Genomic DNA, 57,671 nt, shown 5'->3' with positions numbered 1-57,671 from the left:
CGACGAGGACGCGATCGCGGTGTTGCTGCCCGACGACCTCGTGCTCCCGACCGGCGTGCTGGAGACCATGTCGAAGGTGCGCGCCAAACGCGGTGGTTCGGTGCTGTGCGCGATCGAAGTGCCGAGTGAGGAGATCAGCGCCTACGGCGTCTTCGACGTCGAACCCGTTTCAGACACGAACAACCCGAACGTGTTGCGTGTGAAGGGGATGTACGAGAAGCCGAAGGCCGAGGACGCCCCGTCGCCGTACGCCGCGGCCGGTCGATACGTCCTCGACCGGGCCATCTTCGACGCGCTGCGCCGGGTTCCGCGCGGCGCGGGCGGTGAGATCCAGCTGACGGATGCCGTCGCATTGCTGATCAACGAGGGGCATCCCGTGCACGTCGTCGTGCACCGCGGCTCTCGACACGACCTCGGAAATCCCGGAGGCTACCTCAAGGCTGCGGTTGACTTTGCGTTGAAGCGCGATGACTACGGGCCGGAACTCCGGCGGTGGTTGGTGGAGCGATTGGGGCTGGTCGACTGCTGAGGGCCCCGACGCATAGATAGGGGTGCAGTTGCGTTCGGTCGAGGAGCAGCAGGCACGAGTCGCGGCTGCGGCGGTGGCGCCGCGGCCGGTGCGGGTGGCGATAGCCGAGGCGCAGGGGTTGATGTGCGCCGAGGAAGTGGTCACGGAGCGTCCGCTGCCCGGATTCGATCAGGCCGCGATCGACGGGTACGCGGTCCGCAGCGTCGATGTGCTCGGCGTCGGCGAGGCCCGCGACGCGGCAGACGGGGAAGAGGCGTCCGACGGCGAAGTCAGCCTGCCGGTGATGGGACTGATCGAGGCCGGTGCCCGCACCCCCAGCAGACTGCAGCCGCGGCAGGCCGCGCGCGTGCAGACCGGCGCTCCGATGCCGACGCTCGCCGACGCGGTGCTCCCGCTGCGCTGGACCGACGGCGGCGATGCGCGGGTGAGGGTGCTGCGCGGCGTGCGGTCGGGCGCCTATGTCCGGCGCACGGGTGACGACGTCCAACCCGGCGACGTCGCGGTGCGATCAGGCACGATCATCGGACCGGCGCAGGTCGGACTGCTGGCCGCGGTAGGCAGGGAGCGGGTGCTGGTGCATCCGCGGCCGCGGTTGTCGGTCATGTGCGTGGGCGGTGAACTCGTCGACATCTCCCGCACTCCCGGCAACGGACAGGTCTACGACGTGAACTCCTACGCGCTGGCCGCCGCGGGGCGCGACGCCGGTGCCGAGGTGAACAGGGTCGGCATCGTCGACACAGATCCCAAGCGGCTGCGTGAAGTCGTCGAGGGTCAGCTCAACCGCGCCGAGGTGGTCGTCATCGCCGGGGCGGTCGGCGGGGCGGCAGCCGAAGGGGTCCGTTCGGTGCTCGCCGAGCTCGGGGAGATGGAGGTGACCCGAATCGCCATGCACCCAGGCTCGGTGCAGGGGTTCGGCCAACTGGGGCGCGAGGGCGTTCCGGTCTTCCTGTTGCCCGCCAACCCGGTCAGCGCCCTGGTGGTGTTCGAGGTCATGGTGCGTCCGCTGATCCGGCTGTCGCTGGGCAAGCGGCATGCGCACCGCCGCATCGTGGCGGCCCGCACGTTGTCGCCGATCGAATCGGTCGCAGGCCGAACGGGATATCTGCGCGGTCAACTCATGCGGGATCAGGACACCGGTGAATACCTCGTCCAAGCACTCGGGGGAGCGCCAGGCGCATCGCACCTGCTGGCCACGCTGGCCGAGGCGAACTGTCTGGTCATCGTGCCCACCGAAGCCGAATCGGTTCGCACCGGCGAGATCGTCGACGTCGCATTCCTGGCACAACGGGGCTGAACCGCGCGGGTGTCGACGTGAACCTGTGGCGCTCGAGTTCGGTACATCCGGGTTGGCCGATGTCTGCGGGGCCGCTGCGTGTGCCCGCCGGCGTGGTACGGCTGCGTCCGGTGCGGCTGCGAGACGGTGCGCAGTGGAGCCGCATCCGGCTGGCCGACCGCGCCCACCTGGAGCCGTGGGAACCGGCCGCCGGTGTGGACTGGGAGACACGACACGCGATCACGGCGTGGCCCTCGGTGTGTTCCGGGTTGCGGTCCGAGGCGCGCAAGGGCCGGATGGTGCCCTTCGTGATCGAGTTGGACGACCAGTTCTGCGGGCAGCTCACGATCGGCAACGTCACGCACGGGGCCCTGCGCTCGGCCTGGATCGGGTACTGGGTGGCCAAGGCGGTGAACGGGGGCGGGGTCGCGACCGCGGCCCTGGCGCTGGGGGTCGACCACTGTTTCGGACCGGTCGGACTGCACCGGGTCGAGGCGACCGTGCGCCCGGAAAACGCCCCCAGCCGGGCGGTTTTGGCGAAGGTCGGCTTTCGGGAGGAAGGGCTGCTGCGCCGGTATCTCGATGTCGACGGTGCCTGGCGCGATCACCTGCTGGTGGCCATCACGATCGAAGAGGTCGCCGGATCGGCGGCCGCCACGCTGGTGCGGCAGGGACGTGCCGAGTGGACGTAGCCGCGTGATTTCGCGAGACGTACAACAGGGTCGCGAACCGCGACGAAGCACCACCCTGGTGTACGTCTCGCGAAAGCCGAACGCTCTGAGCTGTTACCAATGTGACACTTGTGACTGTTGGTGCTTGTCTTGTGTGAATTACAGGTGTGTAATTGCTTCGGCGCGCCGCCCACGGATGCGCAGGTCACAGACCTAGCCTTTAGGGGAAAGGAGCAGGCGACATGCCAAGCATCCCCCAATCTCTTCTGTGGATATCTCTCGTCGTTCTCTGGCTCTTCGTGCTCGTGCCGATGCTGATCAGCAAGCGCGACACCGTGCGCCGTACCAGTGACGTGGCGCTGGCGACGCGCGTGCTCAACAGTGGTCGAAACGCGCGGCTGCTGAAACGGCGCGGTCCGGCAGCCGGCCATGCCAGCGATCCCGACTGGCGCCCGTCCGAAGAAGACCTCGACGAGGAGATCGAACCGGAACCCGTCAGCCGAGCGGTGGTGCGCGCCGCCGCGGTCACCGTCGAGGAGAAGTCCGAGCCCGACTACCTCGACGTCGATGTCATCGGCGAAGACTCCGGCGCCTTGCCCGTCGGGGTGTCAGACCGTCAAGATGCCGAAAAAGAAGAGCTCACACTGCAATTCGACGAGCCGGCGGGCGAGACCGACGCGGTCGCCGAGGAGGAGGAAGCTGAGCCGGAGGACCTTGACTCGGACGACGAGTACGAGACCGTCGACGATTCATCCGGGCTGGAAGCGCCCTCCGATGCCGACCTGCAGCTGGCCGACTCGCTGTCCGAGGCGCGCCGGCGCAGGCATGAGTCCAAGACCGCGGCCGCGGTGAGCGAGCGCAAGTATCGGTTCCGCAAGCGGATGCTGACGGCGCTGGGTGTGCTGTTGGTGGCGTCGGCAGCCGCGGCGTTCACGCTGAGCCCGTCGTTGTGGTGGCTGTGTGGGGCGGTCAGCGGTTTCACCGTGCTGTACCTGGGCTACCTGCGGCGGCAGACCCGGATCGAGGAGCGGCTGCGTCGCAGGCGTGCGCAGCGCATTGCCCGCTCGCGGCTGGGCGTCGAGAACACCGATGACCGCGAGTTCGACGTGGTGCCGGCCCGCTTACGACGGCCGGGTTCGGTGGTGCTGGAGATCGACGACGAAGATCCGATCTTCGAGCATCTGGACTACGCGCCGTTCGCGCGGCACTTCGACCTGCCGCGGGCCGCGGGCCAGTAAGCCCGTCGATTTTCGGCGGCCATCCGATGGCTGGTAGCCTGCTACCGGTATCAGGGGCTATGGCGCAGTTGGTAGCGCGACTCGTTCGCATCGAGTAGGTCAGGGGTTCGATTCCCCTTAGCTCCACAGAGTTTGATCCGGCCCGCGGCTGGCTCTCCGTCCCGCGAAGGTGGCTGCGCGACGGACACCAGGGCGTAGAAGCGAATTCGACGGCGATAGCGCCCTGAATCGCCGTTTACTATCTCGCCAACCGGGGCACAAATCGCGGCAGTGGGCGGCGATCGGTGAGGGTTGCGCCGGTGTCGCCCGCGAGGCGGTCAGCGGGGTCAACCTCTTTGTTGAGCAGACAGCTCTGCCTCGCTGCACCGTCGCCCTCACGAGGCTCGGCTACTTGCTCGCGGTCGTCGCGAGCCCACCGTCGACGGGAATGATCGCGCCGGTGAGGAACGCACCCGCCCGGCTGGCGAGAAAGACCGCGATGCCGGCCATGTCGTCGTCGCGCCCGATCCGGCGCAGCGGCGCCGACGCCGCGATCTGGTCGCCGAACGCGTCGAGCGTCGCGGCCATCATCTTCGACGGGAATGCCCCTGGTGCAACGGCATTGACGGTGATGTGCTGCGGCCCCAGCTCGCGGGCGAGCACACGGGTGAGATGATGCACCGCTGCCTTGCTACTGCTGTAGGAGTACGTCGGCATCTCGGGGACCCGGATGCCGTCGACGCTGCCGAGGTTGATGACTCGGGCGGGATCGTCTGCGGTGCCGGCAGCGCGAAGTGCGGGCAGCAGCGCCTGAACGAGCCAGAACGGCGACTTGACGTTGACGTTGAGGATCTTGTCCCACGCGGAATCGGGAAAACTCTGTAGCGGCTCACCCCACGTGGCGCCCGCGTTGTTGACGAGGATGTGCAGCGGCTCGCCGCCGCCGGTCACCTCCTCGGCCAGCCGGATGCACTCGTCGTGTCGCGAGAGGTCGGCGGGAATGGCGCGCACATCGCCGAACTGGGACAGATCGGCTTGCGCGCGTTCGCATGCATCGGCCTTTCGTGAGCTGATCACCACGCTGGCGCCGGCCTGCAGCAGCCCACGGCTCATCATCACCCCGATGCCGCTCGTGCCACCGGTCACGATGGCGCGCTTGCCGGTGAGGTCGAAAAGTTCTGTGTGCGTGCTGAACTGACCGTCACTCATCGGCAAGTGCCTCCATCGTCGCCGTGGCGGCACGCGAGGCCGCCCCGCTAGAGACTAGAAGATGAGCCCGGATGCCTTGCTGGTGGCCGCGGCGAACCGGTTCTGGACGTCCTCCCAATTGACCACGTTCCAGAATGCCTTGACGTAATCGGCCTTCACATTCTTGTACTGCAGGTAGTACGCGTGCTCCCACATATCGACCTGCAGTAGGGGGATGATGCCCAGCGGAACGTTGGCCTGCTGGTCGTAGAGCTGGAAGGTGAGCAGCCGCTGCCCGAGGCTGTCATAGCCGAGTACACCCCAGCCCGAACCCTGCAAGCCGTTGGCGGCGGCGGCGAACTGCGCCTGGAACTTGTCGAACGACCCGAACTGGTCGTCGATTGCGGCGGCCAGCTCTCCGGTCGGCTTGTCACCGCCGTTCGGTGAGAGGTTCTTCCACCAGATCGTGTGATTGACGTGCCCACCGAGGTGGAACGCAAGATTCTTCTCGTTGAGGAAGATCGCGGCGTGGTCGCCGTTGGCGCGGGCCTCTTCGAGTTTGGCGACCGCGTCGTTGACGCCCTTGACATAGGTGGCGTGGTGCTTGCTGTGGTGGATCTCGTTGATCTGGCCCGAGATGTGCGGCTCCAGGGCGCCGTAGTCGTAGTCGAGGTCAGGCAGTGTGTACTCGGCCATGAACATCCTTTCTGAAGGGGGTCGACGCTGTGTACCCGCGCTGGGCCGGATTTCACAGTGGCTTCGGCTCACGCAGAAGGGCCTCCGCGCAGCCTATGCGCGAGACCAATACCTGTCTAGGTGTTCAGATGTTGTGCTAATTTGAGGTTGCGGGCGGCCGCGGAGTACATCGATGCAGCACATCATGTAGCGACTTGTCTTCCGACGGGTAGCGGAGCGCCGTGGCCGACCCGCGCCAACATCCACGGTTTGCTGATCGCTCGATTCGGTGATTGCCGCCCGATCGCCCGGAGCTGGTGCTCCTGCGCTTCTTGCTCGCGGCGACAAGCAGCCCGTAGCCTCGTGAGGTGGCCGGCCTGACCGGCGTTCGCGCCGACGAACTCACTGCGCTGGAGGTTTTCGGTGGCTATCGGGCCGAGGATCTCGTACCGCTCGCGGCCCAGCTGACGCCTCTGAACGCGGCCTCCGGGCAGGTGCTCATGCATCAGGGCGAACTCGCGCTGTCCTTCCTGTTGATCGGCTCCGGCGCGGCCGAGGTCACGCATATCGGAGACGACGGACACGACACCGTCGCGAGGCTGACGCCCGGAATGATCGTCGGCGAGATCGCATTGCTGCGCGACACGACCCGCACAGCGACGGTGATCGCCTCCGCACCGGTGCGCGGTTGGGTCGGGGGACGCGAGGCGTTCGCGACCCTGCTCGAGATTCCGGGCATGCTCGACCGGCTGCTGAGCACCGCCCGACAGCGCCTCGCCGCGTACGTCAGTCCGGTTCCGGTCCGGATGCGTGACGGAACGGAGTTGTTCTTGCGGCCGGTGCTGCCGGGCGACAGCGAACGGACATCCACGGGTCCCGCCGAATTCTCCAGCGAGACGCTGTACCGGCGTTTCCAATCGGTGCTCGTTCCGAGCAAGTCGTTGATGCGGTACCTGTTCGAGGTCGATTACGAACACCACTTCGTCTGGGTGATGACCGACGGACCGGATGGCCCCGTGGTCGCGGATGCGCGTCTCGTTCGCGACGAGGCGGATCCTGCCGTCGCCGAGCTCGCGTTCATCGTCGCCGACGCCTACCAGAACAAGGGCATCGGATCGTTCCTCATGGGGGCGCTCGCAATCACCGCGAAATATCTTGGGGTCCAACGCTTTACCGCACGAGTGCTCACCGACAACTACTCGATGCGCACCATCCTCACCCGTCACGGCGCACACTGGCAGCGAGACGACCCCGGGGTGGTCACCACGACCATCGACGTGCCTCGCCCGACCGATCCGCCGTTCTCGGCGGAACTGACCAAGCAGATCCGCGATATGGCCACGCAGGTCGTGCGGGCGGTCGGCTGATGCGGGTACCGCTGTCCAAGGACACCAGGCTGTGCATCTCGCTGGCGGGACGGCCGAGCAACATCGGCACCCGGTTCCACAACTACCTCTACGATCTGCTCGGCCTCGACTTCATCTACAAGGCTTTCACCACAACGGATATCGCCGCGGCGATCGGAGGGGTGCGGGCGCTGGGCATCCGCGGTTGTTCGGTGTCGATGCCGTTCAAGCACGACGTGCTGGCGCTGGTCGATGAGATCGAGCAGTCGGCCCGCTCCATTCGCGCCGTTAACACCATCGTCAACGACGACGGTCGGCTCACCGCGTCGAACACCGATTACCTTGCGGTGCAGGCTCTTATCGCCGAACACGGGTTGCAACCGTCGCAGTCCGTTCTCGTATACGGCAGCGGTGGGATGGCCAGTGCGGTCGCGGCCGCGTTCTGCGACGCCGGTTTCGAGCGTGGCACCATCGTGGCCCGCAATCCCGAGACCGGACGTTCGCTGGCCGACAGGCTCGGCTACGACTACCTCTCCGAGGTCGGTGCGCACACTGCGGACGTACTGGTCAACGTCACCCCTGTGGGGATGGCCGGCGGGCACGAGGCCCGCGGAATGGCCTTCGGTAAAGAAGCCATCGCCAACGCGCACACCGTCTTCGATGCGGTCGCGATGCCATCCGAGACCCCGCTCATCAAGGCTTCGCGCGAGGAAGGCGTCGGCGTGATCACCGGCGCTGAGGTGATCGCACTGCAGGCCGCCGAGCAGTTCGAGCGCTACACCGGGGTTCGGCCGACGGATGAACAGGTCATGGCCGCGTCGGCGGTCTCGCGCGCCTGAGTCAGGGCGTGATCTTGGTTTGTTCGTCGATGACGGACGTCGCCTCCATCAAAGCCGTCATCTGATCCTCGCGACCGTCGGCGTTGAGTTGCAGGACATACAGCCCGTCTTGTCCGGGGATCACGACGGTCTTCTGCGCAATCGCCCGTAGGACACCGTCTTTGGTGTACGTGCCGCCGATCTGCACCGCTTTGAAATCGGAGAGGGTGGACGGCGAACCCTCCTGTGCGCCATCGTATCCCGGCAGGTTCTTGATCTCATTGGGAGCGAATTCGAGAATCTTCGGCGGGTCGACGTTGCCGGTCAGCTTCGATACCAGCGCGATGATGGTCGGGGGGTCCTCGGCCATCGCGGGGTCATCGGAAACGATTGCACCGTAGGCCCATTCCGGTGTGCGCGGCCCGGCATCGCTCCAGCCGGGTGGGAACGGCAGGTCGATGGTCGGTGATCCGGGGTCGCCGCGCTTGATTGGGGTCTCCGTGATGTCGTTCTCGCGGATGTAGTCGACGATCGTGTAGTTGGCGCCTTGCGCTCCGATTTCTGTTGGAGGTATGGAGCGTCTAGTCGACGGGGTCGATGCCGGCGCCGAAAATGGCGGTCTTGTTGTCGATGTGGTGGCTTCGGCCGAAGGAGATGGGACGGAGACCTGCGGCGATTGCGTTTTCAACGTCACCACTCCTACGGCAGCGAGGGCGACTGCCGCAATGCCGGCGGCTAAGACGAGAAAAACTGGACGTCGCCACAGGGCACGGGAATGCGACTCCGACGTGAGCGCGCGACCGGGGGGTGCTTGTTTGCGTCTTGCCGTTGGCCGATGTTGGGTCGCCGCCGAGTTACTAACGGGCGGCGCCATTTGCGTAGCGTTTGGGTCAGCGAGGGTTGCCTGGACCGCGCGCAGGGCTTCGAGCGGCACTTTGATCGCACTTTTCGCGTCCCGTGCCAACTCGGACGTCGACGCATACCGCTCATTAGGGTCTTTAGCCATGCCTTTGGCGATGACCGCGTCCAGGGACGGCGGAAGATGGCGAGTAGTCGAAGGCCGAGGCGGAGGCGTATAGAGGTGTGCAGCAAGCTGCTGTTCAAGGCTGTTGCCGGGAAATGGACGCTTCCCAGTGACGCATTCATATAGCACGCACGCCAATGAATAAATGTCGGACCGGGCATCTATGCGGCCACCGCTGAACCGCTCCGGGGCCATATAGTGCAAAGTTCCGATCACTCCGCCGGTGTTGGTGATCGCTGTCTGCTCGGCGCCACGGGCGATGCCGAAGTCGATGAGGTACGCGAAGTCGTCCTCGTCGAGCAAGATGTTCGAAGGCTTGACGTCGCGATGTACCAACCCACTGTTGTGCGCAGAGCGTAACGCCGCTGCCACTTGCGCCACGATGTCCACTGCTCGTTCGGGATCAAGCGGGCCATCGGCGAGCGCCTCCTCGAGATCGCGGCCGTCAACGAACCGCATGTCGACGTAAAGCCGCCCGTCTATTTCTCCGTAGTTGTGGATTGGGATAACATGCGGGTTATTTAGCTGCGCTACAGTCTCTGCCTCTCGGCGAAACCGTTGTGCAAATGTCGTGTCGTGGACGAGGTGTGGCGGTAGTAGCTTGATGGCGACGATGCGGTTGGTCGCGGTGTCGTACGCGCGCCATACCTCGCCCATGCCCCCCCGGCCGAGCAATTTCTCGAGGCGATAACGCCCGAACGGCTTCCCCTCCATCAGGTCACCATAGGCAGTGAGCCGCTGCGGTGACCAAAAGGACGCACAGCAGTCGTGAACATGGTGATGCCTCTGAAGTACATGCTGCCCCTCCGGTAATCCATGGAATTCGTGCGCGAGTCTTGCTTGAGGAGTCGCCTAGCCTCTCGAACCAGTAATGGACCGGTCGATTCTCTGTCCCCTAACCGCGCGTGACAGTCGCCCACATCCAACTCAACGCATCAAACTGGTCGCGACGCAACCAAACCGAGCCGGTTTGACGGGGGATAAGGTCGTCTGATCGCCGCTTCGCGCACCAGTTCAGCGGCGATGTCGCCGCTGAATGAGGTCGCGACTACTCTAGTTGCCCAGGAGCTCCGGAAGGTTTGCCAATGCCTGACGGCGCAGGTCCGCAGGCCTTGCCCGCGCCCAACTCCCCACCGGCGGAATAATGAGAGCTCCGCTACGGGTTCGGGACTGCACGAAGGTGCTGTGTTTCTCGCAATCCGTCGTTTCGCCTCGGTCATGCTGGAAATTCGTGCGAAAACTTTGCTACGGCGCTTCGGCATGGTTAGCTGGCACGAGGTTTCCGCGTGGTAGCGGCAAGGGGTGAGAGGGAGACGCGATGCGGGGGCAGAGTGTTCGACTGAAGACGACATTGCGTTCGCTGGGGGCGATGGCCCTGGCGGTGTTCGCAGCGATCGCGGTGGCCGTGGCGTGGACGACCGCAACCGCGGTCCAGCTGGCGGCGAGCGCGTTGATCATGGGCGGGACCGAACATCCCTTGACCTCCCCGCCGGATGACCCCGCGTACATCTCCGAGTACTTGAGCAACGCCGTCAACCGATTCATCAACCCCGCTGCGGGAGCGCCCACCGATGCCGACGGCGGGCCCATCGACGACATCGACAACAACGTCTATGCGGTCGTCTATCCGGCCGCGTTCTTCCCGGTGTTCGGCAACAAGACCTTCGATGCTTCGGTCGGGGAAGGCGTGATGAGTCTCGAGGGGTGCGTTCGCGGGAACTCGGACTGCGTCTACAACGCCGACGCCAGTTACGACGTGGAGAACCCGCCGGGGCCCAAACCCGGCGCCCCGTCCGCGTATGAGGACTACGTCATCTTCGGCTACTCGCAGAGCGCCGTGGTGGCTTCGCTGGTCAAAAGGGAACTGATTGCTGACCCGAGATTGCCGGACAATGTCGGAGACCCCGCTCCCGAAACGTCGTTCTTCCTGCTGGCCAATCCGATGCGCCCCAACGGCGGCATCCTGGCGCGCGGCCCCGAAGGCCTCACGATCCCGATCATCGGCATCACGTTCTACGGCGCGACCCCGACGAACTCATGCGAGGCTGGTGGGGAGTGCATGCCGACCGTCGACGCCGCAGCACAGTACGACCTCCTGGGAGGCGACGCACCGGCCAGCCTCACCAACGTGCTGGCCATCGCCAACTCACTGGCGGCCTACTACTACCTGCACGGCGATCTGCAGAACGAGAACTTCGGCGAAGCCGTTTACCAAGGCTCGTACGGCGACACCGATTACTACCTCTACCCCGCCGAACGCCTGCCGATCCTGATGCCGTTCCAAGCATTCGTGCCCTCGCCGATCCTGACGGCGCTGGATGCACCGCTGCGGGTGTTGATCGAGGGGGCCTATGCCCGCGACGTCAACCCGGGTGTCGCGACAAAGGTGGGTCTGCTTCCGTTCAGGAACCCGATCCGCACCGCGATCAACCTCGTGAGATCCATTCCGACCGGCCTCGACGACGGGATCGAGGAGATCACCGGCGACCGTCCGCTTGGCACCGAGGAGACCACCAGCCCCTTCGGCGTCGGTGGACCCGAATTGCCCGATCCACCAGAGGACACCGCTGCGAGGACTATGTCGTGGGCACGCTCGGGAAATGCCGACCAGGACAAGGGGAACGTCGTCGAGGATCTGCCGCCGGTAAGTGAACTAGCGTCCTCCGGAGGCCGGACCGAACAGGATTCGTTGGGAGAGCAGCCTGTTCAGGTCATCGCCAACCCGACACCGCCCGGCGAAGCAAGCACGAAGCAACCCGAGGAAGTGGTGGTCGAGGAGGGCATCGACGCTACGGGCGCCGAGAAGGCCGGCAACGGTGCCCTCAGCGGCAAGGCGCCAAGGGTCGGCCTCAAGCCCGCGCTTCCCAAGTTGCCCAAGCTGGATGTCCCGAAGTTGCCGAAGATGCGCGGACCAATCGGCTTCGACTCTCCGGTGCGGCTGGGCCCGTCACCCGCGAACCGGCCGGATCGGACGGGAACCGGTGCAACTCAGACGGATTCGGATCCCGGTGACCGGCCTGCCGGCGGTGAGTCCGACGGCCGGGGTGCCGCCGCCTGACGGAATCAGCGGGAGCAGTTGAGCGAGACGGTGATCGACCTGCTCACCACGACCGTGATGAACTCCCGGTCCTCACCCTTGCCGACCGCGAACGTCTGGGTGACCTCCTGTGGGTTGCGCACGCTGGTGACGATGCACTCGTTGATCGGGGCGCTGCCGACCCGGTCGATGACGACGTCGTAGCCCTGGTCCTCGAGCTCGGCGATCGTCCGCGGCGCGTCACCCGGTTGCACCGGTTGTGCGGCGGCGATCCCCGCGGGCACCACAATGGCGCCCGCCACCGCTGCTGTTGCTGCCACACTTCGAAGAGCACGCATGACAGCCTCCATTCATGAGGGTCGATGTCACTACCTGTTGATCGCCGACGGGTCGTCGATCGTTGCATCGTCACGGCCGCTGCCACGGTCCTGACGGTCTGCGTCGGGGCATGCGGAAACGATTCCGGCTCGTCGCCGGCCGATGAGTCGTCATCCGAGAATCCCCCGCAGGTCAACCCGGCCAGAATCGATCGGGCGCGCGCTGTCCTGCCCGCCGGCTACGAGGTGACCGACCTCGTCGCCCCCGTCGGCCCGGTCACTACGTGGGGATACGGTCCGCAGTGGACCACCGAACCCGAGCGCTGTGCGGCGCTGGCCGACCCCGCCGCGGATGCGACTCGCACCGACGGCTGGTCGGCGTCGGGACCCGGCGGCATCGTGTACGCCGTCGTCGCAGCCACGCCGGGGGATCTCGACCCGACCGTGGTCGACGAGTGCGGGCGCTGGACCATTTCGGGCGGACGCACCACGGGGACCGTCACGCTCGAACCCGCCCCGCCCATCGACGCGGCATCGACCATCGCGATGGTGACGTCGAGCAGAACCGTCGTCGAAGGTGGCACCGAAACGCTGTCGCACGCCGAGACCGTCACGGCCTACCTGGGTGACCATGTCGCCTTCGTCGCCGTCGTCACCGACCCCGGTTCGCCCGGTCCCCAACTCGGTTCGGATTTCACCGCCCATCTGATGACCGAAACGGTGTCCGCGCTACGGGGCTGAGCCGTCGTTGGCCGGTACATTGTGCGGCGATGTCGAACAGGGCCTTGGTCGCGGTGGTGTGCGTCGCTGCATTGACCGCGTGCGCGACCGGACAACCGGACGACGACCTGTCGGCTGCCGACATCGGGCGTGTCAAGGATGTGCGGGCGAGCTTCGGGCCCGACTTCAAGGTGACCGACGTCGGCCCGACCGGTATCGACCCGAGATTGCTCGCGCGCCAGGAACTGCCCACGGGTGTGAAGTTCGAGCCACCCGACTGTGCGTCGTTCGCCAATCAGCAGATGGTCCCGGCGGGCGCCAAGGGCAACATGGCGGCGACGACGGCCGAGGGCGAGGGCAACCGGTTCATCACGATCGCCGTCGAAACGTCGGAAAGCGCGTCGGTCAACGCGCCCGCCGAAAACTGCCGCAAGGTCGGGTTCGCGGGCGGTGCGATGCGCGGGCTGGTCGAGGTCGTCGAGGCACCGCAGATCGAGGGTGCGCAGACGCTGGGAACTCACCGCGTGGTCCAGACGACGGTGGACGGTAAGCCCCGCACCGGCGAGCTCTACAACTATCTCGCCAGCTTCGGCCCTTTCCTGGTGATCGTCACCGCGAACCCGTTGGTGCTGCCCGACAAGCCGGTGGCGAAGGTCGACACGCAACGCGCCCGCGACCTGCTGGTCGCGGCGGTGAACGCGGTCAGGGCTTAGCGCACGTCGTGCGGACGGAACTGGATGCTGATCCGAACGCCCACAGGACGCGCCGTCTTGGGGATGGCGTGCTCCCACGTGCGCTGACACGACCCGCCCATCACGAGCAGGTCGCCGTGCGCGTGCTGCAGGCGTAGCGACTTGCCGCCCCCGCGAGGCCGCAGCGCGAACGTCCTGGTCGCGCCGAGCCCGATGATCGCGACCATGGTGTCTTCGGTGCTGCTACGCCCGACGGTGTCCCCGTGCCAGGCGACGCTGTCGTTGCCGTCGCGGTACAGGCACAGCCCCGCCGTGGTGAACGGTTCGCCGAGTTCACCGGCGTAGGCGTCGTTGAGGCGACGGCGAAGTTGCTTGAGGCGCGGATGTGGAGGCGGGTCGTCGACCAGGTTGTGGAAGCTGACCAGGCGGGGGACGTCGACGACGCGGTCGTACATCGGTCGGCGCTCCGCACGCCAGGGGATGACCTCGGACAGCTCTGTGAACAGCGAGTCGGCATCGTCCAACCACCCGGATCGAAAGTCGATCCAGGCCCCGTTGCCGAGGTGGCGGCGTTCGGCGTGCTCGAACAGCGAGCTCTGCAGCGCCAGCTCCATGGCCGCGATTCTATCGCACAGACGTTCGATGCGTCAGAGCCGTGCTGCGCCGGGTCCGTGTTCGGCGAGCACGTCCCCGGGGTTGGTCAGTGCGCATGTCTTCAGGCTCAGGCAGCCGCAGCCGATGCAGCCGGTCAGATTGTCACGCAGCCGTTGCAGGTGCAGGATGCGGTCGTCGAGGTCTTGGCGCCAGCCCGCCGACAACCTCGCCCAGTCCTTACTCGTCGGCACCCTGTCCGTGGGCAGGGTGGCCAGCGCTTCTCGTATGCGGGACAAGGGGATTCCGAGCCGCTGTGACATCCGGATGAAGGCGACGCGGCGCAACGTCTCACGCGCATAGCGACGCTGGTTGCCTGACGTGCGTCTGCTGTGGATGAGGCCTTCGCGTTCGTAGAAGTGCAGCGCCGAAACAGCGACACCGCTGCGAGCGGACATCTCGCCGGGAGTCAGCTCGGAAATCAACTCCATAACATCAACCATAGTTGAGGTGGGGTTGCGGGTTACGGTGCTAGATGTGACGTTGGGCTGCGACTCCGAGGTGGGTCGGCTGACGGCGGTCATCCTGCATCGGCCCGGCGCCGAGTTGCAGCGCTTGACGCCGCGCAACAGCGACGCGCTGCTGTTCGACGGACTGCCGTGGGTGGCCAGGGCGGAGGCCGAACACGACGCGTTCGCCGCGTTGTTGGTCGACCGGGGTGTCGAGGTGATGCTGCTTGCCGATCTGCTGACCGAGGCGCTGTCCCACAGCGGCGCGGCGCGGATGCACGGGATCGCGGCGGCCGTCGATCCGCGGCGGCTGGGTCTGCCTCTGGCGCAGGAACTTTCGGCGTACCTCCGCTCGCTGGAGCCCGCGCCGCTGGCACACGTGCTGATGGCGGGTATGACGTTCAACGAGTTGCCGCTCTCGGGTGCGGAGCTGTCGTTGGTGCGGCGGATGCATCACGGAGGCGACTTCGTCATCGATCCGCTTCCGAATCTGTTGTTCACTCGCGACTCGTCGTTCTGGATCGGTCCGCGGGTGGCGATCACGTCGCTGGCGCTGCCGGCGCGGGTGCGCGAAACCTCGCTGACCGACGTGATTTACGCGCATCACCCGCGATTCCTCGGCGTGCGGCGGGCCTATGAATCGCGGTCGGCGCCCGTCGAGGGAGGTGACGTGCTGCTGCTCGCGCCGGGTGTCGTGGCAGTGGGGGTGGGGGAGAGGACCACGCCGGCGGGTGCAGAAGCGTTGGCGCGCAGCTTGTTCGACGACGATCTGGCCCACACCGTGCTCGCTGTGCCGATCGCGCAGTCGCGAGCGCAGATGCACCTCGACACGGTGTGCACGATGGTCGACGTCGACGCGGTCGTAATGTATCCGCCGGTGGTGGACTCGTTGTCGGCGTTCACGATTCATCGTGACGGCAACGGCGGAGTGCGCATCGACGACGAGGTACCGTTCGTCGACGCCGCCGCGACGGCGATGGGTATCGACCGGTTGCGGGTCATCGCCACGGGGTTGGATCCGGTGACGGCCGAGCGTGAACAGTGGGACGACGGCAACAACACGCTCGCCCTCGCGCCAGGTGTGGTGGTCGCCTACGAGCGCAACGTCGAAACCAATGCGCGGTTGGCGGATGCGGGCATCGAGGTGTTGCCGATCCAGGCGTCTGAATTGGGCACCGGCCGCGGCGGACCACGGTGTATGTCATGCCCGGCCGGCCGCGACCCCCTGTAGCGCCGCGGTCAACGCTGGGGCCGGGTACTTCGCGAGACGTACACCAGGGTCGCTGAATCGGCGCGATCACGACCCTGGTGTACGTTTCGCGAGCGGAAACCACCCGCGACGCTCGGCGGCCTCCCGCAGTCTGTGCAAAATGAGCCCGCGGCTGTGCTCCTTGACCACGTGAATGTCCAACCAACCGAGACACTCCACGAGCGCGTTGCGGTCGATGTCGTGAACGAATCGGCGCCGCTCCGTCTGATGCTGTTCACCGTCGTAATCCAAAGCGATCATCGGTTCGTCCCAACCCATGTCGAGGATCGCCTCAGCGACGCCGTCGCTGACGCCGATCTGAGTACGCGGCCGCGGATACCCTGCGTCGACGACAAGAAGTCGCAACCACGTCTCTTTGGGCGACTGAGCACCGCCGTCCATCAGGTCCAGTGCGATGCGGGCACGCTTCATCCCTCGCCAGCCGCGATACCGCTCGAGAAGCGGTGCTACGTCGTCAACGGTCAGGCCGGTCGCCGCTGCCAGTGCGTCGAGATGCCTGACCGCCACGTCGCGACTGAGGTGTCGAGCCAGGTCCAGCGCCGTGCGTGCTGGCGTCGTCACCGCAAGGTCGCCGATCGCACAGACCTCGTCCCAGTCGATCCGTTCATTTCGGATGACCACTCCACGCGTGGACGCTCCCGCGGGCCGATCATGTCGATCGGTGTGTCGGGGTTTACCCATTGGGCTCCGTGCAGTGAAGCCGCAGCACGCCCGGCCACGATGCCGCGACGATCTGTCCATAGCCAGGCAGCATGTGCGGCCAGTTCAACCGACGGTGACGCACCGCGGGGCACGTAGACGCGTGGCTTGACGCGCTTGTAACGCGAGCGCAACTGGCCTCGGGTCAGACCCCTGCCGAGGAGTTCGCCGCCGACGAATGCTTCTTCCATGCGACGGATGCTGGCCGGAAGCGCTGACAATTCTGTCCCCGATTCGCGAGGCGTACACCAAGGCTGTGGATAACTCGCTCACACGACCCTGGTGTACGTCTCGCGAAAGAACACCAGCGGCTAGCGCCAGCTGGGCAGCCAGATCTGCATGTTCCAGGTGTTCTGCGATATCGGGATGCCGGTCAGGATCGGGTACATCCACGCGAAGTTCGTCAACACCAGCGCGACATAACAACTCACCGCGATCAGCCCGAGCGTTCGGCGTTCGGAGTTCTGGTTCGGCTTGTGCAGGATGTCGCCGAGGATCATCGCGATCATCATCACCAGGAACGGCGCCATCGTCGCCGCGTAGAAGAAGTACATCTGGCGGTCGATGTCGGCGAACCACGGCAAAAAGCCCGCGCTGTAGCCCACCAACGCGACGGCATATCGCCAGTCGCGCTTGATGAATGCCCGCCACACAGCCCACCCCAGCACCGGCACCGCCAGAAACCACATCGCGGGCGTGCCGACCAGCATGACGGCCTTCACACACGACTGCGCCCCGCATCCGGGCACATCCTGGTTGTCGATCGCGTAGAGCACCGGGCGTAGCGACATCGGCCAGGTCCACGGCTTCGATTCCCACGGATGGTGGTTTCCGTCGGCGTTGGTCAATCCGGAATGGAACCGGTACGCGGCATACGTGTAATGCCACAACGAGCGCAACGCATCGGGAATCGGCAACACGCTGTCCGGGCCGATCGACTGCCCGACCTCGTGCCGGTTGATGGCCGTCTCCGAGGCGAACCACGGCGTGTACGACGCGAGGTACACACCGAACGGGATGAGCACCAGCGCGTACAGCGACGGGCCCAGGTCGCGGCGGAACGCGCCGAGCCACGGCCGCGGGACGCGGTACTGACGTCGCGCCAGGATGTCGAAGACCATCGTCATGACGCCGAAGAACGCGATGAAGTACACGCCCGACCACTTTGTGGCGCAGGCCAATCCGAGCAACACGCCCGCGCCGAAGCGCCACCACCGGACCCCGAGTCTCGGCCCCCACACCGTCTCGCCGATGCGGCCCTCCAACAAGGCGATATGCATGCGCTCGCGCACCTGGTCACGGTCGACGATCAGGCACCCGAACGCGGCCACGACGAACGTCATGAGGAATCCGTCGAGCAGCGCGGTCCGCGAAGCAACGAAGCTGACCCCGTCAGCGATCACCAACAGTCCGGCGATACCACCGACCAACGTCGAACGGCTGATGCGTCGGGTGATCCGCGCAACCAGGATCACGACGATCACCCCGCACACGGCGCCCGAGAACCGCCAACCCAGCCCGTTGTAGCCGAACAGCGCCTCACCGATCGCGATCAACTGCTTGCCCACCGGCGGGTGCACCACCAGGCCGTAGCCCGGGTTGTCCTCGACGCCGTGGTTGTGCAGCATCTGCCAGGCCTGCGGTGCGTAATGTTTCTCGTCGAAGACCGGTGTGCCGGCGTCGGTCGGCGATCCGAGATTGAGGAACCGCGTCACCGCGGCCAGCGCGGCGATGACGACGGTCATCACCCAGCCCTGCAGCCGGTCGACCGGGCCGAAGTCCGCCGCGGGCACCTGCGGCGCTGGGCTGATGACCGGGACCGCGCGCGGCGCTTTGGTGGCGGGGGCGGTCACGAGTGCGATCGTAGGCTGTCGGCATGAGCCCCGGACGACTGCTCATCGGCGCCACGCCGCTGGGCCAGCCCTCCGATGCCTCCGCGCGGCTGGTCAGCGCGCTGGGTAGCGCCGACGTCATCGCCGCCGAGGACACCCGCCGGGTCCGCACGCTGGCCCAGTCCCTCGAAGTGAGGCTGACCGCGAAGGTGGTCAGCCTCTACGACCAGAACGAGGCGTCGCGGATCGCGGGCCTGCTCGACGGGATCCGGACGGGCGCGACGGTGCTGCTGGTGAGCGACGCCGGTATGCCGTTGATCAGCGACCCCGGTTATCGCCTGGTGACGGCGTGTATCGATGCCGGGCTCCCAGTCGCCTGCCTGCCCGGGCCGTCGGCGGTGACGACGGCTCTGGCGGTCTCGGGGCTACCGGCCGAGCGGTTCTGCTTCGAGGGATTCGCGCCTCGCAAGCAGGCCGCGCGCAGGACGTGGCTCTCGACGTTGGCGACCGAGCAGCGGACCTGTGTGTTCTTCGAGTCGCCCCGCCGGCTGGCGGCCATGCTCGCCGACGCGGTCGACGTGCTCGGACCCGACCGCCGCGCGGTGGTATGCCGGGAGCTGACCAAGACGCACGAGGAGATCGTCCGCGGCCGGCTCGACGAGCTGGCCGACTGGGCCGCCGACGGGGTGCTCGGCGAGATCACCGTCGTGCTGGCAGGCGCCGTCCCGAAAGCCGACCTCGAAACACTGGTGGCCGCGGTCCAACGGTTGGTCGACGGCGGTGCGCGGGTCAAGGACGCGTGCGCCGAGGTGGTCGCGGCGAATCCGGGCTCGCCGTCTCGGCGTGAGCTCTACGATGCGGTTCTGCGTTCCCGGCAGTGAGGGGGTCCGGCCATGGCACTGCCCGCACTCGTGCTGGTTCACGGCGGCGGACTGGCCGCAGACTCGTGGGACCTGACAATCGACGAGATTCATCGCCGAGAGCCGGAGCTGACCGTGGTCGCGGTCGACCTGCCCGGTCGTCGTGGGAAACAGGGGGACTTGCACACGCTCACCATCGCCGACTTCGTCGATTCGGTGGTCCGTGACATCGAAGATGCTGGTTGCAGCGAAGTCGTCATTGCCGGCCATTCCATGGCCGGACTCACCGTTCCAGGCGTCGTCACCAAACTCGGATCGTCCCGCGTGCGCGAGATGATTTTCGTGGCGGCGTTCGTTCCACCCGAAGGGAAAGCCCTGGCGGACACCATCACCGGTTTGTTCGCACGTATCGCTCGACGTCGTGCGAAGCGCTCCATTATCGCGGTGACGCCCGCCTGGATGGTCAGGATCGGTTTCCTCAACGGAACCGCTGCCGCTCAACGCCGGTTCATGGCCGATCGGCTGTATCCGGAGTCACCCCACATCCTCGCCGAAAAAGTTTCGCGTCAGGGGATGACGGACGACATACCGCGAACCTGGATCATGACCCGACGAGATCGGGCGTTGTCGTGCGAGTTCCAACGCAAGGCCATCGAGGCGATCGGTGGCGTCCAGACCATCGTCGAGATGGAGACCTGTCATATGGCGATGGTCAGTGAGCCGGCACGGCTGGCGGAGATACTCGTCGAACGATGTCGCCAGTACCAATGATCGGTGCCGCCTTGTGCAGGCACTCTTCCCACTCGCGATCCGGATCCGAGTCGGCGGTGATACCGCCGCCGACGCCGAGGACCGCGTTGCCCGACGCGTCGAATTCCACCGTCCGGATCGCCACGTTGAGTTCGCACCCCGCCACTGGAGAAGCCAAACCAGCTGTGCCACAGTAGATTCCGCGCCTGGCCGGTTCCCAGTCTTCGAGCAGGTGGCGTGCCCGGGTCTTCGGTGTCCCCGTCACCGACGCCGGTGGGAACGTCGCATCGAGCACCGTCGACATCGGCACATCGACCGGCACCCGCGCGGATACCGTCGACACCAGATGCCACACCCCGGGTGCCGGTTGCACCACCAGTAATTCGGGCACCGTCACCGTGCCGACATCGGCGACCCGTCCCAGGTCATTGCGCACCAGGTCCACAATCATGATGTTCTCGGCGACATCTTTGACCGAGCGGCGCAGCGCTTCCGGATCGGCCGAACGCGGCAGCGTGCCCTTGATCGGGCTCGACGCGATGTGGTCACCGCGCCTGCGCAGGAACAGTTCCGGCGACAACGACGCCACCGCCCCCCAGCTTCCCGCGAGATACGCCGCACGCGCGGGCGACGTGCGTTGCACGGCGTCGGCGAAGAAATCCAGGGACGACCCCTCGAGCCGGCCGCGGAACTGCGTGCACACACACGCCTGGTAGACCTCCCCTGCGGCGATCGCCTCCAGGCAGTCCAGCATCCCCCGGCGGTGCGCATCGCGATCGGCCTCACCCCACTCGACGTCCGACGGCCGCGGGGCGGCCGGCACTCGCAGCGCGTCGGCGACCCAATCGGGAAGCGTTGCGTCGGATAGGCTTTCAAACCACCACCGCCCGTCGCCGTCCTGGCGCAACACGCAGTCCGACCAGCCGCCGGCAGCCTCGGGGATCCGCGGACCGAGACCGTCGGCCGCCGCATCCGGATACGACAGATAGCCGAACCAGCCGCCCCCCACCGCGTCCCCGGACCCCGATCCCACAGGCACGTCGAACACCCGCGAACACTCGACCGGCGCGACGTTCACAGAGGGCGCGATGACCGCACCCGAGCCGAACCACTCGCCGATCAGCGCGGCAGGCGGCGCCAGCCCACGATCGGCCGCGGCGTATCCGACGGCGCGCAGAACCGCTGGGGCGCTGCCGAGGTCGCCGAGCAGGTCGATGCGCACCGACTCAGCTTGTCAGATGCTGCGCGTGACTTCCCGCGGGATGTCCACCCCGGCCAACTTGTCCGGGTTGCGCATCACGTAGAAGTGCGAGATCCGGCCCTCGGTGATCTCGAGGCTGACGAGCCCCTCGAAGTGGTCGCCCAGGTAGAGCTTGAGTGCGGGCGCGTTGTTGTACATCGCCGTTTCCACCCGGCCGGCCTCGCCCGCGACCCGCACCAGCCCGATGAGGACCCTGGCGACCTTGTCGGCGCCGACCACCGGCCGCCGCGCCGCGCTGACCTTGCCTGCGGAGTCGGCTGTCCATTCGACGTCGTCGGTCAACATCTCCAGCAGTGCATCGACGTCGCCGGTGGACGCGGCCGCGAAGAACCGCTCGGTGATCTCCATCGACACCTTGGGATCGACCGGCTCGAACCGCTTTCGCCGCGACTGCACGTGTTCGCGGGCCCGGTGCGCCATTTGACGTACGGCGGCCGCCGACTTGCCGACCGCCTCGGCGATCTCGTCGTGACCGAAACCGAACACCTCACGCAGCACGAACACCGCGCGCTCGTCCGGGCTCAGGGTCTCCAGCACGACGAGCATCGCCATCGAAACCGACTCGGCCAGAACGACATCCGATGCCGGATCGTGTGCATCGAGCAACAACGGTTCAGGAAGCCACGGGCCGACGTACTCCTCGCGCCTTCGCGACTGTGCCCGCAGCGCGTTGAGTGACTGACGGGTGACGAGCTGGGCGAGGTAGGCCTTGGTGTCGCGCACCGCGGCAAGGTCGACCTCGGCCCAGCGCAGGTAGCTCTCCTGCAACACATCGTCGGCTTCGGTTGCGCTGCCGATGATCTCGTAGGCGATCGTGAACAGCAGCGGACGCAGCACCGTGAACCGTTCGGCGTGTTCGTCACCCGTGTCGCTCATCGGCTCGGAACCGCCTGTGTCGAGACAACCTGCTGCTCCCGGCGCGGGTTCGTCTTCCAGGTGTAGGAGCCCGGCTTGTCGGCCTCGCCGCGAATCCACTTCAGCGTCAAACGGCACACCTGCTCCTTGACCAGGGCACCCGTGCGGCCACCGATGTACCAACGACGCGGGGTGTCGTCGACGTCGGCGAACTGGAACGTGCCGGCGTTGCGGCCCAGGCTGATGCACTGCCCGGCCATCGCATGGTTCACCGCGGCCGGGTCATCGCCGGCGAGTCGCGCCAGCACCGTGTTCGCGGCCTGTGCGCCGAGCGGGAGCGCGGCCTGGCAACTCATGCGCCACGGCAGGTCCGACGGTGACGCCGCATCCCCAGCACCCACGATGCGCATGTCGTCGACGCTGGTCAGCGTCTCGTCGGTGAGGAGCCGTCCGAGCGTGTCGGTGGCCAGGCCACTGGCGGCGGCCAGACCGGGCACGCCGAAGCCGGCGGTCCACACCGTCACGGCGGCCGGCACCTCACGACCGTCGGCCAGCACCACCCGGTCGGCCCGGACTTCCCCGACCGCGCTGCCCTCGACGACGACGACCCCCAGCTTGACCAACCGCTTGGTCACCGATCGGCGGCCGCCGGCCGCCAGGGAGGGCCCGAGCACGTCGGTCACCAACGTGACGGGGCGGCCGGTCTCGGCGAGTTCGGTCGCGGTCTCGATACCGGTCAACCCGCCGCCGACCACGACCACCGGCGCTGGCTGCGGAACGTCGGCCATCCGGGCGGTCAGCCGTTGCGCCTGTTCCAATTCACTGAGCGGGTAAGCGAACTCGGCGGCACCGGGCACCGCCGCCGGGATATTGCCCGTACTGCCGACGGCGTACACCAGGTAGTCGTACGGCAACGACGCACCGGAGCCCAGCGTCACCGCGCGGGCCGCCGCGTCGATCCGCGAAGCCCCGTCGACCACGAGCCGGACAGCCCCCGACAGCACCGCCGAGTAGTCGGCGACGGCGTCGTCGTTGCCGGCGACCAGCTGGTGCAGGCGGATTCGCTCGACGAACTCGGCGCGCGGATTCACCAGTGTCACGCGGGCGTGCGGGGCCAGCCGGTTCGCGGCCATCACCCCCGCGTAGCCGCCACCGATCACAACGACGTTGTTGGTCATTTCGGTCATGTCGATCTCCTCGGTCATCCGGCCTGCCGTGGGCCGCCGGGGGTGGCGGTTGGGCTCAGAGCCGGTCTGACCTCGAGACACCGGACATGTCCGCAGTGTGACACCTCGGCGCGGAATGTGGCAGAGGTCACTGGCGGCTGATGCTGCGGGGAATCGTGATGCCGGCCAGCTTGTCCGGATTGCGCATCGCGTAAAGGTTCGTGATCTTGTCCTCGATCACCTCGAAGACGAACAGTCCCTCGAGGTGGTCGCCGGTGTAGACGACCACCGCGGGCGCACTGTTGTAGACCGCCGTCTCGAAACGGATCTCCGGTGTCTGTCTGGCCACCTGGAACAGCCGTGCCATGAGCGCGGCCACCCTGCGTGCACCGACGACGGGCCTGCGGATGGCGGTGGCTTTGCCGCCGTGGTCCGCGGTCCACGTGACGCCGGGGGACAGCAGCGACATCAGCCCCTCCATGTCGCCGGTGGCCGCCGCGGCCAGGAACTGTTCGGTGATCTGCTCGGTGCGCCGTTCGTCCACCGGACCGAACCGGTTGCGCCGCGCGTGGACGTGCTCACGGGCGCGGTGCGCCATCTGACGCACGGTCGACGCGGATCTGCCCACCGCGCCCGCGATCTCGTCGTAGTCGAAACCGAACACCTCGCGCAGCACGAACACGGCGCGCTCGTCGGGGGTCAGCGTCTCGAGCAGGACCAGCATCGCCATCGACACCGATTCGGCCAGCACGACATCGGAGGACGCATCCCGCGACTCGAGCAGCAGCGGTTCCGGTAGCCACGGACCGATGTAGTCCTCGCGCCGACGGGACCTGGCGCGCAGCGCGTTGAGCGCCTCGCGGGTCACCAACTGCGCCAGATACGACTTCGTATCGCGCACCGTGCTCAGCTCGACCTCGGCCCAGCGGAGATAGCTGTCCTGCAGTACATCGTCGGATTCGGTTGCGCTGCCCAGGATCTCGTAGGCGATCGTGAACAGCAGCGGCCGCAGGACGGTGAACCGCTCGGCATGCTCGCCCGGTGTGGTGGTCACGGCTTGCTGACCACCTTCGGCCCGGGAACCGGCTGCGCGGGACGCGGACCGCCCTTGAGCCAGAACGTCCAGGCGGGCTTGCGGGCCGAGCGCCGCATCGCCCACAGGGTGCCCCTACAGACCGCCTCTTTGAACTTGGCGACGGCGCGTCCGGCGAGATAGACGTTCACCGGGGTGTCGTCCCTGCGCGTGACTTGCAGCGTCGCGGTGCGGCGCCCCAGGCTGATGCAGGACCCGGTGTACGCATACTCGAACGCGGCGGGCGTGGTGCCCTCGATGCGGCTCAGCACGGTGTTCGCCGCCTGCGGAGCGAGTTGCGTTGCCGTGGCACAGCACATCCGCAGTGGTTGATCCGACGGGGCCGCACAGTCACCGGCCGCGACGATACGCTCGTCGTCCACGCTCGTCAGCGTCTCGTCGGTGATGAGGCGTCCTATCGCGTCGGTGCGCAATCCGCTCGCTGACGCCAGCTCCGGCACACCGAACCCGGCGGTCCAGACGGTCACCGCGCTCGGACGCACTGCACCGTCGGCGAAGACCACCGCGTCGGCGCGTACCTCGGTGACCACGTCGGCTTCCATGACCGTCACACCCAGTTTGGCCAGCGCCTTGGCGGTGGAGCGTCGGCCAGGTTCGGACAGCGACGGCCCGAGGCGCCCGCCACAGACCAGCGTCACGTTGCGGCCCTGCTCGGCGAGCTCCGAGGCGGTCTCGATGCCCGTCAGGCCTGCGCCCACGACGGTGACGGGAGCCGCGGGGTGCAGCGCTTCCAGGACGGTGCGCAGCCGCTGCGCCTGCTCGAATTCGGCTATCGGATAGGCGAATTCGGCCGCACCGGGGACGGTTTGCGGCACCGTGCCGGTACTGCCGACGGCGTAGATGACGTAGTCGTAGTCGAGTTCACGCCCGGACGCCAGGCGCACGGCGCGCGCGGCGGTGTCGATGCGCGTGGCGGTGTCGACGACGAGCCGGATTCCTTCGCCGAGCAGCGTGCTGTAGTCAACTCCGGCGTCGTAGCCGGCGGCGACCAGTTGGTGGAGCCGGATCCGCTCGATGAACTTCGGTCTGGGGTTGACCACCGTGACGTCGACGTCGTCGCGTAGCCGCAGGTGGTTGGCCGCCAGAATTCCGGAGTAACCGCCGCCGATGACGACGACTCGGGTAGTGGGGACCTTGTCTGTGAGTGCGGTGAAATCAGTCATGCCCTCTAGACACCGACGGGCGTCGGGGCGTGACAGTTTGTGACGCGCGTCACATCATGTGTCAGACCACGCCCAGCGCCAGCATGGCGTCGGCCACCCGGATGAAACCCGCGATGTTCGCGCCGGCCACGTAGTTGCCGGGTTGGCCGTACTCCTCGGCGGTGACCAGGCAGCGGTTGTGGATGCGCCGCATGATCTGCTCGAGCCGCATCTCGGTTTCGGCGAATGTCCACGAGTCCCGCGAGGCGTTCTGCTGCATCTCCAGCGCGCTGGTGGCGACGCCGCCGGCGTTGGCCGCCTTACCCGGTGCGAACGTCACACCCGCGTTGGCGAAATGCTTGACCGCGGTGGGGGAGCACGGCATGTTCGCACCTTCGGCTACGACGCGGCACCCGTTCTGGATCAGCGCGAGCGCTTCGTCGCCGTTGATCTCGTTCTGGGTGGCGCACGGCACCGCGATCTCACACGGAACGTCCCACACATTGCGATCGGCGACGAACTCCGCTGTGCCACCTCGAATCTCGACGTAGTCGGCGATGCGGGCCCGGCGAACCTCCTTGACCTCCTTGAGGACGTCGAGGTCGATGCCCTTCTCGTCGACGACATAGCCGCTCGAATCCGAACACGCGACCACCGTGCCGCCCAGTTCGTGGATCTTCTCGATCGCGTAGATCGCCACGTTGCCCGAACCCGACACCACCGCGCGCTTGCCCTCGAACGTGTCGTTGTTGGCCTTGAGGATCTCGTTGACGAAGAAGATCGTCCCGTAGCCCGTCGCCTCCGTGCGGACCTGGGAACCACCCCAGGTCAGTCCCTTGCCCGTGAGGGTGCCCGACTCGTAGCGGTTGGTGATCCTCTTGTACTGCCCGAAGAGGAAACCGATCTCACGTGTGCCCACACCGGCGTCTCCGGCGGGTACGTCGGTGTACTCGCCGAGATGGCGGTACAACTCGGTCATGAACGACTGACAGAACCGCATCACCTCTTCGTCGGAGCGGCCCTTGGGGTCGAAGTCGGCGCCGCCCTTGCCTCCGCCGATCGGCATGCCGGTCAGCGAGTTCTTGAAGATCTGCTCGAAGCCCAGGAATTTGACGATTCCGAGGTAGACCGACGGATGGAACCGCAGGCCGCCCTTGAACGGACCCAGCGCAGAGTTGAACTCCACGCGGAAGCCGCGGTTGATCTGCACGGTGCCGCGGTCGTCGACCCAGGGCACCCGGAAGATGATCTGACGTTCGGGTTCACACAGTCGCCGAATGACCTCGGAGTCGACGTATTCGGGGTGCTTCTCCACCACCGGTCCGAGGCTGTTGAGGACCTCGTACACGGATTGGTGGAATTCGGTCTCGCCTGCGTTGCGCTTGGCGACCTCTTCGTAGAGGTCGTGGAGTTTGTCGTGTAGTCCGTTCACTTTTCGAATCACTCAGCCTGGTAGCGGGGGAACACACCGGTCGGTGCCGGTAGGGCGGTGCCTGGCTTCAGCCGGATGCTGACAGCGGCGAAGGTTCGTTCGTCGGGGTTCTGTCCGAGCAAGTCGAGCAGCTTAGCCGACGAGTCGGGCATCACGGGCTGCGTCAGCAGCGCGGCGATCCGCACGACCTCGAGCGTCGTGTACAGCACCGTGCCGAAACGACGCTGATCCTGCGCCGACTCCGACTTGCGCAGCACCCACGGTTCCTGGGCGGAGAAGTACCTGTTCGCCGCGCCCAGGACGGACCAGATCGCCTCGAGCGCCAGGTGCATCGCGACGGCGTCGTAGTGGCCACGCACCCGGTCGATCAGCGCGTCGGCCGATTCGAGCAGCGCCGCGTCGTCATCGGTGAAATCTCCTGGCTCAGGGACGATTCCGTCGAGGTTCTTGGCCACCATCGACAGCGACCGCTGCGCCAGGTTGCCCAGCTCGTTGGTCAGGTCGGCGTTGATGCGGCCGATGATCGCGTCCTCGCTGTAGCTGCCGTCCTGACCGAACGGCACCTCGCGCAGGAAGAAATAGCGCACCTGGTCGAGCCCGAACTCCTCGACGAGGTTGACCGGGTCGATGATGTTGCCCACCGACTTGCTCATCTTCTCGCCGCGATTGAGCACGAAGCCGTGCGCGAAAACCTTGCGCGGCAACTCGATTCCCGCCGACATCAGGAACGCCGGCCAGTAGACGGTGTGGAACCGGATGATGTCCTTGCCGATCATGTGCAGATCGGCGGGCCAGTACCGCTTGAAGGCCTCCGACGACGTGTCCGGGAAACCGACGCCGGTCAGGTAATTGGTCAGCGCGTCCACCCACACGTACATGACGTGGTCGAGATGGTCGGGCACCGGCACGCCCCAGTCGAACGTGGTGCGCGAGATCGACAAGTCTCGCAGCCCGCCCGAGACGAAGCTGACGACCTCGTTGCGCCGCACATCGGGCTCGATGAACTCCGGATGCACCCGATAGTGCTCCAGCAAGCGGTCCGTGTAAGCCGACAGCCGGAAGAAGTAGGTCTGCTCCTCGGTCCATGTCACGGGCGCGCCGGTCTCGGCCGCGACCCGCACGCCGTCGGCGCCGACGGTCGTCTCGGCGTCGGTGAAGAACCGCTCGTCGCGAACCGAGTACCAGCCCTTGTAGGAGTCGAGGTAGATGTCACCGGCGTCGTTCATCCGGCGCCAGATCTCCTTTGAGGCCTCGAAATGGTCGGCATCCGAGGTGCGGATGAACCGGTCGAAGGAGATGTTCAGCTTCTCCTGCAGGCGCTCGAACACATCGGAGTTCTGCCGCGCCAGGTCGGCGGTGGGGATGCCCAGCGTTTTCGCCGCCTCGGCCATCTTCAGGCCGTGCACGTCGGTGCCGGTCAGGTACCGCACGTCGAATCCGTCCAGCCGCTTGAACCGGGCGATGGCGTCGGTGGCGATGTACTCGTAGGCATGGCCGACGTGCGGATCGCCGTTCGGATAGGCGATCGCGGTGGTGATGTAGAAGGGCGCGCCTGGGCTCGGCGCTTGCGCCCCGCGGACAGCAGTAGTCATTTCAACTCAGCTTATGGTGTGGCGGTGAACGCGAAGCGCTCAGGCAGACGGGAGCGGCCGCCCGCCCCGGCGCCGCTGAGCCCGCTGATCGACGCGCACACCCATCTCGATGCATGTGGTGCCTCGGACGCGGCCGGCGTCACCGCGATCGTCGACCGCGCGGCGGCGGTCGGCGTCGGGGCCGTTGTCACCATCGCCGACGACCTCGACTCCGCACGCTGGGTCACCGAGGCCGCCGAGGCGGACGAGCGGGTCTATGCCGCGGTCGCCCTGCACCCGACGCGGACCGACGCCCTGACCGATCAAGCCAAGACCGTCATCGAGCAACTGGCCGACCATCCCCGCGTCGTCGCGATCGGCGAGACCGGCCTCGACCTGTACTGGCCCGGCAGGTTGGAGGGCTGCGCGCAACCGGCCACCCAACGGGACGCGTTCGCGTGGCACATCGACCTCGCCAAGCGGACCGGCAAGCCGCTGATGATCCACAACCGAGAGGCCGACGATCAGGTCCTCGACGTCCTGGCCGCCGAAGGCGCCCCCGAGACGGTGATCTTCCACTGCTTCTCGTCGGGGCCTCAGATGGCGCGTCGGTGTATCGACGCGGGCTGGCTACTGAGTCTGTCGGGCACCGTCAGCTTCAAGAACGCCAAAGCCCTGCAAGAAGCCGCGCGACTGATCCCGCCCGGGCAAATGCTCGTCGAGACCGACGCGCCGTTCCTGACGCCCCATCCGTACCGCGGCGCACCCAACGAGCCGTACTGCCTTCCCTACACTGTGCGGGCGTTGGCGGAGATCGTCGGTAAGCCGGCTGAGGTCATCGCGCGCGAAACCACCACCACAGCCGAACGCGCCTACGGCCTCGCGAGTTGCTGACTCGAGGGCTCTCCGTTACCGTGCTGTGACCGAAAGCGAAGCACCGCAAGGACGCGGCGCTCCGTCCGATAGTCGGGGATATACGACGTTTTGAACACTTTCACAAAGCTCCACGAGGCGCGTTCACCGCTACTTCGTCTGCTGGTCGGTGCGATGTTGCTCGCACTCACCTTCGCCGGCGGCTACGCGGTAGCTGCACACAAGACCGTCACGCTGACCGTGGACGGTTCGTCGACGACGGTGGCGACCATGAAGTCGCGCGTGATCGACGTGGTCCAGGAGAACGGGTTCGACGTCGGCGAACGAGACGACCTCTTTCCGGCCGCCGATCAACCGGTGAACCAGGCCGACACCATCGTGCTGCGCCGCAGCCGCCCGCTTCAGCTCTCGCTGGACGGCGAGGACAGCAAGCAGGTGTGGACCACCGCGTCGACGGTCGACGAGGCCCTCGCCCAACTGGAGATGACCGACAAGGCGCCCGCCGCAGCCTCGCGCGCCAGCCGGGTTCCGCTGGCGGGCATGTCACTGCCGGTGGTCAGCCCCAAGATCGTGCACATCGATGACGGCGGAGCGATGCGCAGCGTGACGCTGGCCGCCCCGAACATCGCGGCCCTGCTCGCTGAGGCGGGCGCACCGCTCGAGCAGCGTGACGCCGTCGTTCCCGCCGCGTCGGCTCCCGTCACCGACGGCATGCACGTCCAGGTGACGCGCAACCGGATCGACAAGATCGCCGAGCGCGTGCCGCTGCCGCCCGCCCTCAAGCGCATCGAGGACCCGACGCTGAACCAGAGCCGGCAGGTCGTCGAGGACCCGGGAATGCCGGGCACGCAGGACGTGATCTTTGCGGTGGCGAAGCTCAACGGTGTGGAGACCGGCAGGTTGCCAGTAGCCAATGTCGTTGTAACGCCCGCCCGCGAAGGTGTCGTGCGGGTGGGCACCAAGCCCGGCACCGAGGTGCCGGCGGTGTCCAACGGGGCGACCTGGGATGCCCTTGCGCGGTGCGAAGCCGGAGGTAACTGGGCGATCAACACCGGCAACGGATACTACGGCGGCGTTCAATTCGACCAGAACACATGGGAGCGCAACGGCGGTCTGCGCTATGCTGCGAGAGCCGACTTGGCAACAAGAGAAGAACAAATCGCGATTGCTGAAGTCACTCGGGCGCGACAAGGGTGGGGCGCGTGGCCGACTTGTAGCGGGAGGATTGGTGCGCGCTGACCATTCGACTACTCGGGCGGACCGAGATAAGACAACTGGCGAAGGCGATCGACTTTCGACCGCGCAAATCGTTCGGCCAGAACTTCGTCCATGACGCCAACACCGTACGGCGAATCGTTTCGGCGTCCGGTGTCCACAAGCATGACCACGTTCTCGAGGTCGGGCCCGGACTGGGCTCGCTGACGCTGGCACTGCTCGACCGCGGCGCGCGGGTGACCGCCGTCGAGATCGACCCCGTGCTGGCCCGGCAACTGCCAATCACCATCGCCGAGCATTCACACAGCGAGATCAACCGGCTCACCGTGCTCAACCGCGACATCCTCGGGTTGCGACGCGAGGAACTCGGCGAGGAGCCCACGGCCCTGGTCGCCAACCTGCCCTACAACATCGCGGTCCCGGCCCTGCTGCATCTGATGGCCGAGTTCCCCTCGATCCGCACCGTGATGGTGATGGTTCAGGCCGAGGTGGCCGAGCGGCTCGCGGCCGAGCCGGGCGGCAAGGATTACGGCGTGCCCAGCGCGAAGGTGCGCTTCTTCGGCAAGGTCCGGCGCCACGGCATGGTGTCGCCGACGGTGTTCTGGCCGATCCCCCGGGTGTACTCGGGGCTGGTCGGCATCGAGCGCTACGAGACGTCGCCGTGGCCGACCGACGAGAGCTTCCGTGAACAGGTCTTCGAGCTGATCGACATCGCGTTCGCGCAACGGCGCAAGACGGCGCGCAACGCGTTCGCCGAATGGGCGGGTTCGGGTAACGAGTCGGCGCGCAGGCTGCTCGCCGCCAGCATCGATCCGTCACGCCGCGGCGAGACCCTGTCGATCGCCGACTTCGTCCGGCTGCTGCAGCGGTCAGGACAAGTGGACAAGCCGGCGGTTCAGGACACCGAGGGTTCGATCAGCGTCCGTTGACGGCGCGCACGACCAGCGCGACGAACTCGCGGCAGGACTGGTAACGGTCCGCAGGCGCCTTCGCCAGGGCTTTGGCCACGATCGAGTCGAAAGCGCGTGGCAGCCAGTCGACCTCGCGTGAGAACCGTGGTGGCGGGCGATGCAGGTGCGCCTCGACCAACCCGACGCGGGAGTCCTCCCGAAACGGCGGTGACCCGGTGATCAGTTCGACCGCCGTGCAGGCCAGGGCGTATTCGTCGGTCGCCTCTGTCGGTGCTCGACCCGCGATCAGCTCCGGCGCCGAGTAGGGCAGCGAGGCCTCGACGTGCGTCGGACGGCGGCCGATGTCGTCGGTGATCTCGACCGCCACCCCGAAGTCGATCAGCACCGCCTGCGAGCGGTCGGGTTCGACCAGGATGTTGGCGGGCTTGACGTCGCAGTGCACGATCGCGCGGTTGTGGATGTAGTCCAGCGCGTCGGCGATCTGGCCGAGCGCTGCAAGGCGCTCGGGCACCGTCGGCAGGCACTGCACTGCGCCGCCCGCGACGAACTGCATCGTCAGCCACCCCGGGCCCCGCTCGTACACGGTGACGATGTGAGGGTGGTCGAGGCGGTCGGCGAACTCGAACTCCCGCCGCAGCCGGGCCACGTGCGCTCGATCACGAGCGTGTTCGTCGAGGATCTTCAAAGCGACCACCCGCCGCGGATTGTCGGCGGCATGCACCCGGTAGACCGTTGCCGATCCGCCGTGGCCGAGGACCTCGTCGACAACGTAGTCGTCGAACCGGTCGCCGGTGGACAGCACGAGCTCAGACTAGTGCGGCGACGGCGCGCGCCTTCTGACACGCTGCCCGCCACTTGTCCTTTCGATAGTGTCGTGCCGTGCCGGGCTGGAACGGGAACACCGCGTCTGAATGGGTGCCGACGGGGTCGGTCACCGTGCGGGTGCCCGGCAAGGTCAACCTGTACCTGGAGGTGGGTGACCGCCGCGACGACGGCTACCACGAGCTGACGACCGTGTTCCACGCCGTCTCGCTGCTCGACGAGATCACCGTCAGCAATGCCGACATGCTGTCGCTGGAGCTCTCCGGTGAAGGGGCCGAATCGCTACCGGCCGACGAGCGCAACCTCGCATGGCAGGCGGCCGAGTTGATGGCCGAACACGTGGGGCGGGCACCGGATGTGGCGATCTCGATCGACAAATCCATACCGGTCGCCGGCGGCATGGCCGGCGGCAGCGCCGACGCAGCCGCGGTGCTGGTCGCGATGAACACGCTGTGGGAATTGGGCGTGCCGCGGCGCGATCTGCATGCGCTGGCGGCCCGGCTGGGCAGCGACGTGCCGTTCGCACTGCACGGGGGAACCGCGTTGGGCACCGGGCGCGGTGAGGAGCTGGCGACGGTGCTGGCCCGTACGACGTTTCACTGGGTGCTGGCCTTTGCCGACGGCGGATTGTCGACGCCCGCGGTCTTCGCCGAGATCGACCGGCTGCGCGACTCGGCGGGGCCCGACCGCGAGCCACCGCCGCGGCTCGAGGACGCCGAACCGGTGCTGGCCGCGCTGGCGTCCGGCGATCCAACCCGACTCGCCCCGCTGCTCGGCAACGACCTGCAGCCCGCGGCGCTGAGCCTTGACCCGGGGTTGCGCCGCACGCTGCGCGCGGGCACCGAGGCCGGGGCGTTGGCAGGCATCGTGTCGGGGTCGGGGCCGACATGCGCGTTTCTGTGCGCCTCGGCCGGCCAAGCGGTCGACGTCGGCGCACAGCTGGCCGGCGCGGGGGTGTGCCGAACCGTGCGAGTGGCCAGCGGCCCGGTCCACGGCGCGCGGGTGGTGCCGACGCCGTCGACGTCGGCGTGACACCACCCCGCTCGTCCGCGAGCGCGCAATCCGGTACGGAAAATGCGGGGATTTCCGTACCCAGAGCGCTCGGCTGCGGTTTGGTCACAGGTGGATGTGACCCAGACCTCAATACCCGCGAGAGTTTGGCGGCTACTTAAGAGTTGCATAAGATGGCCGATGGTGAAGATCAGCTGTCATGCATCGGACACGACTTACTTTCCCGCCGGACACCTCGGTGGGCGCCTCGTCGGATATTGCGACCGCTTCGGTGCATCACCATTTCGAGACGTAACCGCTCCCGATTCGTGCGCGCGCCTTCGCGACCGCATCTGCGATCAGGCGGAGCATGTGACGAGGTTGTTTGCGCTGAGCCCCATGCCGCAGGCGCAGCGGCTCCAGAAACCGAGGAGGGCGTCGTGAGCCGATTCACCGAGAAGATGTACCGCAATGCCCGCACCGTGACGACGGGCATGGTCACCGGTGAACCGTACGAACCCGTCCGCCACACCTGGGGCGAGGTGCACGAGCGCGCGCGCTGCATCGCGGGTGGCCTCGCGAAGGTCGGCATCGGCCTCGGCGACGCGGTCGGCGTGCTGGCCGGATTCCCGGTGGAGATCGCCCCGACCGCCCAGGGCCTGTGGATGCGCGGCGCCAGCCTGACCATGCTGCACCAGCCCACCCCGCGCACCGACCTCGCGGTCTGGGCCGAGGACACGATGAACGTCGTGCGGATGATCGAGGCCAAGGCCGTCATCGTCTCCGAACCGTTCATGGTCGCCATCCCCGTGCTTCAGGAGCAGGGCATCACGGTCCTCACGGTGACGGACCTGCTGGCCTGCGAGCCGATCGATCCGATCGACGTCGGCGAGGACGATCTCGCGCTGATGCAATTGACGAGCGGCTCGACTGGATCTCCCAAGGCCGTCCAGATCACGCACCGCAACATCTACTCCAACGCCGAGGCGATGTTCATCGGCGCCGAGTACGACGTCGAGAAGGACGTCATGGTCAGCTGGCTGCCGTGCTTCCACGACATGGGCATGGTCGGCTTCCTGACCATCCCGATGTACTTCGGCGCGGAACTGGTGAAGGTCACGCCGATGGACTTCCTGCGCGACACCCTGTTGTGGGCCAAGCTCATCGACAAGTACAAGGGCACGATGACCGCGGCGCCGAACTTCGCCTATGCGCTGTTCGCCAAGCGGTTGCGCCGTCAGGCCAAGCCGGGTGAGTTCGACCTGTCCACGCTGCGGTTCGCGCTGTCGGGCGCCGAGCCCGTCGAGCCCGCCGACGTCGAGGACCTGCTGGATGCCGGCAAGCCGTTCGGCCTGAAGCCCGACGCGATCCTGCCCGCCTACGGCATGGCCGAGACCACGCTCGCGGTGTCGTTCTCTCCGTGCGGAGCGGGTCTGGTCGTCGACGAGGTCGACGCCGATCTGCTGGCCGCGCTGCGCCGCGCCGTGCCGGCGACCAAGGGCAACACCCGACGCCTGGCGTCGCTGGGACCGCTGCTGCGCGACCTCGAGGCCCGGGTCATCGACGAGCAGGGCAACGTGATGCCACCGCGCGGCGTCGGCGTCATCGAGCTTCGCGGCGAATGCCTGACGCCCGGTTACATCACCATGGGTGGGTTCATCCCGGCGCAGGACGAGCACGGCTGGTACGACACCGGCGACCTCGGCTACATCACCGACGAAGGCAACATCGTCGTGTGCGGCCGGGTCAAGGACGTCATCATCATGGCCGGCCGCAACATCTATCCGACCGACATCGAACGCGCCGCCTGCCGTGTCGAGGGGGTCCGACCGGGATGCGCCGTCGCCGTGCGCCTCGACGCAGGCCACTCGCGGGAGACGTTCGCCGTCGCCGTGGAGTCCAACTCCTGGCAGGATCCGGTCGAGGTCCGCCGGATCGAGCAGCAGGTCGCCCATGAGGTGGTCGGCGAGGTCGACGTGCGTCCGCGCAACGTCGTCGTGCTCGGACCCGGCACCATCCCCAAGACGCCGTCGGGCAAGCTGCGCCGCAGCAACTCGGTCTCGCTCGTCACCTAAACCCCCAGTGGGGCGAGTGACCGTGTTTGCAGATGACACGCCGCGTAGCGCGTGCACTTTGCGGTCGCTCGCCACGTAACGAGCGGTCGCTCGATGTCGATACGGTCGGTGCCATGTCTTCTGCACCCGCCGTCGAAGCGATCGATCTGGTAAAGCGTTTCGGCGACGGCGAACCCGCCGTCGACCATGTCAGCTTCACCGTTCCTCCCGGCACCGTGCTCGGCCTGCTGGGCCCCAACGGCGCCGGCAAGACCACCACGGTGCGGATGATGACGACGTTGACCGCACCGACCAGCGGTACCGCTCGCGTCGCCGGCTATGACGTCGTCCGCGAACCCGATCAGGTGCGCCGCAACATGGGTCTGACCGGGCAGGTCGCCACCGTCGACGAGCTACTCACCGGTCGCGAGAACATCCGGATGATCGGCGGGCTCTACGGCATTCGCCGCAAAGACCTCACCCGGTTGGGAAATCAACTGCTGGAACAGTTTTCGATCGCCGACGCCGCCGATCGCGTGGTGAAGTCCTACTCGGGCGGCATGCGTCGCCGGCTCGATCTCGCGGTGAGCCTGCTCGCCTCGCCGCCGGTGTTGTTTCTCGACGAGCCGACCACCGGTCTGGATCCGCGCAGCCGCAGCGAATTATGGGAAACGCTGAGGGATCTCGTCGATCAAGGCACCACGCTGCTGCTGACCACCCAGTACCTCGAAGAGGCCGATCAGCTCGCGGACAACATCCTGGTGATCGACAAGGGCCGCATCATCGCCGAGGGTTCGCCACTTCAGCTCAAACAGCAGGCAGGCAACGCCAGCCTGGTCGTCACCGTGACCAACGTCGAGGACCTTCCCGCCGCCGAGGCGCTGCTCGCCGAGGACGGTGGCGAAGTGTTCGTCAACGCCGGCGCACGTGAATTGACCGCAGCCGCCGATGGTCTCGACGACATGATCCGCGTCGCGGGCCGGCTGCGGGAAAGCAACATTGCCGTTGACGACATCGGTTTGTCGCGTCCGAGCCTCGACGACGTCTTCCTCTCGCTGACCGGTCACCGCAGCGAACAGGAGGACGGGGCATGACCGCCGAAGGTGACACCACGACCGTGGTGGCGCAGGCGCATGCTGCGAGGCGACGAGTCTCGGTTCGGCGCACCAACATCGCCCAGCAGTCCTGGATCATGGTCAAACGCAACATGATCCACACCAAGCGCATGCCCGAGATGCTCAGCGACGTCACCGCCCAACCCATCATGTTCGTGTTGTTGTTCGCGTTCGTGTTCGGCGCATCGATACCCAATCCGGGGGGCACCAACTACCGCGAGTTCCTGCTGCCGGGCATCCAGGCGCAGACCATCGTGTTCGCGGCGTTCGTCGTGGCATCCGGTATCACGGCCGACATCGAGAAGGGCATCATCGACCGGTTCCGGTCGCTACCGATCTCGCGGTCGTCGGTGCTCATCGGTCGCAGCATCGCCGGCTTGCTCCACTCGTCGCTGGGCGTGGTGGTGATGGCGCTGACGGGCCTGGCGATCGGCTGGCGCATCCGCGGCAGCGTCGCCGAGGCGGTGCTGGCGTTCGCTCTGGTCCTGGTCTTCGGGTTCGGAATGATCTGGTTCGGCATCCTGATCGGCTCACTGCTGCGTACCGTCGAAGCCGTCAACGGGGTGATGTTCACCGTGTTGTTCCCGATCACGTTCCTGGCCAACACATTCGTCCCGACAGAGCCGATGCCTCACTGGCTTCGCGTCATCGCGGAGTGGAACCCGGTGTCGTCGCTGGCTCAGGCGATGCGCCAACTGTGGGGCAACGGCGGGCCCGCCCCGCCCGATGCGCAGCTGCCGCTGCACCATCCGGTGCTGGCAACCGTCATCTGGTCAATGCTGTTGACGGCGGTCTTCGCGCCGTTCGCCCTGCGCGCCTACGCCCGCCGCACGGGCAGCTAGGCGCGAATCACCGCGACCGTCCACGCGGGCAGGATCGGCGCCCTGGTGAGGAAGTGCTCCGACTGACCGGTCGCGCGCAACAACACCTGCGTCCGCAGGATGCAACAGCCCATGCGGACCATCGCGAATATCTCGTACCAGTCGAGATCTCGTAGGGGCCTGCCCAGCATCTCCTGGTAGCGTCCGACGACCGAGTCGCGGCTGTCGAAGCCTTCCAGTTCGGGGTCGAGGTCCAATCCGTTGACCTCGAGCATCTGCTTGCGGGTGGCCAGCCACCACGCCACGTCGGCTTCAGCGGGGCACACGCAGGCCTGTTCCCAGTCGAGTGCGCCGACGAGTTGACCGGAATCGTCGAAGATGGCGTTGGACAATCGCGCATCGCCCCAGCAGATGCTCAACTCCGTTGTTGCAGAGGGCATGCGATGCGTCAACCAGTCGAACGCCTCGGTGACCACATTGGGAATCTGGTCGTCGGTGCCCCATCGGACGTACTCCCGCCACCACTCGAGTTCGGCACCAATGCCGACGCCCTCGGGTCGTGCCAGCCACGGGGCCTGCTCGGGCGGCACCCGATGCAGCCGCGCCAACGTTTCCAGAAACGAGTCGTGCACGCGGCGTTGCACGGTCACGCCGGCTCCGTGCAGCCAACCGCGGGTCGCATAGCTGGTGTCCGACGGGGTGTGACCGACGATCCGCGGCATCACAAGGAATTTCGAGCCGATCCACGACTCGTCGGGCTCATAGACAATCGGTGACGGGGTCGCGACACCGTGTTCGTGGAGGAGTCTCTGCGTCGCCGCCTGCGCGTCGAGGTCGTAATCGGGAAAGATACCGCCGCCCGCAGGCGGTATCCGGATGACGTGTTCGCTGCGCCGTCCGCCGAACTCGGCGTCGAACACCAGCGTTTCGCTTGACCACCCTGCGGCCCGGTTCGCCGGCCGCAGTTCGGATATCACTACCTCGTCGGCGTGCCGGTGGGCGAACCAGTCCCGCAGCCTCGCGCGGGTTTCCTCGAGGTCGCGTCTGACCAGAGCGATGCCCGCCATGCAGAAAGGCTTACACGCGGCCGGTGCGATGTAAAGCCTCAAGTCGTTACATCCCACGGTTTGTCTGTAATACCCTCACCGCGTGACCCGACAGCAGGCTGTCACCTTCGGCGACATCGATGACCACGACCGGCCACTGGCGGTCCTGGTCCACGGCTTCCCCGACACCCCGTTCACGTGGCGCCACCTCGGGCCGCATCTGGTCGACCACGGCTACCGCGTCGTCGCGCCGTGGCTCCCCGGATACGACGCACCGGTCGGCCGTCCGGTCAGCGTGGGCACCTACGTGCGTCATGTGCGCCAGGTGGCCCAGGCCGGCGGAGCCGACGACCGCGCCGTACTGATCGGACACGATTGGGGTGCGCACGCCGGCTACGGCGTGGTCGCGGGCCCGTCACCGTTGTTCGGGCGTTTCGTGGCGCTCGCCGTACCGCCGATCGGCGCCCTGGCGACCGGCATGTTCACGTATCGGCAGCTCAAACGGTCGTTCTACATCTGGTTCATCCAGCAGGTCGGGTTGGCCGAGGCGGCGTTGCTCGCACCGGGGTTCTGGGAGTCCCTGTGGGCGGACTGGTCGCCGGGATACGACGGTGCGCAGGACATCGCCGAACTGCGCCGCCATGTCACAGCCGAGAACATCGTCGACGTCGTCGGCCCGTATCGCGCGTCGTTCAATCCGGAGTTCGGCGACCCGGACGCCGTCGACGAGGCCGCGGCGACGGCGGTGCCGCCCCCGGTCCCGACGCTCTACCTGCACGGTCTGCAGGACGGCGCGATCGGCGCTGAACTGCTCGACGACCTGGATCAGTACCTGCCGACCGCCGGGTCGTCCTACGAAGTCCTCGACGGCGTCGGGCACTTCCTGCACCTCGAACAGCCCGGGCTGATCGCGGCCAAGATCACCGACTGGCTGGGCGCTGACTGAGCGACGTGGAACGGCCGTTGCGCGCGGCGTCGAGGCCCGCGGCGTGGCGCAGTTCGGCAAGGAAGTTCTCGGGGCTGCCGCCACCGAGCAGGTAGTGACACACGGCGATGCGAACCACGGCCGCCGCGGCGACATCCTTGTTGTCTCCGGGAATGATCCGCGCGATCCGCTCGTGCATGATCGGCAACACCCGCCTCATCTGTGCAAGCACGTGTTCGGGTTCCACATCGGCGAGCGATCCAAGTGAGTAAGTGCTCTGGAACTCGACGATGAAGCGCAACGCCGCGTCGAGGCGGTCGGGGCCCATGAGACCCGTCATCGCCCTCGCGATACCCGCGTCGAAGTTGTCCTGCTCGTAGAGGGCGAACGCCTCGAGCAACCCCTCCTTCGAACCGAAGTGGCGGTAGAGGGTCGGGCGAGACACACCTGCCTCGGCGGCGACATCGGACAGCTGCAACTTTCGCCGACCGTCTCGGGCCAGCACCACGAAAGTCGCCGCGAGAATGCGCCGCCGCGACTGCTCGGCATCCTCGGAGCGGGCCATGATCACCTTTACATCTGTGGGGTCAAATGTCACACTTACGCTACATCAACCCCAGCGCCACCGGATGGAAGCAATGTCGCATCCGGTGCGGAGGAGAGCAACGGTGACCGACCTCATCGTCCGCAAGATCGGATGGGAGTTCGACGCGTCGGTGCCGTTCATGTGGCAGCCGGCCAACCCGAATTTCGGACTGTTCTGCAACGCGTTCACGTTCATCGCGGTGCCGTTCGAACGCTACATCGTCAGCGCGGTGCGGATGGCCGCGGACCGGTTGGCCGAAAGCCCCCACGTCGCGGCCGAGGCCGAGGGATTCCTCAAGCAGGAGGCTCAGCATGCCGCCGCGCATCGCAAGCACATGCTCGCGCTGATCGACCGCTACCCCGACCTCGAACAGTGCTACGCCGACGCCTGCGCGGCCTACGACGAGCTGCTGAAGACCGAGCCGGTCGCCTTCCACCTCGCCTACGTCGCGAACTTGGAAGCCACCTTCACCCCGCTGTTCAAAGTGATTCTCGACCACCGTGATTCGCTGTTCGACGGGGGCGATGTCCGAGTCGCCTCACTGATGATGTGGCACTTCGTCGAGGAGATCGAGCACCGCAGTTCGGGGCTGATCCTGTGTAATCACGTCAACCCCCACCCGTGGTCGCGCGTCAAGCACATCAAGAGAACGTTCGGCCATGTCGCGGCGATAGCCGACGCGATCGCGAAAGTGTTCGACGAAGTCGTCCCGATCGAAGATCGCGGCGTCTCCACCCGCGAACTGTTGTCCGGTGACTTCTTGACCGGTGAGCTCAAACACCGCCTGCCCATCGTGCGCCACCTGCGCGACGACGGGGGAGCGCCGACGATCTTCCAACCGGTGCCGACCGGCGACCTGGCGAAAATGGTGTGGCGGCTGGCGCTTTCGCAGATGCCGTACCACGATCCGGCCGATCAACCGCTGCCGGCGTGGGCGCAAACCTGGATGCGCGCCTACGAAAGCGGTGCAGACATGACGACGTTCGCTCGGTCGTCGGGTACCACGGGAAGGTGACATCGATTGTTGACGACGAACTACGGCGGTCTGGTACCCGAAGACGAGTCGCTTACCCACCAGATCGTCGACACGTTCGCAACGGTCAGCCAATCGGATCCATCGTGGACGGAGAAGATCTGGACGTTGGCGCATGCTCGGGACAATTCGCTGCAGGTCGTCCTCGGCGTCGGAAAGTACACCAACCGTGGGGTGTTCGACGGTGCGGCCGGGGTGTGCCGGGGCACCGAGCAGTGGACCGTGCGCGCCGGACGCCGCCTGTCGGCCGACCCCTCCTCGACCGAGGTCGGGCCGATCCGCTATCGCGTGGTCGAACCGCTGCGGTCGATTCAGGTGAGCCTGGAGGCGACCGAGCACGCACCGATCTGTTTCGACGTCATCATGCGGGGCAGCTTCGATGCGGCGCTGGAGGATCCGTGGCCCGACCGCAGCCCGGACGGCTACCGCGTCACCCATAATGTGTTGCGCTACCACCAGATCGGGGTGGCCTCAGGCTGGGTCGAGGTCGACGGCCGTCGTACCGAGATTCAACCCGACGAGTGGATTTCGGTACGGGACCATTCCTGGGGCCTGCGCCCCGGCGTCGGCAAACCCATCCCGGGCCTGCCTCGTGGCGGCCGCAAGATCAAGCAGATGTTCATGACCTGGCTGCCGATGACGCTGACACGCCCCGACGGCTCGGCGTACTCGCTGTTCGTGATGTACCAGGAGGAGCGCGGCGACGGCTTCCTCGAAATCCGTTGCCAGGCAGAGCAACAGAACGACGACGGGACATCGCACCGGTTTGCCTCGGTGGAGCAGGATCTGCACTTCAACGACGAGAACCGGAGACTGACCCACGGGACGGTCACGTTGATCGACTCCGATGGGTCCCGGCGGCCACTGACGATCACCGCGGCCGGGCCGACGGGCTTTCACCTCGGCACGGCCGGCTACTACGGCTGGAACGATTGGGTTTACGGCCAGTGGGTGGGCGATCTGCGGGTCGAGGGTTACCACGTGACCGACTGCGACTCCGCAGAGAACGCGCGCAAGCTGCATCAACTGCGCGATCTTCTGGTCCGCGTTGAGGATCCGGTGGGCGGCGGGTCCGGGCTCGGCAACGCCGAGACGTTCGCACTGGGGGAGTTCCCCGAACGAGGGCTCACCGCCGAGAACTCGTTCCTCTGAATCGTTGCCGCGACTCGGCGGCCTGGGCGCCGAAGCGCCGAGCCTGACGTCAGCCCCAGGCGTGCACGATGTTCTGCGCGGGTTCCACGCCCTGTGCCACCAGGATCTCCGTGGCGTCGGCGGCCTGCTCGCAGATCGTCGGGACGTCCTTCCACTCCGCGGAGGTGAAGGTGCTCAGCACGAATTTCGCGCCTTCGGTGCGCCCGGGCGGGCGGCCGATCCCGATGCGAACGCGCTGAAAGCCGTTGCTGCCCAACGACGAAGCCACCGACCGTAGGCCGTTGTGCCCGGCCACGCCGCCGCCGAACTTCAGCCGTATCCGGCCGAAGTCGATGTCGAGTTCGTCGTGGATTACGACGATGTCGGCCACCGGCACCGAATAGAACTTGGCCAGCGGTCCGACCTGCCGACCGGACTCGTTCATGTAGGTCCGCGGTTTGGCCAGCACCACCGAGCGTCCGGCGAGGTGGCCGGTGACCACCTCGGCGCCGGACTTCTTGTGCACCTTGAACCCCGAACCGATGCGGTCGGCGAGGATGTCGGCGACGAGGAACCCGAGGTTGTGCCGCGTGGTGGCGTATTGCGGTCCCGGATTGCCCAGGCCGACCACGAGAAGTGGTTCGGCCATGCCGGTCTACTCGGATTCTTCGGCGGGCGCCGCTTCGGCCGAGTCGCCCTCGCCCTCGTCGGTGGCCTCGGCGACCTCGGCGGCTGCCTCCTCCGGCGTCTCTCCGCCGCCCTCGGCCTCGAGTTCCTCGGCAGACGGCGCCTCGACGACGTTGACCACCAGCATCTCCGGATCCGAGATCAGCGAGACGCCCGAGGGGAGCTCGATGGAACCCGCGGTGAACTGCGTGCCGGCCTCGACACCCTCGACGGACACCGTCAGCTGCTGGGGGATCGACAGCGCGTCGGCCTCGACCTCGACGGTGCTGGCGTCCTGGGTGACCAGCGTGCCCGGCACCGCCTCGCCCTCGATGATGACGTTGACCTCGACGACCACCTTCTCACCACGGCGCACGACGAGCAGATCGGCGTGCGTGATGGTGCGTCGGATCGGGTGGATGTCGAGGGCCTTGGTCAGCGCCAGCTGTTCCTTGCCGTCGACGTCGAGTGTCAGCACCGCGTTGGTGCCCGCACGGCGCAGAACGGCCGCGAAGTCATGGCCGTCGAGTTCGAGGTGCTGCGGATCGGTGCCGTGACCGTAGAGAACCGCGGGCACCTTGCCGTTGCGGCGGGCGCGACGTGATGCGCCCTTGCCGGTCTCGGTGCGCACCGCGGCGGTCAGGTTGTTGGGGGCGTTCTTCGCCATGATGTGGATGCTCCTGTCGTGTGCTCGGCACGGCGGGGCTCAACCACAAGGTTCGCGTCGATAACGGTGGCCCACGGGGCCACCCTCGCCGTGATCACCGGCCAGGGTAGCCGGAAACGCCGGTCAGGCCCAAATCAGAGCGGGAACTTGGTGTCGGTGAGGTGCTCGGAGAGGTCCCACAGCGCGCTCGCCGTCCGACCGTCGCGAGCCAGCGGGCTGCGGAAGCCCGTCGGCCCGGTGGGCCCACGACTGCCGAAGCGTGGGCCGACGAACGTGTCGCCCGGCAGGTCCTCGGCCACCGCGTACAGGGTCTGGCGGGCACCGAACTCGGGCTCGGTGGCGAACACCCGGTTGGCGGCGAGCCAGAAGCGGGTCCCGATCGGGTTGCCCGTCTGGCCCTGCAGGTTCGTCGCGGAATAGCCCGGATGCGCGGCGATCGCACGGATCGGCGAGCCCACCTCGTCGAGTCGACGCTGCAGATCCTTCGTGAACAGCAGATTCGCGAGCTTCGACTGACCGTAGGCCGGCCACGCCAGATACGGCCGGGCCTTCCAGTTGAGGTCCTTGAGGTTGATCCGGCCGAGGAAATGCATGACCGAGGACACCGTCACGACCCGGTCGCTGATTTTCGGCAGCAGGAGGTTCGTCAGGGCGAAGTGACCGAGATGGTTGGTGCCGATCTGGCTCTCGAACCCGTCGACGGTCAACGCGTAGGGCACAGCCATGATGCCGGCGTTGTTGACCAGCACGTCGACCGCCTCGACACCGTCGGCGAATGCGCGCACGGACGCCAGGTCCTGCAGGTCGAGCTTGCGGACCTCGACATCGCCGGTGATCGTGCCCGCGGCCTCCTCACCTTTAGCGGTGTTGCGCACGGCGAGGATGACCTTGGCGCCCGCGCCGGCCAGCTCGCGCGCCGTGATCAAACCGATGCCGCTGTTGGCACCGGTGACGATGACGGTGCGTCCGGCGAAGGAGGGCAGATCCGCGGCAGTCCAACTCATGCCGACCACCCTAGTGAGTTCGCGCGAAATGGCATTCCAGCAGGCCCTCACTCGCGCTTTCGCTGCTGGAACGCAATTTCGCGGAGAAACAGGGGCTACTTCGGCGGTGGTTTGGGGACGGCGACGTTGAACCCGCCGATGATCTTCTCGATGTCGGGGGCCTCCTCGGCGGCCTTCTGGGCGTAGCCCGTCACCGTGAACTGGACGAGATAGCGCTGCTTGGCGGGCGCCGCGCCGGTCGCGATCACGATGCGGTTGTAGCTGTGCATCCGGGTGCCGTTGAGGTCGTAACTGCCCTCGATCATCGCCGACGGGAAACCCTTGAAATCGTCCATGGAAGCGTTGAGGCGCTTGAAGTTCTGCGACATCTCGGCGCCGACGTATCCGTGCTTGATCGCCTCGCGCGGGTCGAAGTCGCCGGTCAACTTCATCACCACCAGCATCGCGATCGGGTATGTCTCGCCCTTGGCGATCACCCTGGTTCCGGGCGCGAAGTTGGTGTTGAAGTACGGCTCCCACCCGGCCGGCGTCGGATACGAGACCGTCAGATCGGTGAGCTTCTCGGGGAACACGGGCTCGCCGGTCACACCGGCCTGTTCCAGGAAAGCCGCGAGGGGCACCGGCTTGTCATCCGGCTCGGCGGCGGTCGACGTCGGCGTCGGCGACGTCGACCACACCGACTGGTAGTTGGGCGGTTCGGTGCCGCAGCCGGACACAACGGCGATGCCGACGACCGTCACCGCAGCGGCAACCTGAAAGCCTGGACGGCTCACAGAATCTCGCGCACCGCGTCGATCGGCCGGGCCAACCGGGTGCCCTTCGGCGTCACGACGAACGGCCGCTCGATCAGAATCGGGTTGGCGGCCATCGCGTCGAGGAGCTCGTCGTCGGAGGCGTCGGCCAAACCCAATTCGCGGTACAACGCCTCCTTCTTACGTACGGCGGTGCGCACGTCGATACCGGCGTCGGAGATCATCTTCTCCAGCTCGGCGCGACTCGGCGGCGTCTTGAGGTACTGCACCACCGTCGGCTCGATCCCGTTCTCGCGCAACAAGTCCAACGTCTTCCGCGAGGTCGAGCACTTGGGGTTGTGGTAGATGACGCTTTTCGACATCTATGCCGACCCGTCGAAGAGGCTGGTGACCGAGCCGTTGTCGAAAACCGCGCGGATCGTGTTCGCCAGCAGCGGGGCGATCGACAACACGGTCAACTGCGGGAAGCGCTTGTCGTCACCGATCGGCAGCGTGTTGGTGACGATCACCTCGCAGGCGCCCGAATCGGCCATCCGCTCGCGGGCCGGATCCGACAGCACACCGTGCGTTGCGGCGATGATCACGTCGCCCGCACCGTCGGCCTTGAGCAGTTTGACCGCGCCGGCGATGGTGCCGCCGGTGTCGATCATGTCGTCGGTCAACACACAGGTCTTGCCCCGCACGTCGCCGACGACGCGGTTGGACACCACCTCGTTGGGTTTGAGCGGGTCGCGCGTCTTGTGGATGAACGCCAGCGGAACGCCACCGAGGGAGTCCGCCCACTTCTCGGCGACGCGGACCCGGCCGGAGTCGGGCGAGACGACCACCATGTCGTGATGGGAGTAGTGCTCGGCGATGTACCCGGTGAGCAGCTTCTGCGCGCGCATGTGGTCGACCGGTCCGTCGAAGAAGCCCTGGATCTGGTCGGTGTGCAGGTCGACGGTGACGATCCGGTCGGCACCCGCGGTCTTGAGCAGGTCGGCGACCAACCGCGCCGAGATCGGTTCCCGCCCGCGGTGCTTCTTGTCCTGCCGCGCGTACGGATAGAACGGAAGGATCGCGGTGATCCGCTTGGCGCTGCCGCGCTTGAGCGCGTCGATCATGATCAGCTGTTCCATCAGGTGCTGGTTCAGCGGCGCGGGATGGCTCTGCAGCACGAAGGCGTCGCAACCGCGGACGGATTCGTCGAACCGGACGAAGATCTCGCCGTTGGCGAAGTCCCGCGCGGTCTGCGCCGTCACGGGTACGTCGAGTTCCTTGGCGACCTGTTCAGCGAGTTCGGGGTGCGCCCGACCCGAGAACAACATCAAATTTTTTCGATTGTCGGTCCACTCGGTGCCCACAGTGCGCCTTCAAGGTCGGGGATCGATACCGGGTAATCCTACGTAGCTTGACGCACCGGGCGTGTCCGGGTGGCCAGATCGCTAACTGCCGGTCACCGCGATTCCGTGTCATCGGTAGCCGGCCCGCCCTCGTCGGCCGATGCCTGCTGCGCGGCTCGCGCCGCCGCCGACCCCGGCCGTTTGCGCGTCACCCACCCCTCGATGTTGCGCTGCGGCCCCGCCGACACGGCCAGCGCACCCGGCGGCACGTCGTCGCGCACGACGGTCCCCGCCCCGGTGTAGGCGCCGTCGCCGACGCTGACCGGGGCGACGAACATCGTGTCCGACCCGGTCCGGACGTGCGAGCCGATCGTCGTGCGGCTCTTGGTCTCGCCGTCGTAGTTGACGAAGACGCTGGACGCCCCGATGTTGCTGTGCTCGCCGATGTCGGCGTCGCCGACGTATGTCAGATGCGGCACCTTGGTGCCGGTTCCGATGGTGGAATTCTTGGTTTCGACGAACGCGCCGAGCTTGCCGTCGGCGCCCAGCACGGTGCCGGGCCGCAGGTAGGTGAACGGTCCGACCGTCGCGCCGTCCCCGATCACCGACGAGCTGGCGTGCGTGCGGCACACCGTCGCGCCGTCACCCACGGTGACGTCGGCCAGGGTCGTGTCGGGCCCGACCTCGCACCGCCCGCCGATGCGGGTGCCCTCGAGCAGCTGGGTGCCCGGCTTGAGGACGGTGTCGCGGCCGATGGTCACGTCCACGTCGATCCACGTCGTGGCGGGGTCGACCACGGTGACACCGGCCCGCTGGTGCGTGGCCACGATGCGCCGGTTCAGCTCGGTGCCCAGCTCGGCCAGCTGCACGCGATCATTGACCCCCGCCACCAGCATCGAGTCGTCGACATGTTTGGCCCGTACGACCAGACCGTCGGAACGCACGATCGAGACGACATCGGTCAGATACTGCTCCTGCTGGGCGTTGTCGGAGCCCAACCGGCCCAGCGCGGACCGCAGCCCAACGGCGTCGAACGCGTACACCCCCGCGTTGACCTCGGTGATCGCGCGCTGTTCGGGGCTGGCGTCGGCCTGTTCGACGATGCCCATCACTTCGCCGTCCTGGGTGCGCAGAATGCGGCCGTAACCGGTCGGATCGGGCAGCGTGGTGGTCAGCACGGTCACCGCTGTCGGCCGGGTGTTGTGCGTGCTGACCAGGTCCGCCAGCGTGTCGGCGTCCAGTAGCGGCACGTCGCCCGAAGTGACCACCACGGTGCCGGCGAAGTCGGGCGGCAGTGCCGTCAAACCGCACTGCACGGCGTGGCCGGTGCCCAGCTGCTGCTCCTGGGTCGCGGTGGCTATCGGGCGGCCGAGTTCGGCGGCCAGCCTCTCGACCTCGGGCCTCACCCGGTCCCGGTCCTTGCCGACCACGACGACCAGATGCTGAGGCGCCGCCTTGCCCACCGCGTGCAGCGCGTGCGCGAGCATGCTGCGACCCGCCAGCGTGTGCAGCACTTTGGGGGTGTCGGACCGCATCCGGGTGCCGGCGCCGGCCGCGAGCACGACCACCGCGGTTTCAGGGGCTGCCGTCATCCGGTCTCCTGCCTATCGGATGTGCGGTTTCATACGCGACACGCCGGTCACGCCGCATGTGAGCGCACTATCGCGGCCAAATCGCTCCGTCGCCAGGACTCGAACCTGAACTATCTGAACCAAAATCAGAGGTGCTGCCGATTACACCACGACGGATCGAACAACTCGTGATGCTAGTCCAATCGCCGGACCCCTCTTCGTTTGTTCCCACGGCCGTCGCCTCGCCGCGTGATCGCCGCCCGACCCCTACATCTGCATCTAACCTGGTAACCGTGGCAGCACCCGACAAGGAGGTCCGGGCGCCGCGGGCGCGGATGACGGGCGCCGAGCGGCGCCACCAGCTCATCGAGGTCGCGCGCAAGCTCTTCGCCGAGCGCGGCTACGAGGGCACCTCGATCGAGGAGATCGCCCAGCGCGCGAACGTCTCCAAGCCCGTCGTCTACGAGCACTTCGGCGGCAAGGAGGGCCTGTACGCGGTGGTCGTCGACCGCGAGATGTCGGCGTTGCTCGACGGGATCACCTCGTCGCTGACCCGGATGACCAACAACCGCTCGCGGCTGCGCATCGAACGCGTCGCACTCGCCCTGCTGACCTACGTCGACGAGCGCACCGACGGCTTCCGCATCCTGATCCGCGACTCCCCGGCGTCGATCACCTCGGGCAGCACCTATTCGACACTGCTCAACGAGGCCGTCAACCAGGTGTCCTCGATCCTGGCCGGCGACTTCTCGCGCCGCGGACTGGACCCGGAGATGGCGCCGCTCTACGCGCAGGCGTTGGTCGGCTCGGTGTCGATGACCGCGCAGTGGTGGCTCGACGTTCGCGAGCCCAAGAAGGAGGTCGTTGCCGCGCATCTGGTCAACCTGTGCTGGAACGGGCTGATGCATCTGGAGAACGACCCGCCGTTGCTCGACGAGTGACGTAGATCTCGTCGCGGGATCGGTGCAAACCCTCGTCGCGGCAAGCGTTTCGGCGCGCGCCTACGATGGAAGGCATCATGACCGCATCGGGGACCCTGTCCGTCCCAACCCCGATCGCCGGGCTCGTCGATCTGGCCTTACGAGATCCCTCCCTCAGCGAGATCTCGCGCCGTGCCGCCGACAAGCCCGCCGATCTGGCCATCGTCGGCCCGGCCGCCGCCCGGGTGTTCGTCGCGTCCGCGATCGGGCACGCCTGTCCGCTGGTCGTCGTGACCGCCACCGGGCGGGAGGCCGACGATCTGACCGCCGAACTGCGTGGCGTGTTCGGTGAAACCGTGGCGATGTTCCCCTCGTGGGAGACGCTGCCCCACGAACGGCTGTCCCCGGGTGTCGACACCGTCGGCGCGCGGCTCATGTTGTTGCGCAGGCTGACCCACGCCGACGACGCGCGTCTCGGACCGCCGCTGCAAGTGGTCGTGACCACCGTGCGGTCGCTGCTGCAACCGATGGTGCCCGACGTGGCCGACGTCGAACCGGTGACCCTGAGCGTGGGCGTCGAAGCGGAATTCGACAACCTGATCGAGCGACTCGTCGAACTCGCGTACACCCGCGTCGACATGGTCGGCAAGCGCGGTGAGTTCGCGGTGCGCGGAGGCATTCTCGACCTGTTCCCGCCGACGTACGAGCATCCGGTGCGCATCGAGTTCTGGGGCGACGAGGTGTCCGAGATGCGGATGTTCGCCGTGGCCGACCAGCGGTCGATCTCCGAGATCGACGTCGACACCGTCATCGCGGTGCCGTGCCGTGAGGTACTGCTGACCGACGACGTCCGCGAGCGCGCCGTCGAACTCGCGCGCGAGCACCCCGTTCAGGAGAACACGCTGCCCGGCACCGTGCCCGACATGCTGGCCAAGCTCTCCGAGGGGATCCCGGTCGACGGGATGGAGGCCCTGCTACCGCTGTTGCGTCCCGACGCGCTGTCCACCCTGTCGGATCTGCTGCCCGCGGGCATGCCGCTGTTGATCTGCGATCCGGAGAAGGTGCGCACCAGGGCCGCCGACCTGATCAAGACCGGCCGCGAGTTTCTGGAGGCGTCCTGGTCCACGGCGGCCGTGGGCGGCGACGCGCCGATCGACCTGGAGTCGCTGGGCGCGTCCGGATTCGTCGAACTCGACGACGCCCGCGCCGCGGCCCGCGAGGGCGGACATCCCTGGTGGACGTTGAGCCAGCTGTCCGACGAAGCGGGTTTCGAGGTGGACATCCGGCCCGCACCGTCGGCCCGCGGCTCACAAGCGAGCATCAGCGAGATCTTCGCCATGCTGCGCGCCCACGTCGCCACCGGCGGTTACGCAGCCGTCGTCACACCCGGCGCCGGCACCGCGCAGCGCGTCGTCGAGCAACTCGCCGAATCCGACGTTCCCGCAGGCATTTTGGAGCCTGGCGTGTCGATCAAAGAGGGTGTCGTCGGTGTACTCAAGGGACCGCTGCACGACGGTGTGGTGATTCCGGGCGCGAATCTGGTGATCATCACGGAGACCGACCTCACCGGCAACCGCGCCACCGCCACCGAAGGCAAACGGCTGGCCGCCAAGCGCCGCAACGTCGTTGACCCGCTGGCCCTGTCCGCCGGCGATCTGGTGGTGCACGACCAGCACGGCATCGGACGGTTCGTCGAGATGACCGAACGCGTCGTCGGCGGTGCTCGTCGCGAGTACCTGGTGCTGGAGTACGCATCGTCCAAACGGGGCGGGGGCACGGACAAGCTCTACGTGCCGATGGACTCGCTGGACCAGTTGTCCCGCTACGTCGGCGGGGAGTCGCCGACGCTGTCCCGGCTGGGCGGCAGCGACTGGACGAACACAAAGACCAAGGCGCGCCGCGCAGTTCGCGAGATCGCCGCCGAACTGGTGTCGCTGTACGCCAAGCGGCAGGCGTCGCCCGGCCACGCGTTCGGTCCTGACAGCCCGTGGCAGGCCGAGATGGAGGACGCGTTCGGCTTCACCGAGACCGTCGATCAGTTGACCGCCATCACCGAGGTCAAGGCCGACATGGAGAAGCCCGTGCCGATGGACCGGGTGATCTGCGGTGACGTCGGCTACGGCAAGACCGAGATCGCGGTGCGGGCGGCGTTCAAGGCGGTGCAGGACGGTAAGCAGGTCGCGGTGCTGGTGCCGACGACGCTGCTGGCCGACCAGCATCTGCAGACTTTCTCCGAGCGGATGGCGGGATTTCCGGTCACGGTAAAGGGGTTGTCGCGCTTCACCGATCCAGCCGAGTCGCGTGCGGTGCTCGAGGGCATGAAGGACGGCAGCGTCGACATCGTGATCGGCACGCATCGGCTGCTGCAGACCGGTGTCACCTGGAAGGACCTCGGCCTCATCGTGGTCGACGAGGAACAGCGCTTCGGCGTCGAGCACAAAGAACACATCAAGTCCATGCGCACCCACGTCGACGTGTTGACCATGAGCGCCACCCCGATTCCGCGAACCCTGGAGATGAGCCTGGCCGGCATCCGGGAGATGTCGACGATCCTCACCCCGCCCGAGGAGCGCTACCCGGTCCTGACGTATGTCGGGCCCCACGACGACAAGCAGATCGCCGCGGCGCTGCGCCGCGAACTGTTACGTGACGGGCAGGCGTTCTACATTCACAACCGGGTCAGGACCATCGATCAGGCGGCCGCGCGGGTGGCGGCGCTGGTGCCCGAGGCGCGCGTGGTCGTGGCGCACGGTCAGATGCCCGAGGAACAGCTCGAGCGCACGGTCGAGGGGTTCTGGAACCGCGAGTACGACATCCTGGTCTGCACGACGATCGTCGAGACCGGCCTGGACATCTCCAACGCCAATACCTTGATCGTCGAGCGCGCCGACACGTTCGGCCTGTCCCAACTGCATCAGCTCAGGGGCCGGGTCGGGCGCAGCCGCGAACGGGGTTACGCGTATTTCCTGTATCCGCCCGAGATTCCGCTCACCGAGACCGCCTATGACCGGCTGGCCACCATCGCGCAGAACAACGAACTGGGCGCGGGCATGGCCGTGGCCATGAAGGACTTGGAGATTCGCGGCGCAGGAAACGTGCTCGGCGCCGAACAGTCCGGGCACGTCGCCGGCGTCGGCTTCGACCTCTACGTGCGCCTGGTCGGCGAGGCGGTCGAGGCCTATCGCGCGGCTGCCGACGACAAAACCGTTGCCGCACCGGAAGAAACCAAGGACGTGCGGATCGACCTGCCCGTGGATGCGCATCTACCTCCCGATTACATCGGCAGCGACCGGTTGCGCCTCGAGGGTTACCGCCGGCTGGCCGCGGCCCCGGACCAGAAGGCGGTGGACGCCGTGGTCGAAGAACTCGTCGACCGGTACGGCCCGCTTCCCGAGCCGGCGCGGCGCCTGGTGGCCGTCGCACGTCTGCGGTTGCTGCTGAGGGAGTACGGAGTCACCGAGGTGAGCTCGGTGTCCGAGTCGACGGTGCGGCTCTCGCCGCTGCAGCTGATGGACTCGCAACAGCTGCGGCTCAAGCGGATGTATCCGAGCGCCGGCTACCGGGCGACCACATCGACAGTGCAGGTGCCTATTCCGCGTGCCGGCAACGGTATCGGCGCACCGCGCATCCGCGACCTCGAGCTGGTGCAGATGGTCGCCGACCTGATCCTGGCGTTGGACGGGAAACCACAGGGCAGTGTCGACATCATTTCGGACTCGATTTCTGAGAACTAACGCCACGTCAAAGCGGCTGTACAACTGTTCAGCCGCCGGTCGTACCGGGATCCGCTGTTAACGCACCATCACGCCGATCCGACATACACGTCGGGGGGTCAAGGTGTTGCTTGCCCATTGAACCGAGGGAGTCGTCCAAACCGAGGGCGTCGATCACCTATGACAGGTGGTTTAAGCAATTTCCTAAACCGAACATCACACGATGCCACCGAGCGATTGGTGCGCGTCGCGATGACGCAAGGCGAAGGAGTTTCGATGGACTTCAAGAAATTGGCAGTGACCACCACGATGACCGGTGCACTCGGACTCGGTGCGTTCGGCCTGGGCGCAGGTTTCGCACAGGCGCAACCGCACATCAACATCCCGCAGCCTCCGGTTCCCGTTCCCGAGGTCAACGTGCCGCCGGTCAACGTGCCGCCGGTGAACGTGCCGCCGGTGAACGTGCCGCCGGTGAACGTGCCGCCGGTGAACGTGCCCGATGTGGACGTACCGCGGGTGGACGTGCCCGATGTGAACATCCCGAACGTCGACGTTGATGTTCCGCGGGTGAACGCCCCCGATGTGGACCTGCCCGAGGTGAAGTTCCCCGAGGTGGACAACTACTTCAAGCTGCCGCACGGGCACATCCCGCCGGGGCAGCTGAAGAACTCGCCGTTCATCAACGGGGTTCCGAACCCCTTCTACGGAATCCCTCCCGGCCAGCTGAAGAAGCTGCCCGAGGTCAACGAGATACCCAACCCGTTCTTCGATGAGAAGCCGGGTCACTGGGTGATCCCCGACGACCTGATCGAGCCGGAGTCCTGAGCAACCCGATACGGACACGATGGCCGTCCTGCCGCAAGGTAGGGCGGCCATCGCCGCTCGGGGCGAGTAGACACCGGTGCCCGTGGTATGGCGGTTCGCCGCGCTACGGGCTGCACCGAGGTGTTGGTATAACCGAGGTCAGCGGTTCGGACAAGACGCGTGAGGGGGTGTAGCCCGATGACCGTCGTTTTGGTCGACCCCAGGCGCCCGTCATTGATCCCGATCGACGCGATCGATCTGCTGTCCGGCGACGTCCAGTACACCGAGGAGATGCCGATCAAGGTGCCCTGGTCGTTGCCCGCCGCCCGGCCCGCATACGACGGTGAGGATGCGCCGGTGCTGCTGTCCTCGGACCCGGAACACCCCGCGGTCAAAGCCCGGCTGGCCGCCGGTGACAGGGTGATCTCGGCACCCGAGGCCGCACCGGGAGAACGTCTGGTCGACGCCGTCGCGATGATGGACAAACTGCGCACGTCCGGGCCGTGGGAGAGCGAGCAGACGCACGACTCGCTGCGGCGCTACCTGCTCGAGGAAACCTACGAGGTGTTCGACGCCGTGCACAGCGGTGACGCCGACGCGCTGCGCGACGAACTCGGAGACGTGTTGCTGCAGGTACTTTTTCACGCCCGCATCGCCGAAGACGCACCGCAGAATGCGTTCGGCATCGACGACGTCGCCGACGCGCTGGTACGAAAGCTGGGCAACCGCGTACCCGCGGTACTCGCCGGGGAGCCGATCTCACTGGACGATCAACTCGCCCAGTGGGAGGAGCGCAAGGCGCTGGAGAAGAAGGCGAAGCGGGCGCATTCCACGATGGACGACGTGCCGACCGCTCAGCCCGCTTTGGCCCTGGCGCAGAAGGTGGTTGAGCGCGTCAGCGCGGCGGGGATGCCCGCCGACCTGATCCCCGGCGCCGTCACGTCGGTGACGGTGGCGGTGGGCAGCGATGCCGAGAACGCCTTGCGCTCGGCGGTTTTGGAGTTCATGGATACGGTGCGACGGGTGGAACGGGCGATCGCCGTCGATCGTCGCGGGAACGATGTTCCCGAGGAACTCGACGACACGCCGCTGGGCACGGTGACCGAAGACGAGTGGCGCGCGCACTGGCCGTCCGCCGGCGCGGACGAAACGGACGGCGAGGACGATGCGATGGAACTTGATGAGACCGATGACGACGCCGACGAGACCAACGAGGCAGAGGTGGCCGATGAGGCTGCTGAGGCCGAAGTTGCCGATCCCGCGTCCTGAACCGGTGAAGATTTTGTGCCCCCGAATCGCTCCCAACGCTGAGCCGCGACGTCCCGAACACGTGGGACCATGGGCAGCGACCGAAGTTGGTTGAGGGAGTTTGGTGTCGCCGGTGCGTTGGCTGCGTGCTGTCGCCGTTCTAGGAGCGACGGCGCTGCTCTTGGCTTCTAGCTGCTCGTGGCAGCTCGGGACGCCCATCCCTGAAGGCGTCCCGCCCCCACCGGGCGATCCGGTGCCCGCGATCGACACCTACGCCAAGGGCCGCCCGGCCGATCAACTTCACGAATGGGCCGCCGAACGCGCGCCCAAGCTGGGGATCCCGGTGGCAGCGCTCGAGGCGTACGCCTATGCCGCCCGGGTGGCCGAGGTGGAGAACCCCGACTGCAAGCTGGCCTGGACGACGCTGGCCGGGATCGGGCAGGTGGAAAGCCATCACGGGACCTACCGCGGTGCGGCGATCGGAGCGAACGGGGACGTCGAACCACCCATCCGGGGTGTCTGGCTCGACGGCACCAACGGCAACCTCGAGATCTTCGACGACTCCGCGATCAGCCATGACGGTGACTCCAAACACGCCCGGGCGATGGGCCCGATGCAGTTCATCCCCGAGACGTGGGGGCACTACGGCGTCGATGCCAACAACGACGGCGAGGTCAGCGCCGACAACATGGACGACGCCGCGCTGTCGGCCGCGGGTTATCTGTGCTGGACCGGCAAGGATCTGGCCACGCCGCGCGGATGGATGAACGCGCTGCGCGCCTACAACCATTCCGACCAGTACGCCAGAACGGTGCGGGACTGGGCGACCGCTTACGCCAACGGCCACCCCCTCTAGACACGCCTGCCGGACTGGGAGGCTCTAGGCTCGTCGGTTGACGCGAAAAAATCGCCCCCACCACCGAGGACACCAAGGAGACGCCAGTGCCCACTATCGATCAGGTCGGAGCCCGAGAGATCCTCGACTCCCGGGGAAACCCGACGGTCGAGGTTGAGGTTCTGCTGGGCGACGGGTCGTTCGCCCGCGCCGCCGTGCCGTCGGGCGCGTCGACGGGGGAGCATGAAGCCGTGGAACTCCGCGACGGCGGCTCACGGTACGGCGGTAAGGGCGTGGAGAAGGCGGTCGAGGCGGTGCTCGACGAGATCGCCCCGGCCATCATCGGCCTGCAGGCCGACGACCAGCGCCTCGTCGACCAGGCGCTGCTCGACCTCGACGGCACGCCCGACAAGTCGCGGCTGGGCGCCAACGCGATCCTGGGCGCCTCGTTGGCCGTGGCCAGGGCCGCGGCCCAAGCGGCCGATCTCGATCTGTTCCGGTATCTCGGTGGCCCGAACGCCCACATCCTTCCGGTGCCGATGATGAACATCCTCAACGGCGGCGCACACGCTGACACCGGTGTCGACGTGCAGGAGTTCATGGTCGCCCCGATCGGCGCAGCGTCGTTCAAGGAGGCGCTGCGCTGGGGCGCCGAGGTCTACCACTCGCTGAAGGCGGTACTCAAGGCCCAGGGCCTGGCGACCGGGCTCGGCGACGAAGGCGGATTCGCTCCCGACGTCGCGGGCACCACGGCCGCACTCGATCTGATCCTGTCGGCCATCGAGTCCGCCGGGTTCAAGGCGGGCTCGGATATCGCGCTCGCACTCGACGTCGCCGCGACCGAGTTCCACTCCGACGGCCAGGGTTACAAGTTCGAGAACGAGGTGCGCACCGCCGACCAGATGGGCACCTTCTACGCGGGCCTGCTCGACACGTATCCGTTGGTGTCGATCGAGGATCCGCTGTCGGAGGACGACTGGGACGGCTGGGTCGCGCTGACGTCGGCCATCGGGGATCGCGTGCAGCTCGTCGGTGACGACCTGTTCGTCACCAACCCGGAGCGACTCGAAGACGGCATCCAAAGGGGCGCCGCCAACGCGCTTTTGGTGAAGGTGAACCAGATCGGCACGCTGACCGAGACGCTCGACGCGGTGGCGCTCGCCCACAACAGCGGCTACCGCACGATGATGAGCCATCGCAGCGGCGAGACCGAGGACACCACGATCGCCGATCTCTCTGTTGCGGTGGGCAGCGGCCAGATCAAGACCGGTGCACCCGCCCGCAGTGAGCGCGTCGCCAAGTACAACCAGTTGCTGCGCATCGAGGAGAACCTCGGCGACGCCGCCCGCTACGCCGGCGACCTCGCCTTCCCGCGGTTCGCCGTGGAAACCAGATAGTCCGGTAACGGCCCGTGCCCGAAGGAAAACGGCCCGACCCCAAGCGCCGGTCACCGACCTCCCGACCCGGAAAGTCGGGCAAGGCCGGCGGTGCGGGGACGGGCCGTCCGCGGGTGGCAGCACGCCGCGAGCCCCGCGCCACCGAAGCGCGCCCGGCCACCGACGCAGCGGCCGATGCCCAGGCCAAATCCGGAGAAACCGGGGTCGTCATCCGGCGCGCCATCGCCGAATCGGCCGAGCAACAGTCCGAGCAGCGGTTCGGATCCGCGGCGCGGCGCGCGGCGATCCTCGCGGTGGTGGTGTGCGTGCTGACGCTGACGATCGCCGGGCCGGTCCGCACCTACTTCGCACAGCGCACCGAGATGAAGCAACTCAAAGCCACCGAACAGCAGTTGCGGGCCCAGATCGCCGATCTCGAACAGCAGAAGGTGAAGCTGGCCGATCCGGTGTTCATCGCCGCACAGGCCCGCGAGCGGCTCGGGTTCGTGATGCCCGGCGAGATTCCGTACCAGGTGCAATTGCCTCCCGGCGCGGTGGTGCCGGGCACTCCCGATCAGGAACCGGAGGCCGTCAACCGCGGCCAGCCGTGGTACACGGCGTTGTGGCACACGATCGCCGATGAGCCACACGGAATCACCCCCGGTCCCGTGCCCGGGGTGCCCCCGCCCGCACCCGATGCGCCCCAACCGCAACCGCCGGCCCCACCCACTCC

The 57,671-nt window shown here is 67.0% G+C and carries 54 protein-coding genes and 2 tRNA genes (2 of these 56 cut by a window edge); 30 read left to right on the top strand and 26 right to left on the bottom strand.

Annotated elements, in window-relative coordinates; all coding sequences use genetic code 11:
• The 5 genes from AU198_RS21495 to AU198_RS21475 form a co-directional block, all read left to right on the top strand.
• Positions 1-529 carry the 3' portion of a UTP--glucose-1-phosphate uridylyltransferase gene (locus AU198_RS21495; RefSeq protein WP_064350590.1) on the top strand. It extends 383 nt beyond the left edge of the window, so the window shows 529 of its 912 coding nt (coding positions 384-912); its start codon lies off the left edge, out of view; the stop codon is at positions 527-529.
• A gap of 28 nt (positions 530-557) precedes the next feature.
• Positions 558-1,823, top strand: coding sequence for a molybdotransferase-like divisome protein Glp (gene glp / locus AU198_RS21490; RefSeq protein ID WP_064350718.1), 1,266 nt, complete (start codon positions 558-560; stop codon positions 1,821-1,823).
• Positions 1,824-1,840: 17 nt separating this feature from the next.
• Positions 1,841-2,494 carry a GNAT family N-acetyltransferase gene (locus tag AU198_RS21485; RefSeq protein ID WP_064350589.1) on the top strand — a complete coding sequence of 218 codons (654 nt, stop codon included), beginning with the start codon at positions 1,841-1,843 and terminating at the stop codon, positions 2,492-2,494.
• Between the two features lie 221 nt (positions 2,495-2,715).
• Positions 2,716-3,711 (top strand): divisome protein SepX/GlpR, encoded by a 996-nt coding sequence (gene sepX, locus AU198_RS21480; protein WP_064350588.1) that lies wholly within the window; start codon positions 2,716-2,718, stop codon positions 3,709-3,711.
• Between the two features lie 53 nt (positions 3,712-3,764).
• Positions 3,765-3,837: transfer RNA gene (locus AU198_RS21475), tRNA-Ala, on the top strand.
• A gap of 261 nt (positions 3,838-4,098) precedes the next feature.
• On the opposite strand, the gene AU198_RS21470 is transcribed toward AU198_RS21475, so the two are convergent.
• Positions 4,099-4,899 carry an SDR family oxidoreductase gene (locus AU198_RS21470; RefSeq protein ID WP_064350587.1) on the bottom strand — a complete coding sequence of 267 codons (801 nt, stop codon included), beginning with the start codon at positions 4,897-4,899 and terminating at the stop codon, positions 4,099-4,101.
• Between the two features lie 54 nt (positions 4,900-4,953).
• Positions 4,954-5,574 (bottom strand): superoxide dismutase, encoded by a 621-nt coding sequence (locus AU198_RS21465; protein ID WP_064350717.1) that lies wholly within the window; start codon positions 5,572-5,574, stop codon positions 4,954-4,956.
• Between the two features lie 347 nt (positions 5,575-5,921).
• Here AU198_RS21465 and pat point away from each other — a divergent pair, with 347 nt between their 5' ends.
• Together pat and AU198_RS21455 are read left to right on the top strand one after the other, a co-directional pair.
• A complete protein-coding gene (gene pat, locus AU198_RS21460) occupies positions 5,922-6,920 on the top strand; it encodes an acetyltransferase Pat (RefSeq protein WP_064350586.1) in 999 nt (332 codons plus the stop codon).
• On the top strand, positions 6,920-7,738 hold the full coding sequence (locus AU198_RS21455; RefSeq protein ID WP_197416186.1) for a shikimate 5-dehydrogenase: 819 nt from the start codon (positions 6,920-6,922) through the stop codon (positions 7,736-7,738). Before pat ends, AU198_RS21455 begins: the two co-directional genes overlap by 1 nt.
• 1 nt (position 7,739) lies before the next feature.
• Here the strand turns inward: AU198_RS21455 and lpqN are convergent, their stop codons facing one another.
• On the bottom strand, positions 7,740-9,455 hold the full coding sequence (lpqN, locus tag AU198_RS26735) for an envelope biogenesis lipoprotein LpqN (protein ID WP_231744746.1): 1,716 nt from the start codon (positions 9,453-9,455) through the stop codon (positions 7,740-7,742).
• 604 nt (positions 9,456-10,059) lie between these two features.
• Here lpqN and AU198_RS21445 point away from each other — a divergent pair.
• Entirely contained in the window at positions 10,060-11,799 is a 1,740-nt protein-coding gene (locus AU198_RS21445) for a PE-PPE domain-containing protein (RefSeq protein WP_231744745.1), read from the top strand.
• Positions 11,800-11,804: 5 nt separating this feature from the next.
• Here AU198_RS21445 and AU198_RS21440 read toward each other — a convergent pair whose 3' ends face one another.
• Complete coding sequence (locus tag AU198_RS21440; RefSeq protein ID WP_064350715.1) at positions 11,805-12,116, bottom strand: hypothetical protein; 312 nt, start codon at positions 12,114-12,116, stop codon at positions 11,805-11,807.
• Between the two features lie 24 nt (positions 12,117-12,140).
• On the opposite strand from AU198_RS21440, the gene AU198_RS21435 reads away from it, so the two are divergent.
• The gene (locus tag AU198_RS21435; protein ID WP_197416185.1) at positions 12,141-12,836 is read left to right on the top strand and encodes a DUF5642 family protein; all 696 of its coding nucleotides are present in this window, start codon (positions 12,141-12,143) and stop codon (positions 12,834-12,836) included.
• A 29-nt stretch (positions 12,837-12,865) separates the two neighbouring features.
• Positions 12,866-13,528, top strand: a complete 663-nt coding sequence (locus AU198_RS21430) for a DUF5642 family protein (RefSeq protein ID WP_064350583.1) — start codon at positions 12,866-12,868, stop codon at positions 13,526-13,528.
• Here the strand turns inward: AU198_RS21430 and AU198_RS21425 are convergent.
• Both AU198_RS21425 and soxR read right to left on the bottom strand, forming a co-directional pair.
• Positions 13,525-14,121, bottom strand: coding sequence for an alpha-ketoglutarate-dependent dioxygenase AlkB (locus AU198_RS21425; protein WP_064350582.1), 597 nt, complete (start codon positions 14,119-14,121; stop codon positions 13,525-13,527). The two genes, AU198_RS21430 and AU198_RS21425, sit on opposite strands and share 4 nt — an antisense overlap.
• Positions 14,122-14,154: 33 nt before the next feature.
• Entirely contained in the window at positions 14,155-14,589 is a 435-nt protein-coding gene (soxR, locus tag AU198_RS21420) for a redox-sensitive transcriptional activator SoxR (protein WP_064350581.1), read from the bottom strand.
• A gap of 37 nt (positions 14,590-14,626) precedes the next feature.
• Here soxR and arcA point away from each other — a divergent pair, with 37 nt between their 5' ends.
• Complete coding sequence (gene arcA / locus AU198_RS21415; RefSeq protein WP_197416190.1) at positions 14,627-15,838, top strand: arginine deiminase; 1,212 nt, start codon at positions 14,627-14,629, stop codon at positions 15,836-15,838.
• Between the two features lie 66 nt (positions 15,839-15,904).
• On the opposite strand, the gene AU198_RS21410 is transcribed toward arcA, so the two are convergent.
• Both AU198_RS21410 and AU198_RS21405 read right to left on the bottom strand, forming a co-directional pair.
• Positions 15,905-16,558, bottom strand: a complete 654-nt coding sequence (locus tag AU198_RS21410) for a hypothetical protein (RefSeq protein ID WP_353612096.1) — start codon at positions 16,556-16,558, stop codon at positions 15,905-15,907.
• Positions 16,559-16,887: 329 nt separating this feature from the next.
• Positions 16,888-18,429: a dolichyl-phosphate-mannose--protein mannosyltransferase gene (locus tag AU198_RS21405; protein ID WP_064350579.1), complete on the bottom strand. Its 1,542-nt coding sequence runs from the start codon at positions 18,427-18,429 to the stop codon at positions 16,888-16,890.
• A gap of 23 nt (positions 18,430-18,452) precedes the next feature.
• Between AU198_RS21405 and rsmI the strand changes: the two genes are divergently transcribed.
• Both rsmI and AU198_RS21395 read left to right on the top strand, forming a co-directional pair.
• Entirely contained in the window at positions 18,453-19,289 is an 837-nt protein-coding gene (gene rsmI / locus AU198_RS21400; protein WP_064350578.1) for a 16S rRNA (cytidine(1402)-2'-O)-methyltransferase, read from the top strand.
• A gap of 12 nt (positions 19,290-19,301) precedes the next feature.
• On the top strand, positions 19,302-20,039 hold the full coding sequence (locus AU198_RS21395; protein WP_064350577.1) for an alpha/beta fold hydrolase: 738 nt from the start codon (positions 19,302-19,304) through the stop codon (positions 20,037-20,039).
• Here the strand turns inward: AU198_RS21395 and AU198_RS21390 are convergent.
• The 7 genes from AU198_RS21390 to metG all read right to left on the bottom strand — a co-directional run bounded on the left by AU198_RS21390 (position 19,981) and on the right by metG (position 28,559).
• Positions 19,981-21,240, bottom strand: a complete 1,260-nt coding sequence (locus AU198_RS21390; RefSeq protein WP_064350576.1) for an aminodeoxychorismate synthase component I — start codon at positions 21,238-21,240, stop codon at positions 19,981-19,983. The genes AU198_RS21395 and AU198_RS21390 overlap by 59 nt on opposite strands.
• Before the next feature lie 12 nt (positions 21,241-21,252).
• A complete protein-coding gene (locus AU198_RS21385; protein ID WP_064350575.1) occupies positions 21,253-22,155 on the bottom strand; it encodes an RNA polymerase sigma-70 factor in 903 nt (300 codons plus the stop codon).
• Positions 22,152-23,321, bottom strand: a complete 1,170-nt coding sequence (locus tag AU198_RS21380) for an NAD(P)/FAD-dependent oxidoreductase (RefSeq protein ID WP_064350713.1) — start codon at positions 23,319-23,321, stop codon at positions 22,152-22,154. The genes AU198_RS21385 and AU198_RS21380 overlap by 4 nt, the downstream gene beginning before the upstream one ends.
• Positions 23,322-23,448: 127 nt before the next feature.
• Positions 23,449-24,354, bottom strand: a complete 906-nt coding sequence (gene sigJ, locus AU198_RS21375) for an RNA polymerase sigma factor SigJ (protein ID WP_064350574.1) — start codon at positions 24,352-24,354, stop codon at positions 23,449-23,451.
• Positions 24,351-25,556 carry an NAD(P)/FAD-dependent oxidoreductase gene (locus AU198_RS21370; protein WP_064350573.1) on the bottom strand — a complete coding sequence of 402 codons (1,206 nt, stop codon included), beginning with the start codon at positions 25,554-25,556 and terminating at the stop codon, positions 24,351-24,353. The genes sigJ and AU198_RS21370 overlap by 4 nt, the downstream gene beginning before the upstream one ends.
• Before the next feature lie 61 nt (positions 25,557-25,617).
• Positions 25,618-26,967 carry an NADP-specific glutamate dehydrogenase gene (gene gdhA, locus AU198_RS21365; RefSeq protein WP_064350572.1) on the bottom strand — a complete coding sequence of 450 codons (1,350 nt, stop codon included), beginning with the start codon at positions 26,965-26,967 and terminating at the stop codon, positions 25,618-25,620.
• 8 nt (positions 26,968-26,975) lie between these two features.
• Positions 26,976-28,559 carry a methionine--tRNA ligase gene (gene metG / locus AU198_RS21360; protein WP_064350571.1) on the bottom strand — a complete coding sequence of 528 codons (1,584 nt, stop codon included), beginning with the start codon at positions 28,557-28,559 and terminating at the stop codon, positions 26,976-26,978.
• A gap of 24 nt (positions 28,560-28,583) precedes the next feature.
• On the opposite strand from metG, the gene AU198_RS21355 reads away from it, so the two are divergent.
• From AU198_RS21355 to rsmA, 3 genes are all read left to right on the top strand, one after another.
• Positions 28,584-29,432, top strand: coding sequence for a TatD family hydrolase (locus tag AU198_RS21355; protein ID WP_064350712.1), 849 nt, complete (start codon positions 28,584-28,586; stop codon positions 29,430-29,432).
• Positions 29,433-29,522: 90 nt separating this feature from the next.
• A complete protein-coding gene (locus tag AU198_RS21350) occupies positions 29,523-30,650 on the top strand; it encodes a resuscitation-promoting factor (protein ID WP_064350570.1) in 1,128 nt (375 codons plus the stop codon).
• Entirely contained in the window at positions 30,647-31,555 is a 909-nt protein-coding gene (rsmA, locus tag AU198_RS21345; protein WP_064350569.1) for a 16S rRNA (adenine(1518)-N(6)/adenine(1519)-N(6))-dimethyltransferase RsmA, read from the top strand. The genes AU198_RS21350 and rsmA overlap by 4 nt, the downstream gene beginning before the upstream one ends.
• Here the strand turns inward: rsmA and AU198_RS21340 are convergent.
• The gene (locus AU198_RS21340; RefSeq protein WP_064350568.1) at positions 31,542-32,339 is read right to left on the bottom strand and encodes a serine/threonine-protein kinase; all 798 of its coding nucleotides are present in this window, start codon (positions 32,337-32,339) and stop codon (positions 31,542-31,544) included. The two genes, rsmA and AU198_RS21340, sit on opposite strands and share 14 nt — an antisense overlap.
• A gap of 77 nt (positions 32,340-32,416) precedes the next feature.
• On the opposite strand from AU198_RS21340, the gene AU198_RS21335 reads away from it, so the two are divergent.
• The 4 genes from AU198_RS21335 (at position 32,417) to AU198_RS21320 (ending at position 37,360) form a co-directional block, all read left to right on the top strand.
• Complete coding sequence (locus AU198_RS21335; protein WP_064350567.1) at positions 32,417-33,391, top strand: 4-(cytidine 5'-diphospho)-2-C-methyl-D-erythritol kinase; 975 nt, start codon at positions 32,417-32,419, stop codon at positions 33,389-33,391.
• Between the two features lie 398 nt (positions 33,392-33,789).
• Positions 33,790-35,424, top strand: a complete 1,635-nt coding sequence (locus AU198_RS21330; RefSeq protein WP_064350566.1) for a fatty acyl-AMP ligase — start codon at positions 33,790-33,792, stop codon at positions 35,422-35,424.
• 113 nt (positions 35,425-35,537) lie between these two features.
• Positions 35,538-36,497 (top strand): ATP-binding cassette domain-containing protein, encoded by a 960-nt coding sequence (locus tag AU198_RS21325; protein WP_064350565.1) that lies wholly within the window; start codon positions 35,538-35,540, stop codon positions 36,495-36,497.
• On the top strand, positions 36,494-37,360 hold the full coding sequence (locus tag AU198_RS21320) for an ABC transporter permease (RefSeq protein ID WP_231744744.1): 867 nt from the start codon (positions 36,494-36,496) through the stop codon (positions 37,358-37,360). Before AU198_RS21325 ends, AU198_RS21320 begins: the two co-directional genes overlap by 4 nt.
• Here AU198_RS21320 and AU198_RS21315 read toward each other — a convergent pair.
• Positions 37,357-38,406 (bottom strand): phosphotransferase family protein, encoded by a 1,050-nt coding sequence (locus AU198_RS21315; RefSeq protein WP_064350564.1) that lies wholly within the window; start codon positions 38,404-38,406, stop codon positions 37,357-37,359. The two genes, AU198_RS21320 and AU198_RS21315, sit on opposite strands and share 4 nt — an antisense overlap.
• Before the next feature lie 82 nt (positions 38,407-38,488).
• Here AU198_RS21315 and AU198_RS21310 point away from each other — a divergent pair, with 82 nt between their 5' ends.
• Positions 38,489-39,331, top strand: a complete 843-nt coding sequence (locus AU198_RS21310) for an alpha/beta fold hydrolase (RefSeq protein WP_064350563.1) — start codon at positions 38,489-38,491, stop codon at positions 39,329-39,331.
• Here AU198_RS21310 and AU198_RS21305 read toward each other — a convergent pair.
• Entirely contained in the window at positions 39,306-39,875 is a 570-nt protein-coding gene (locus AU198_RS21305) for a TetR/AcrR family transcriptional regulator (protein ID WP_064350710.1), read from the bottom strand. The two genes, AU198_RS21310 and AU198_RS21305, sit on opposite strands and share 26 nt — an antisense overlap.
• 103 nt (positions 39,876-39,978) lie before the next feature.
• On the opposite strand from AU198_RS21305, the gene AU198_RS21300 reads away from it, so the two are divergent.
• On the top strand, positions 39,979-40,911 hold the full coding sequence (locus AU198_RS21300) for a metal-dependent hydrolase (protein WP_064350562.1): 933 nt from the start codon (positions 39,979-39,981) through the stop codon (positions 40,909-40,911).
• A 6-nt stretch (positions 40,912-40,917) separates the two neighbouring features.
• The gene (locus AU198_RS21295; protein WP_064350561.1) at positions 40,918-42,081 is read left to right on the top strand and encodes an Rv3169 family protein; all 1,164 of its coding nucleotides are present in this window, start codon (positions 40,918-40,920) and stop codon (positions 42,079-42,081) included.
• A 49-nt stretch (positions 42,082-42,130) separates the two neighbouring features.
• On the opposite strand, the gene pth is transcribed toward AU198_RS21295, so the two are convergent.
• The 8 genes from pth to AU198_RS21255 form a co-directional block, all read right to left on the bottom strand.
• Positions 42,131-42,709, bottom strand: coding sequence for an aminoacyl-tRNA hydrolase (gene pth / locus AU198_RS21290; RefSeq protein ID WP_064350560.1), 579 nt, complete (start codon positions 42,707-42,709; stop codon positions 42,131-42,133).
• Between the two features lie 6 nt (positions 42,710-42,715).
• Positions 42,716-43,393 (bottom strand): 50S ribosomal protein L25/general stress protein Ctc, encoded by a 678-nt coding sequence (locus AU198_RS21285; protein WP_064350559.1) that lies wholly within the window; start codon positions 43,391-43,393, stop codon positions 42,716-42,718.
• 134 nt (positions 43,394-43,527) lie between these two features.
• Positions 43,528-44,397 carry an oxidoreductase gene (locus tag AU198_RS21280; protein WP_064350558.1) on the bottom strand — a complete coding sequence of 290 codons (870 nt, stop codon included), beginning with the start codon at positions 44,395-44,397 and terminating at the stop codon, positions 43,528-43,530.
• 95 nt (positions 44,398-44,492) lie between these two features.
• Entirely contained in the window at positions 44,493-45,170 is a 678-nt protein-coding gene (locus AU198_RS21275) for an LpqN/LpqT family lipoprotein (protein WP_064350557.1), read from the bottom strand.
• Positions 45,167-45,511 carry an arsenate reductase (glutaredoxin) gene (arsC, locus tag AU198_RS21270; RefSeq protein WP_064350556.1) on the bottom strand — a complete coding sequence of 115 codons (345 nt, stop codon included), beginning with the start codon at positions 45,509-45,511 and terminating at the stop codon, positions 45,167-45,169. Before arsC ends, AU198_RS21275 begins: the two co-directional genes overlap by 4 nt.
• On the bottom strand, positions 45,512-46,492 hold the full coding sequence (locus AU198_RS21265; protein ID WP_064350555.1) for a ribose-phosphate diphosphokinase: 981 nt from the start codon (positions 46,490-46,492) through the stop codon (positions 45,512-45,514).
• Positions 46,493-46,584: 92 nt separating this feature from the next.
• Positions 46,585-48,063 (bottom strand): bifunctional UDP-N-acetylglucosamine diphosphorylase/glucosamine-1-phosphate N-acetyltransferase GlmU, encoded by a 1,479-nt coding sequence (gene glmU, locus AU198_RS21260; protein ID WP_064350554.1) that lies wholly within the window; start codon positions 48,061-48,063, stop codon positions 46,585-46,587.
• Positions 48,064-48,147: 84 nt separating this feature from the next.
• A tRNA-Gln gene (locus AU198_RS21255) sits at positions 48,148-48,219 on the bottom strand.
• Positions 48,220-48,377: 158 nt separating this feature from the next.
• On the opposite strand from AU198_RS21255, the gene AU198_RS21250 reads away from it, so the two are divergent.
• The 7 genes from AU198_RS21250 to AU198_RS21220 all read left to right on the top strand — a co-directional run.
• Entirely contained in the window at positions 48,378-48,983 is a 606-nt protein-coding gene (locus AU198_RS21250; RefSeq protein WP_064350709.1) for a TetR/AcrR family transcriptional regulator, read from the top strand.
• Between the two features lie 77 nt (positions 48,984-49,060).
• Positions 49,061-52,696, top strand: coding sequence for a transcription-repair coupling factor (gene mfd, locus AU198_RS21245; protein WP_064350708.1), 3,636 nt, complete (start codon positions 49,061-49,063; stop codon positions 52,694-52,696).
• Positions 52,697-52,951: 255 nt separating this feature from the next.
• Entirely contained in the window at positions 52,952-53,500 is a 549-nt protein-coding gene (locus AU198_RS21240; protein WP_064350707.1) for a hypothetical protein, read from the top strand.
• A gap of 177 nt (positions 53,501-53,677) precedes the next feature.
• Positions 53,678-54,748 (top strand): nucleoside triphosphate pyrophosphohydrolase, encoded by a 1,071-nt coding sequence (locus AU198_RS21235; RefSeq protein ID WP_064350553.1) that lies wholly within the window; start codon positions 53,678-53,680, stop codon positions 54,746-54,748.
• A gap of 103 nt (positions 54,749-54,851) precedes the next feature.
• Complete coding sequence (locus AU198_RS21230) at positions 54,852-55,583, top strand: lytic transglycosylase domain-containing protein (protein ID WP_064350552.1); 732 nt, start codon at positions 54,852-54,854, stop codon at positions 55,581-55,583.
• An 86-nt stretch (positions 55,584-55,669) separates the two neighbouring features.
• Complete coding sequence (gene eno, locus AU198_RS21225) at positions 55,670-56,959, top strand: phosphopyruvate hydratase (protein WP_064350551.1); 1,290 nt, start codon at positions 55,670-55,672, stop codon at positions 56,957-56,959.
• 14 nt (positions 56,960-56,973) lie between these two features.
• Positions 56,974-57,671: the 5' portion of an FtsB family cell division protein gene (locus AU198_RS21220; protein ID WP_064350550.1), read on the top strand. 10 nt of this gene lie beyond the right edge of the window; the window shows 698 of its 708 coding nt (coding positions 1-698); the start codon lies at positions 56,974-56,976; the stop codon falls past the right edge of the window.

The organism is Mycobacterium sp. GA-1199 (genome assembly GCF_001500045.1).
GTDB lineage: Bacteria > Actinomycetota > Actinomycetes > Mycobacteriales > Mycobacteriaceae > Mycobacterium.
Note: the sequence above shows the minus strand (reverse complement) of the source record. Positions and strands in the feature narration are given on the sequence as shown.

Bases quoted from the DNA above. Each gene is read 5' to 3' on its own strand.
- sepX (WP_064350588.1), top strand. From the start codon at position 2,716: ATGCCAAGCATCCCCCAATCTCTTCTGTGGATATCTCTCGTCGTTCTC.
- AU198_RS21470 (WP_064350587.1), bottom strand. From the start codon at position 4,899: ATGAGTGACGGTCAGTTCAGCACGCACACAGAACTTTTCGACCTCACC.
- AU198_RS21465 (WP_064350717.1), bottom strand. From the start codon at position 5,574: ATGGCCGAGTACACACTGCCTGACCTCGACTACGACTACGGCGCCCTG.
- AU198_RS21455 (WP_197416186.1), top strand. From the start codon at position 6,920: ATGCGGGTACCGCTGTCCAAGGACACCAGGCTGTGCATCTCGCTGGCG.
- lpqN (WP_231744746.1), bottom strand. From the start codon at position 9,455: ATGGAGGGGAAGCCGTTCGGGCGTTATCGCCTCGAGAAATTGCTCGGC.
- AU198_RS21445 (WP_231744745.1), top strand. From the start codon at position 10,060: ATGCGGGGGCAGAGTGTTCGACTGAAGACGACATTGCGTTCGCTGGGG.
- AU198_RS21440 (WP_064350715.1), bottom strand. From the start codon at position 12,116: ATGCGTGCTCTTCGAAGTGTGGCAGCAACAGCAGCGGTGGCGGGCGCC.
- AU198_RS21435 (WP_197416185.1), top strand. From the start codon at position 12,141: ATGTCACTACCTGTTGATCGCCGACGGGTCGTCGATCGTTGCATCGTC.
- AU198_RS21430 (WP_064350583.1), top strand. From the start codon at position 12,866: ATGTCGAACAGGGCCTTGGTCGCGGTGGTGTGCGTCGCTGCATTGACC.
- AU198_RS21425 (WP_064350582.1), bottom strand. From the start codon at position 14,121: ATGGAGCTGGCGCTGCAGAGCTCGCTGTTCGAGCACGCCGAACGCCGC.
- soxR (WP_064350581.1), bottom strand. From the start codon at position 14,589: ATGGAGTTGATTTCCGAGCTGACTCCCGGCGAGATGTCCGCTCGCAGC.
- AU198_RS21410 (WP_353612096.1), bottom strand. From the start codon at position 16,558: ATGGGTAAACCCCGACACACCGATCGACATGATCGGCCCGCGGGAGCG.
- rsmI (WP_064350578.1), top strand. From the start codon at position 18,453: ATGAGCCCCGGACGACTGCTCATCGGCGCCACGCCGCTGGGCCAGCCC.
- AU198_RS21395 (WP_064350577.1), top strand. From the start codon at position 19,302: ATGGCACTGCCCGCACTCGTGCTGGTTCACGGCGGCGGACTGGCCGCA.
- AU198_RS21385 (WP_064350575.1), bottom strand. From the start codon at position 22,155: ATGAGCGACACGGGTGACGAACACGCCGAACGGTTCACGGTGCTGCGT.
- AU198_RS21380 (WP_064350713.1), bottom strand. From the start codon at position 23,321: ATGACCGAAATGACCAACAACGTCGTTGTGATCGGTGGCGGCTACGCG.
- AU198_RS21370 (WP_064350573.1), bottom strand. From the start codon at position 25,556: ATGACTGATTTCACCGCACTCACAGACAAGGTCCCCACTACCCGAGTC.
- metG (WP_064350571.1), bottom strand. From the start codon at position 28,559: ATGACTACTGCTGTCCGCGGGGCGCAAGCGCCGAGCCCAGGCGCGCCC.
- AU198_RS21325 (WP_064350565.1), top strand. From the start codon at position 35,538: ATGTCTTCTGCACCCGCCGTCGAAGCGATCGATCTGGTAAAGCGTTTC.
- AU198_RS21320 (WP_231744744.1), top strand. From the start codon at position 36,494: ATGACCGCCGAAGGTGACACCACGACCGTGGTGGCGCAGGCGCATGCT.
- AU198_RS21315 (WP_064350564.1), bottom strand. From the start codon at position 38,406: ATGGCGGGCATCGCTCTGGTCAGACGCGACCTCGAGGAAACCCGCGCG.
- AU198_RS21305 (WP_064350710.1), bottom strand. From the start codon at position 39,875: ATGGCCCGCTCCGAGGATGCCGAGCAGTCGCGGCGGCGCATTCTCGCG.
- pth (WP_064350560.1), bottom strand. From the start codon at position 42,709: ATGGCCGAACCACTTCTCGTGGTCGGCCTGGGCAATCCGGGACCGCAA.
- AU198_RS21285 (WP_064350559.1), bottom strand. From the start codon at position 43,393: ATGGCGAAGAACGCCCCCAACAACCTGACCGCCGCGGTGCGCACCGAG.
- AU198_RS21280 (WP_064350558.1), bottom strand. From the start codon at position 44,397: ATGAGTTGGACTGCCGCGGATCTGCCCTCCTTCGCCGGACGCACCGTC.
- arsC (WP_064350556.1), bottom strand. From the start codon at position 45,511: ATGTCGAAAAGCGTCATCTACCACAACCCCAAGTGCTCGACCTCGCGG.
- glmU (WP_064350554.1), bottom strand. From the start codon at position 48,063: ATGACGGCAGCCCCTGAAACCGCGGTGGTCGTGCTCGCGGCCGGCGCC.
- AU198_RS21250 (WP_064350709.1), top strand. From the start codon at position 48,378: ATGACGGGCGCCGAGCGGCGCCACCAGCTCATCGAGGTCGCGCGCAAG.
- mfd (WP_064350708.1), top strand. From the start codon at position 49,061: ATGACCGCATCGGGGACCCTGTCCGTCCCAACCCCGATCGCCGGGCTC.
- AU198_RS21240 (WP_064350707.1), top strand. From the start codon at position 52,952: ATGGACTTCAAGAAATTGGCAGTGACCACCACGATGACCGGTGCACTC.
- AU198_RS21235 (WP_064350553.1), top strand. From the start codon at position 53,678: ATGACCGTCGTTTTGGTCGACCCCAGGCGCCCGTCATTGATCCCGATC.